Origin of the sequence: Acinetobacter sp. AOR43_HL (assembly GCF_027854635.1) — a bacterium.
In the GTDB taxonomy this organism is placed as follows: Bacteria; Pseudomonadota; Gammaproteobacteria; order Pseudomonadales; family Moraxellaceae; genus Acinetobacter; species Acinetobacter pittii.
Genome location: NZ_JAKTHX010000035.1, coordinates 1 through 56,746, shown reverse-complemented (window position 1 = coordinate 56,746; position 56,746 = coordinate 1). Strand labels below are relative to the sequence as shown.

Annotated in this window: 47 protein-coding genes, 2 tRNA genes, 3 rRNA genes and 1 pseudogene; 24 read left to right on the top strand and 29 right to left on the bottom strand. The window is 39.3% G+C overall.

What is annotated here, in order from left to right; all coding sequences use genetic code 11:
- Positions 1-486 precede the first annotated feature (486 nt).
- Positions 487-1,719, bottom strand: coding sequence for a tyrosine--tRNA ligase (gene tyrS / locus MKL33_RS17825; RefSeq protein WP_002115433.1), 1,233 nt, complete (start codon positions 1,717-1,719; stop codon positions 487-489).
- Between the two features lie 61 nt (positions 1,720-1,780).
- On the opposite strand from tyrS, the gene MKL33_RS17820 reads away from it, so the two are divergent.
- Together MKL33_RS17820 and MKL33_RS17815 are read left to right on the top strand one after the other, a co-directional pair.
- Positions 1,781-2,908: an anhydro-N-acetylmuramic acid kinase gene (locus MKL33_RS17820; RefSeq protein ID WP_086260980.1), complete on the top strand. Its 1,128-nt coding sequence runs from the start codon at positions 1,781-1,783 to the stop codon at positions 2,906-2,908.
- Between the two features lie 127 nt (positions 2,909-3,035).
- Positions 3,036-3,878 (top strand): alpha/beta fold hydrolase, encoded by an 843-nt coding sequence (locus MKL33_RS17815; RefSeq protein WP_130119974.1) that lies wholly within the window; start codon positions 3,036-3,038, stop codon positions 3,876-3,878.
- Positions 3,879-3,938: 60 nt separating this feature from the next.
- On the opposite strand, the gene erpA is transcribed toward MKL33_RS17815, so the two are convergent.
- The 4 genes from erpA to MKL33_RS17795 form a co-directional block, all read right to left on the bottom strand.
- A complete protein-coding gene (gene erpA, locus MKL33_RS17810; protein WP_002115421.1) occupies positions 3,939-4,274 on the bottom strand; it encodes an iron-sulfur cluster insertion protein ErpA in 336 nt (111 codons plus the stop codon).
- Positions 4,275-4,398: 124 nt separating this feature from the next.
- On the bottom strand, positions 4,399-5,403 hold the full coding sequence (locus MKL33_RS17805; protein WP_005804873.1) for a putative solute-binding protein: 1,005 nt from the start codon (positions 5,401-5,403) through the stop codon (positions 4,399-4,401).
- A gap of 352 nt (positions 5,404-5,755) precedes the next feature.
- Positions 5,756-6,763 (bottom strand): putative solute-binding protein, encoded by a 1,008-nt coding sequence (locus MKL33_RS17800; RefSeq protein WP_002115480.1) that lies wholly within the window; start codon positions 6,761-6,763, stop codon positions 5,756-5,758.
- Between the two features lie 255 nt (positions 6,764-7,018).
- Positions 7,019-8,023: a putative solute-binding protein gene (locus MKL33_RS17795; RefSeq protein WP_270907458.1), complete on the bottom strand. Its 1,005-nt coding sequence runs from the start codon at positions 8,021-8,023 to the stop codon at positions 7,019-7,021.
- Positions 8,024-8,276: 253 nt separating this feature from the next.
- Here MKL33_RS17795 and MKL33_RS17790 point away from each other — a divergent pair, with 253 nt between their 5' ends.
- Positions 8,277-10,205 carry an ATP-binding cassette domain-containing protein gene (locus MKL33_RS17790; protein WP_270907457.1) on the top strand — a complete coding sequence of 643 codons (1,929 nt, stop codon included), beginning with the start codon at positions 8,277-8,279 and terminating at the stop codon, positions 10,203-10,205.
- A gap of 50 nt (positions 10,206-10,255) precedes the next feature.
- Here MKL33_RS17790 and MKL33_RS17785 read toward each other — a convergent pair whose 3' ends face one another.
- The 6 genes from MKL33_RS17785 to dnaA form a co-directional block, all read right to left on the bottom strand.
- Positions 10,256-11,182 carry a hypothetical protein gene (locus tag MKL33_RS17785; protein ID WP_151302192.1) on the bottom strand — a complete coding sequence of 309 codons (927 nt, stop codon included), beginning with the start codon at positions 11,180-11,182 and terminating at the stop codon, positions 10,256-10,258.
- 136 nt (positions 11,183-11,318) lie between these two features.
- Positions 11,319-11,711, bottom strand: a complete 393-nt coding sequence (gene cybC, locus MKL33_RS17780) for a cytochrome b562 (RefSeq protein WP_023187717.1) — start codon at positions 11,709-11,711, stop codon at positions 11,319-11,321.
- Between the two features lie 35 nt (positions 11,712-11,746).
- Positions 11,747-14,215 carry a DNA topoisomerase (ATP-hydrolyzing) subunit B gene (gyrB, locus tag MKL33_RS17775; protein ID WP_002115497.1) on the bottom strand — a complete coding sequence of 823 codons (2,469 nt, stop codon included), beginning with the start codon at positions 14,213-14,215 and terminating at the stop codon, positions 11,747-11,749.
- 52 nt (positions 14,216-14,267) lie between these two features.
- Positions 14,268-15,350, bottom strand: a complete 1,083-nt coding sequence (gene recF, locus MKL33_RS17770; protein ID WP_270907456.1) for a DNA replication/repair protein RecF — start codon at positions 15,348-15,350, stop codon at positions 14,268-14,270.
- A gap of 14 nt (positions 15,351-15,364) precedes the next feature.
- Entirely contained in the window at positions 15,365-16,513 is a 1,149-nt protein-coding gene (gene dnaN, locus MKL33_RS17765) for a DNA polymerase III subunit beta (RefSeq protein ID WP_002115478.1), read from the bottom strand.
- 97 nt (positions 16,514-16,610) lie between these two features.
- Complete coding sequence (gene dnaA, locus MKL33_RS17760; protein ID WP_002115442.1) at positions 16,611-18,020, bottom strand: chromosomal replication initiator protein DnaA; 1,410 nt, start codon at positions 18,018-18,020, stop codon at positions 16,611-16,613.
- Positions 18,021-18,701: 681 nt separating this feature from the next.
- Between dnaA and rpmH the strand changes: the two genes are divergently transcribed.
- The 5 genes from rpmH (at position 18,702) to mnmE (ending at position 22,801) form a co-directional block, all read left to right on the top strand.
- Positions 18,702-18,836, top strand: a complete 135-nt coding sequence (gene rpmH / locus MKL33_RS17755) for a 50S ribosomal protein L34 (RefSeq protein WP_000831329.1) — start codon at positions 18,702-18,704, stop codon at positions 18,834-18,836.
- A 29-nt stretch (positions 18,837-18,865) separates the two neighbouring features.
- On the top strand, positions 18,866-19,258 hold the full coding sequence (rnpA, locus tag MKL33_RS17750) for a ribonuclease P protein component (protein WP_005063921.1): 393 nt from the start codon (positions 18,866-18,868) through the stop codon (positions 19,256-19,258).
- A 10-nt stretch (positions 19,259-19,268) separates the two neighbouring features.
- Complete coding sequence (yidD, locus tag MKL33_RS17745) at positions 19,269-19,589, top strand: membrane protein insertion efficiency factor YidD (protein ID WP_003656027.1); 321 nt, start codon at positions 19,269-19,271, stop codon at positions 19,587-19,589.
- Positions 19,590-19,594: 5 nt separating this feature from the next.
- Positions 19,595-21,355 carry a membrane protein insertase YidC gene (yidC, locus tag MKL33_RS17740; RefSeq protein ID WP_270907455.1) on the top strand — a complete coding sequence of 587 codons (1,761 nt, stop codon included), beginning with the start codon at positions 19,595-19,597 and terminating at the stop codon, positions 21,353-21,355.
- Positions 21,356-21,445: 90 nt separating this feature from the next.
- The gene (mnmE, locus tag MKL33_RS17735; RefSeq protein ID WP_009392881.1) at positions 21,446-22,801 is read left to right on the top strand and encodes a tRNA uridine-5-carboxymethylaminomethyl(34) synthesis GTPase MnmE; all 1,356 of its coding nucleotides are present in this window, start codon (positions 21,446-21,448) and stop codon (positions 22,799-22,801) included.
- A gap of 48 nt (positions 22,802-22,849) precedes the next feature.
- Here the strand turns inward: mnmE and MKL33_RS17730 are convergent, their stop codons facing one another.
- Positions 22,850-23,113 carry a metal/formaldehyde-sensitive transcriptional repressor gene (locus MKL33_RS17730; RefSeq protein WP_002115414.1) on the bottom strand — a complete coding sequence of 88 codons (264 nt, stop codon included), beginning with the start codon at positions 23,111-23,113 and terminating at the stop codon, positions 22,850-22,852.
- Between the two features lie 57 nt (positions 23,114-23,170).
- On the opposite strand from MKL33_RS17730, the gene dmeF reads away from it, so the two are divergent.
- Positions 23,171-24,193 carry a CDF family Co(II)/Ni(II) efflux transporter DmeF gene (gene dmeF / locus MKL33_RS17725; RefSeq protein ID WP_270907454.1) on the top strand — a complete coding sequence of 341 codons (1,023 nt, stop codon included), beginning with the start codon at positions 23,171-23,173 and terminating at the stop codon, positions 24,191-24,193.
- A gap of 95 nt (positions 24,194-24,288) precedes the next feature.
- On the top strand, positions 24,289-24,987 hold the full coding sequence (locus tag MKL33_RS17720; RefSeq protein WP_270907453.1) for a DsbC family protein: 699 nt from the start codon (positions 24,289-24,291) through the stop codon (positions 24,985-24,987).
- 52 nt (positions 24,988-25,039) lie between these two features.
- Here the strand turns inward: MKL33_RS17720 and MKL33_RS17715 are convergent, their stop codons facing one another.
- From MKL33_RS17715 to MKL33_RS17680, 8 genes are all read right to left on the bottom strand, one after another.
- On the bottom strand, positions 25,040-25,291 hold the full coding sequence (locus tag MKL33_RS17715; RefSeq protein ID WP_002115476.1) for a GlsB/YeaQ/YmgE family stress response membrane protein: 252 nt from the start codon (positions 25,289-25,291) through the stop codon (positions 25,040-25,042).
- Positions 25,292-25,463: 172 nt separating this feature from the next.
- A complete protein-coding gene (hpt, locus tag MKL33_RS17710) occupies positions 25,464-25,991 on the bottom strand; it encodes a hypoxanthine phosphoribosyltransferase (protein ID WP_002115408.1) in 528 nt (175 codons plus the stop codon).
- Between the two features lie 214 nt (positions 25,992-26,205).
- Positions 26,206-27,531 carry a guanine deaminase gene (gene guaD, locus MKL33_RS17705; protein WP_238517632.1) on the bottom strand — a complete coding sequence of 442 codons (1,326 nt, stop codon included), beginning with the start codon at positions 27,529-27,531 and terminating at the stop codon, positions 26,206-26,208.
- Between the two features lie 56 nt (positions 27,532-27,587).
- A complete protein-coding gene (locus tag MKL33_RS17700) occupies positions 27,588-28,643 on the bottom strand; it encodes an aromatic ring-hydroxylating oxygenase subunit alpha (RefSeq protein ID WP_270907452.1) in 1,056 nt (351 codons plus the stop codon).
- Positions 28,644-28,935: 292 nt separating this feature from the next.
- Positions 28,936-30,096 carry a glutathionylspermidine synthase family protein gene (locus tag MKL33_RS17695; RefSeq protein ID WP_270907451.1) on the bottom strand — a complete coding sequence of 387 codons (1,161 nt, stop codon included), beginning with the start codon at positions 30,094-30,096 and terminating at the stop codon, positions 28,936-28,938.
- Between the two features lie 21 nt (positions 30,097-30,117).
- Complete coding sequence (locus MKL33_RS17690) at positions 30,118-30,483, bottom strand: hypothetical protein (RefSeq protein ID WP_270907450.1); 366 nt, start codon at positions 30,481-30,483, stop codon at positions 30,118-30,120.
- Positions 30,484-30,671: 188 nt separating this feature from the next.
- Positions 30,672-31,628, bottom strand: a complete 957-nt coding sequence (locus MKL33_RS17685) for a TerC family protein (RefSeq protein WP_000447689.1) — start codon at positions 31,626-31,628, stop codon at positions 30,672-30,674.
- 318 nt (positions 31,629-31,946) lie between these two features.
- Positions 31,947-32,543 carry an undecaprenyl-diphosphatase gene (locus MKL33_RS17680; RefSeq protein WP_270907449.1) on the bottom strand — a complete coding sequence of 199 codons (597 nt, stop codon included), beginning with the start codon at positions 32,541-32,543 and terminating at the stop codon, positions 31,947-31,949.
- A 135-nt stretch (positions 32,544-32,678) separates the two neighbouring features.
- Between MKL33_RS17680 and MKL33_RS17675 the strand changes: the two genes are divergently transcribed.
- A complete protein-coding gene (locus MKL33_RS17675; RefSeq protein WP_046812934.1) occupies positions 32,679-33,929 on the top strand; it encodes a low temperature requirement protein A in 1,251 nt (416 codons plus the stop codon).
- Positions 33,930-33,998: 69 nt separating this feature from the next.
- Here MKL33_RS17675 and mpl read toward each other — a convergent pair whose 3' ends face one another.
- The gene (gene mpl / locus MKL33_RS17670) at positions 33,999-35,372 is read right to left on the bottom strand and encodes a UDP-N-acetylmuramate:L-alanyl-gamma-D-glutamyl-meso-diaminopimelate ligase (protein ID WP_270907448.1); all 1,374 of its coding nucleotides are present in this window, start codon (positions 35,370-35,372) and stop codon (positions 33,999-34,001) included.
- 240 nt (positions 35,373-35,612) lie between these two features.
- On the opposite strand from mpl, the gene MKL33_RS17665 reads away from it, so the two are divergent.
- Entirely contained in the window at positions 35,613-35,975 is a 363-nt protein-coding gene (locus MKL33_RS17665; protein ID WP_075384089.1) for a DMT family protein, read from the top strand.
- A 70-nt stretch (positions 35,976-36,045) separates the two neighbouring features.
- Here the strand turns inward: MKL33_RS17665 and MKL33_RS17660 are convergent, their stop codons facing one another.
- Positions 36,046-36,504 carry a hypothetical protein gene (locus MKL33_RS17660; RefSeq protein WP_057106702.1) on the bottom strand — a complete coding sequence of 153 codons (459 nt, stop codon included), beginning with the start codon at positions 36,502-36,504 and terminating at the stop codon, positions 36,046-36,048.
- Between the two features lie 228 nt (positions 36,505-36,732).
- Between MKL33_RS17660 and purE the strand changes: the two genes are divergently transcribed.
- From purE to MKL33_RS17645, 3 genes are all read left to right on the top strand, one after another.
- The gene (gene purE, locus MKL33_RS17655) at positions 36,733-37,248 is read left to right on the top strand and encodes a 5-(carboxyamino)imidazole ribonucleotide mutase (protein ID WP_002115451.1); all 516 of its coding nucleotides are present in this window, start codon (positions 36,733-36,735) and stop codon (positions 37,246-37,248) included.
- Between the two features lie 9 nt (positions 37,249-37,257).
- A complete protein-coding gene (locus MKL33_RS17650) occupies positions 37,258-38,379 on the top strand; it encodes a 5-(carboxyamino)imidazole ribonucleotide synthase (RefSeq protein WP_032038269.1) in 1,122 nt (373 codons plus the stop codon).
- A 676-nt stretch (positions 38,380-39,055) separates the two neighbouring features.
- Complete coding sequence (locus tag MKL33_RS17645) at positions 39,056-40,348, top strand: lytic murein transglycosylase (protein WP_213072897.1); 1,293 nt, start codon at positions 39,056-39,058, stop codon at positions 40,346-40,348.
- Between the two features lie 63 nt (positions 40,349-40,411).
- On the opposite strand, the gene MKL33_RS17640 is transcribed toward MKL33_RS17645, so the two are convergent.
- The 6 genes and pseudogenes from MKL33_RS17640 to MKL33_RS17615 all read right to left on the bottom strand — a co-directional run bounded on the left by MKL33_RS17640 (position 40,412) and on the right by MKL33_RS17615 (position 46,899).
- Positions 40,412-40,786: a hypothetical protein gene (locus tag MKL33_RS17640; RefSeq protein ID WP_014207668.1), complete on the bottom strand. Its 375-nt coding sequence runs from the start codon at positions 40,784-40,786 to the stop codon at positions 40,412-40,414.
- Between the two features lie 101 nt (positions 40,787-40,887).
- Positions 40,888-41,857, bottom strand: a pseudogene (locus MKL33_RS17635) (M57 family metalloprotease).
- A 137-nt stretch (positions 41,858-41,994) separates the two neighbouring features.
- Complete coding sequence (locus tag MKL33_RS17630; protein ID WP_270907447.1) at positions 41,995-42,900, bottom strand: matrixin family metalloprotease; 906 nt, start codon at positions 42,898-42,900, stop codon at positions 41,995-41,997.
- Positions 42,901-43,229: 329 nt separating this feature from the next.
- A complete protein-coding gene (gene dnaK, locus MKL33_RS17625) occupies positions 43,230-45,170 on the bottom strand; it encodes a molecular chaperone DnaK (RefSeq protein WP_002115449.1) in 1,941 nt (646 codons plus the stop codon).
- A 118-nt stretch (positions 45,171-45,288) separates the two neighbouring features.
- Entirely contained in the window at positions 45,289-45,843 is a 555-nt protein-coding gene (gene grpE, locus MKL33_RS17620) for a nucleotide exchange factor GrpE (protein WP_002115470.1), read from the bottom strand.
- Between the two features lie 162 nt (positions 45,844-46,005).
- Positions 46,006-46,899 carry a LysR family transcriptional regulator gene (locus MKL33_RS17615; protein ID WP_227602458.1) on the bottom strand — a complete coding sequence of 298 codons (894 nt, stop codon included), beginning with the start codon at positions 46,897-46,899 and terminating at the stop codon, positions 46,006-46,008.
- 106 nt (positions 46,900-47,005) lie between these two features.
- Between MKL33_RS17615 and MKL33_RS17610 the strand changes: the two genes are divergently transcribed.
- Both MKL33_RS17610 and MKL33_RS17605 read left to right on the top strand, forming a co-directional pair.
- Complete coding sequence (locus tag MKL33_RS17610; protein ID WP_161283145.1) at positions 47,006-47,872, top strand: MBL fold metallo-hydrolase; 867 nt, start codon at positions 47,006-47,008, stop codon at positions 47,870-47,872.
- Between the two features lie 391 nt (positions 47,873-48,263).
- Entirely contained in the window at positions 48,264-48,494 is a 231-nt protein-coding gene (locus MKL33_RS17605; RefSeq protein ID WP_000733015.1) for a hypothetical protein, read from the top strand.
- 169 nt (positions 48,495-48,663) lie between these two features.
- Here MKL33_RS17605 and MKL33_RS17600 read toward each other — a convergent pair whose 3' ends face one another.
- The gene (locus MKL33_RS17600) at positions 48,664-48,990 is read right to left on the bottom strand and encodes a hypothetical protein (RefSeq protein WP_017399657.1); all 327 of its coding nucleotides are present in this window, start codon (positions 48,988-48,990) and stop codon (positions 48,664-48,666) included.
- 210 nt (positions 48,991-49,200) lie between these two features.
- Here MKL33_RS17600 and MKL33_RS17595 point away from each other — a divergent pair, with 210 nt between their 5' ends.
- The 7 genes from MKL33_RS17595 (at position 49,201) to rrf (ending at position 56,723) form a co-directional block, all read left to right on the top strand.
- Positions 49,201-50,271 carry an alpha/beta hydrolase gene (locus tag MKL33_RS17595; RefSeq protein WP_032063548.1) on the top strand — a complete coding sequence of 357 codons (1,071 nt, stop codon included), beginning with the start codon at positions 49,201-49,203 and terminating at the stop codon, positions 50,269-50,271.
- A 158-nt stretch (positions 50,272-50,429) separates the two neighbouring features.
- Positions 50,430-50,987: a peptidylprolyl isomerase gene (locus MKL33_RS17590; protein ID WP_032063545.1), complete on the top strand. Its 558-nt coding sequence runs from the start codon at positions 50,430-50,432 to the stop codon at positions 50,985-50,987.
- Positions 50,988-51,378: 391 nt separating this feature from the next.
- Positions 51,379-52,916, top strand: a 16S ribosomal RNA gene (locus MKL33_RS17585).
- Positions 52,917-52,975: 59 nt separating this feature from the next.
- Positions 52,976-53,052: transfer RNA gene (locus tag MKL33_RS17580), tRNA-Ile, on the top strand.
- Positions 53,053-53,107: 55 nt separating this feature from the next.
- Positions 53,108-53,183: transfer RNA gene (locus MKL33_RS17575), tRNA-Ala, on the top strand.
- Positions 53,184-53,535: 352 nt separating this feature from the next.
- Positions 53,536-56,426: ribosomal RNA gene (locus tag MKL33_RS17570) — 23S ribosomal RNA — on the top strand.
- A gap of 182 nt (positions 56,427-56,608) precedes the next feature.
- Positions 56,609-56,723: ribosomal RNA gene (gene rrf, locus MKL33_RS17565) — 5S ribosomal RNA — on the top strand.
- The 16S, 23S and 5S rRNA genes sit together here with 2 tRNA genes alongside, the layout of an rRNA operon.
- Positions 56,724-56,746: the final 23 nt, after the last annotated feature.

Genomic DNA, 56,746 nt, shown 5'->3' with positions numbered 1-56,746 from the left:
TCAAATTCATCACTTAAAGCAATCAAATTAATCACAAGTAACTGTTTTTCAACAAGTTTCTATCTGCATCACCGCCGATGGATGTGCATTATAGATGATTAAGATCCCTTTGCAAGGGGTATTTCGGCCTTTTTCAATTGAGTGCCGTTTTTTTCTACTATTTTGCGAAAAAAGTGATATATATGGCTTTTTTTTAGGCATTTTCCCTACCTTTTATTAGTTTTTATATTTAAGAATTTGGGACATTTTTAATTTTCTAAGTCTTTAATAGAGTTTATAGACATATAAAGTTCCTTAATTCAAAAGATTCCAAAGAAATAATAGAGTAAAAACTCTATTCCCAGCTATATTTCTTCTTGCTTTTAACTTACTTCATTTATTATTAATTATGTTTAGATGGTTCCACGTGGAACGCTTAATTGGTTTTGTGATCCAGAAATAAAAAAAGCAGGATTACTCCTGCTTTTTTAATCTATAACTTTTTTATTAGTCAGTGAAAATTACACGTGCAATTGCTTTTTTACCTGATTGAATAATAAAGCTTCCGTTTTCTTTTACAGAGAAGCTTGCATCAACAGCATTCCAGTCAACTTTTACCGCACCACGAGCTACCGCATCTTTTGCCGCAGCTGCATTCGGATTTAGGCCTGCTACACGTAAAATCGTAGCAATAAAGATTTCTCCTCCAAACTCACCAAGTGAAATAGTCACTTCTGGTGTGTCTTCAGGTACTTCACCTTCTGTAATACGGTTACCAGCACTCTTATGGGCATTAGCAGCAGCTTCTGCATCATGGAAGCGTTCAACTAGCTCAAGCGCAAGAATACGTTTTACTTCTTGCGGATTACGACCAGCAGCAATTTCATCTAATAGAGCTTTGATCTCATCAAGAGATTTGAAGCTTAATAAATCGAAATAGCGTTCAATTAAAGAGTCTGGCATTGATAAAACTTTTTGGTACATTGCTCCTGGTGTATCAAATACACCAATATAGTTACCTAAAGATTTAGACATTTTATTTACGCCATCTAGACCTTCTAGAATCGGCACGGTGATACACACTTGAGATTCTTGGCCATAACGGCTTTGTAAAGTACGACCCATAAGTAAGTTAAAGGTCTGGTCTGTACCGCCTAACTCAACGTCAGCTTCAAGCGCAATTGAGTCATAACCTTGAACTAAAGGATATAAAAACTCATGAATTGCAATCGGCTGATGATTGCTATAACGCTTAGTAAAGTCATCACGCTCTAACATACGTGATACGGTTTGCTGACTTGCTAATTGGATAAGGTCAGCAGCAGACTTTTGATTAAACCATTCTGAGTTAAAACGTACTTTTGTTTTATTCGGGTCTAATATCTTGAATACTTGTTCTTGATAAGTTTTAGCGTTGGCTTCTACTTGTTCACGTGACAATGGCGGACGAGTTGCGCTTTTACCAGTTGGGTCACCAATCATTGCTGTATAGTCGCCAATTAAGAAGGTAACTTCATGGCCCAAGTCTTGGAAAGTTTTTAGTTTATTAATAAGAACCGTATGTCCTAAATGTAAATCTGGTGCTGTAGGGTCAAAACCAGCTTTAATTTTAAGAGGGCGATTCTCTTTAAGCTTTTTCAGTAAATCTTCTTCTGAAATAATTTCGTGCGTGCCTCGTTGGATGAGGGCAAGCTGTTCTTCGGCGGGCAAGAAATTTGACATCACAAAACCTAAACACATCAGTTATTCAATTTGTGCGATATACTAACATTTTTTCAGCGTCTTGCAGGGGAAGTTGCATATGAGCGCAATCTATATCGGCGTAATGACTGGCACTAGTATGGATGGTGTAGATATTGTAGCGGCTTCATTTGAGCCACTACAGCTTCATGCCACTCTTACAGTTCCATTCGAACCCGAGTTACGTGATGAGCTTATGGCATTAACTTTACCTGATGACAATGAAATTGACCGCATGGGTAAAGCTGATGTTGCTCTAGCCCAAATGATTGGTCATGGGATTAATACTCTCATTGAAAAGCACCAATTAGACCGTAGCCAAATAAAAGCAATTGGTTCGCATGGACAAACTATTCGTCATCGTCCAGAACATGGCTTTACGTTACAAATTGGTGATCCAAACATTATTACTGAAATCACTCAGATTCCGGTTGTTTCAGATTTCCGTCGTAGAGATATGGCAGCAGGTGGTCAAGGCGCGCCATTAGTTCCAGCTTTCCATCAAGCATTATTTCAACATCCAAGTATTCATCGTGTGATTTTGAATTTGGGTGGTATTGCCAATGTGAGTATGCTGCCGGCCAATAATGCTGACGGCGTATTTGGTTTTGATACAGGTCCTGCAAATATTTTGATGGATGCTTGGTGCCATCGCCATACAGGTCATCCATATGATGAAAATGGTGACTGGGCAGCTTATGGTCATCCTATTCGCTCTTTACTCGATCGTCTCCATGCCCACGAGTATTTTTCTAAAGAACCGCCTAAGAGCACAGGACGTGAAGACTTTAATATTGACTGGTTGGATGATCAGTTAATCGATTGGCGAAATGATTTAACTTATGATGAGTTAGAAGATACCCCTGAAAACATTCAAGCAACCCTATTAAAACTTACTGTGCGTGCCATTCAAAAAGCAATTTATCGTTCTGAGATGGAAACAGGTGAAGTATATGTCTGTGGTGGTGGTGCTTATAACTCTTATTTGTTAGAACAATTACGTTGGCGTTTACGTAAACATAATTGGTCTGTTCAACCTACCGATGTGTTAGGGCTTTCCCCTACTTGGGTCGAGGCTACAGCATTTGCATGGTTAGCAATGCGCTTTGTAGATGGTTTAAGTGGAAATTTGCCAGCAGTCACAGGCGCTTCGGATTTCAGAATCCTAGGTACGATCACGGCAGTATAAAACTATTTATTAATTTGTTTGGTTAGATTCGACCTCATAGCACATTTACTGACCCGAAATGCTGTTATTTAAATGAGCATAAAAACTCATGATAAATGCCGATAAAAATAATTTAAGGCATGTTTGTATGGATCTGACCAAACGTATTCATCAATACACACGCGGGACCTGGACATTCGATGTAATTGATTCAGGCCCTATAGATGGCCCTCTCGTGGTTTTATTACATGGTTTTCCAGAAACTGCCCATAGTTGGGAGCAGACTTCGGAATTATTGCATGAGTATCAATTTAGAACACTTGCGATTCATCAACGTGGTTATAGTTTAAATGCTAGGCCTCAAAGCCGATTTCAATATTCATTGAGTGAACTTGTAGAAGATGTGGCAAGTTTAATTGAACAGCTTGGCCAGCCAGTTTATTTAATTGGGCATGACTGGGGCTCGGCAATCGCTTCAGGCGTTGCTATGAAGTATCCAGAATATATTCAACATCTCACTTTAGTTTCTGTACCTCATCAAGCTGCATTTTTAAAAGCTTGTTTAAGCAGTAGACAACTTTTTAAATCTTATTATTTTGCAATTTTTCAGTTACCGATTCTGCCCGAACTTTTATTTAAAAAGATACCTAAATTGGGTCGTAAGTTTCTAAAGTCATCAGGCATGACTGAACAGCAAATTGCGATATTTGAGGCTGAGTTTATAAAGGAAAATAGATTAACCACGGCGTTGAATTGGTATCGTGGCTTTTTTTGGGACAAACCTCAAAATCCGTTTAAAGCCATAGATGTCCCCACTCTTTTTATTTGGGGTAAACATGATATTGCCGTTACAGAAAAAAGTGCCGACCTAAACTCACATTATTTTAAAAATAGTTATGAAGCAGTTTTTATGGATGCGTCGCATTGGATTCCCTATCAGAATGCGCCTGAACTGGTGCAATACTTTTTAGAATCTGTCCGTAAAAAATAATGATTTGATCAATAAAAAAACCTCTCAAAATAGAGAGGTTTTTTAAATTTTAAAATTCTATTAAATCGAGAATGAAGAACCACAACCACATGTTGTTGTTGCATTCGGGTTTTGTACGATAAAACGCGAACCTTCAAGACCTTCTACATAGTCAACTACTGAACCAATGAGGTATTGGTAGCTAAGTGAGTCAACCAGCATTTTTACATCGCCATTTACGAATTCTGCATCATCTTCATTTACGCTTTCAGCAAAATTAAAGCCATACGAAAACCCTGAACACCCGCCTCCTGTTACATACACACGTAACATGAGATCGTCATTCCCTTCACTATCACGGAGTTGGCGTACCTTATTGGCAGCATTATCTGTCAAAACTAGAGCTTGGGCATTCATGATGATTGTTCCTCGGATTTTGCTGTGCCTTTCAAAATAAAAAAGACCCTATATTGAGTATAGCATAATCAATATAGGGTCTGTCTTCGAAGTTTAAAGCGAATCTTGAGTATTTTTATCAAGATTATTTGTAATTCTCATCCTGTAAGCCACATTCGAAGTTTTTAGCATCTTGCTTGCAACGGAATTGCCATAGTAGTTTCATCATGCGTTTATCGTACACACCGCGTTGTGTAAGGTTAATTCGAGATTCACGCATAAGCTTTTGGTAACCCGGTTTATCGGCTGCTGGGACATCCATCCAGTATTTTTGTGGAATATCAGCTTTCATTTTACCCAAGATGGTAAAAGCACGTGGTAGCTGACCCGAAACCCATTCCCTAGATTTTTGGCCAAAACCAGCTGGGAACTTATCAGGGCGGATAATAATATTTCCTGTGACCTGTAAGATTGGATAATTCACGATCGCACCTTTTGTACCTAAACCTTTTTGTAGTTCCAAAGGTTTAAATGCTGCTGCTGGCGCACCAATAATATCAACTTGATGGTTATTAAATTTCGCACCGAAATTTGTTACGTCAGCACTAACCGCCTGTGCCCCGACCTGCTGAACCATAATTTTTTGTGCTTCATCATAGTCAAGAACAGCAATTTTCTTACCTGCGGCTTTCGCTACCGTATTGATGCTACGGTCATTTACCAAAAGGTAAGCATCACCAACCGGAATAACACCGACAACCTCATAGCGACCATTAACCATATATTTACTAAAAGTCGGACTCGCTAAACCTTGCATCACTTTTACAGCAAGCTTGAGATCAGGAATCGCTCCAATTGCATCTAATGATCCAGTAAATGAGTTAAATTGGCGACCACGCATCCCTGACACGCTAATACCATCACATTTACCCGCTTTAAAATCTTCAGCAATCACGGCTTCATTCTGGTTTACTTTAAGCTCGATATCAGCTCCCCAGTTTTTAGCGGCAAGTTGATAATCCTTCATCAGCGCATAAACGTCGCCATTTTTTCCAACGAAGTCAAAAACACATACTGTTTGTTTAGCCTCGGCTGCAAAAGAAACTGTGGTAAGTCCCATCGCAAGTAATAGCGTTTTGGAAAATTGCATATTCTTTTTCCTTTCCTTGTGGAGTTTTTGTTTTTCGATACCAAGAAATTTCACACCGATCAGGTATGAATCGGATAGGCTTCATATAAAAATCATGTTGGAATATTTGTATAGACCGTATTTGCTTTTATGATTTTATTTCCCTGAAAAATAGATAGCGATTGATCTATCTATTAGCAATTATTTTAATCACTCAAGTCCTTGATCCATTTTTATACCTTCATGTTTCCTTATGAAGTTTTTATCTAAATTTAGCTTAACGTCTTTCTAGTTATCCACAATGGCAGAACTGACAGCGCATATAAAACAAAAAGCCTAGAACTCAGTCTAGGCTTTTTTAGAAAAATTAAGATTATTCACCAGGCATTGAACATTCAAAGTTAGCCTTGTCTACAGAACAACGTGCTTTTTTGAGTACAGACATCATTCCAGCATCGTAAACACCGCGTTTAGTTAAGTCCATACGGCCATCACGCAACATTTTTTGATACTTAAGTTTGTCTTCTGCACTTAAGTTCATTTTGTATTTGCCAGGAATTTGCGCTTCTAAACGGTTGATCATTGCAAAGCTCTTCGGTAACTGTTTAACAAACCAGTCACGAGATTTTTGACCAAAACCAGCTGGGAATTTATCAGAACGTAATACTAGATCTGCTGTAACGTGTAATACAGGGAAGTTCCACATTACACCGTTTGCGCCTAAACCTTTATTTAACTCTAATGGTTTGTAAGCATAAGCAGGTGCACCTACCATATCTACCTGACCATTGTTAAATTTAGCAGCAAAGTTTGAGATATCAGAAAGAACTGCTTGAGCACCTACACGTTGCACCATAATTTTTTGTGCATCGTCATAGCCAAGTACAGCGAATTTTTTACCCGCAGCTTTTTCAACAGAGTTGATGTTTTTGTCGCGTACGAAAATGAATGCTGAACCTAGCGGAGAAATACCAGCAACTTCGTATTTTTTACCACCCATATTCGTGGTCATTTTTGCTGCATTACGCGCATCTAATACATAAGTAATTGCACGTTGAGCGATTTGGTTGTTTGGAACACCACCGAGTGAGTCGATAGATCCTGCGAATTTGTTATATTGGCGTGCACGCATTGCTGTCATTGCTACAGCATCACATTTACCCGCTTTAAAATCATTATCGGCAACAGCCTCGTCCTGACGAGGAACTAAGTTAATTTCAGTACCCCAGCCTTTTGCAGCAAGAGCCCATTCTTCCATCATTTTATATGAGTCGCCTGCTTTTCCTAAGAGGTCGAATACACATACGGTACTCGCTGCTTGCGCTGAAGCAGAAAAACCAACAACAGAAGCGGCAGCCATAGCAAGTACGATTTTTTTCATTTTCTTCATCCTTCCACGGAACAGATTTTTTGTTTGAAGTTTCCTTTCAAACACAGATATTAATCATGTTTTTTAGAAAAAAATAGAGCTTTTACTCAAATATTTTTATCTCATTGAACCATTGTTTGTTGGTTTTAAATTATTTATTAAAAGGAAAAATCGCTAATTTTCCGTAAGTTACTTTTTATATTCACAATTTTCATACCCATATTCAGCTTTGAAATATATGTAGCGTTTTTGTGTTCAAAAAATAAACTACTCTCCATTAAGCGTACATTCAAAATTTGTTCGTTCAACTGTACAGCGGGCGCGCTTTAGCACACTCATCATTGTTGCATCGTATACACCTTGTTTTGTTAAGCTGAGGCGACCTTCACGTAAAATTTTTTGATATTTAGTTTTGTCTTCTGCTGAAAAATTAATTTTAATTTTTGAGGGTACGCCCATTTCTAGCCGTTTTATCATGGCAAAATTCTGAGGTAATTTTTGTATAAACCAAGCACGTGACTTTATACCGAAATCTGTGGGGAACTTATCACTTCGGGCAATTAAATCACCCGTAACGTTAACTACGGGGAAAGTAAACATTGCCCCTTTCACGCCAACCCCTTTACCAATCTCTAAAGGTTTATAAGCATAGGCTGGTGCCGCAATTGCATCGACTTGGCCACTATTAAACTTTTTCACAAAATCGGTAATTTCTGAAGGAATGGGCTGAGCGCCAACGCTTTCCACCATAATTTTTTGTGCTGCGTCATATTGCAAAATAGCAAACTTAGTCCCACGTACTTTTTCAATTGAGTTGAGATTTTTATCCTTCACAAATAAATAAGCTAATCCAATCTGGACAATACCAACGACCTCGTAATTGGTTCCATTTTGTGCAGTCACCATGCGATGTTTATTACGCTTATCTAAAACATAACTAATAGCTTTTTGAGCAATTGCATTACTGGTTACCCCTCCAATCGCATCAATTGAACCTGCAAATTTATTATAATTTCGCGCCCGCATGGAGGTCATATAAGCGGCGTCACACTTACCTTCACGCAGTCTACGGTCAACTAAGCCTTCATCTTGAAATGGAATTAAAGTGATATCTGCTTGCCATTCTTTCGCTGCAAGCGCCCACTCTTCCATCATTTTATAGGACTCACCTGACTTTCCTAATAAATCAAACACACAGACATTTTGTCCTGCATGTACTGTCCCCACAGCACAGCAAAATGCTGCACCAATTATCCCCAATCTTTTTTTCATTTGACTTTCCTTAGTCTAGTTTTATTAGTAGCTCATTAATCAACCAAATTTTAAACAGTTTTTATTTTAGCTATATTTTTTTAAAAGTATTCTATCTTATTCAATATTTTGAAAATTTCGGATGAATAGCGAAAGTTAGGATGTATTGATATATGTAATTATTAATACCTGCTCACTAAAATCCGGAAAGTTTTGTTTTCATCGGCAGTTCTCTTTAAAATACAGCATCCCTAACTCACCTCGATACAATAAGATGATTCAATTTGACCAAGTTTCTTTACGCCGCGGTGGACGTGTTCTATTTCAAAAAGCGTCTATGCAATTACACCCAGGTTGGAAGATTGGTCTAACTGGTGTAAATGGTGCAGGTAAATCGACCTTATTTGCTACATTACTTGGAAGTTTAGGTGCAGATGAAGGTTCACTTACTCGTCCTTCAGGCTGGACCGTGGCACATATGGCGCAAGAAGTAAAAGCCCTAGATATGCCTGCAATTGATTTTGTTCTTTCAGGTGATGAAGAGTTTTGGGATATTCAAAATAAGCTTGCTCAACCAGATCAACTGACTGATTTTGAACTGGCTAAATTGCATGGCCGCTTTGATGAAATTCATGGTTATTCAGCGCCCTCTAAAGCTGCGCAGCTCATGGCAGGTCTTGGCTTTCTAGAAAATCAATTACGTTTGAACGTTGAGAGCTTCTCAGGTGGATGGCGTATGCGTTTAAATTTGGCGCGTACATTGATGAGTCGTTCTGATCTACTCTTACTGGATGAACCAACAAACCACTTAGATTTGGATGCAATTTTGTGGTTAGAAGATTGGCTTAAAGCCTATGAAGGTACACTCATTCTAATTTCGCATGACCGCGACTTTTTAGATGCGATTACAGATCATATTCTTCACATTGAAAATCAAGAACTCACACTTTACACCGGAAACTACTCTACATTTGAAACCACACGTAGTGAACGTCTTGCTCAGCAACAACAAGCTTTTGAGAAGCAACAAGAAACACGCGCTCACTTACAAAAGTTTATTGACCGTTTTAAAGCAAAAGCGACTAAAGCTCGTCAGGCACAAAGTCGTATTAAACAACTTGAGCGCATGCAGCAACTTGCACCAGCCCATGTAGATACGCCGTTTACATTTAGTTTTCGTGAACCGACTAAAATGAGTTCACCTTTGCTGACTTTAGATAATGCCAGCATTGGTTATGGTGATAAGCAAATAGCCGAAAAAATTAGATTACAAATTACACCGAACTCACGTATTGGTTTGCTTGGGATGAACGGCGCAGGTAAGTCAACATTGATTAAGAGCTTGGTTGGTGATTTACCACTCTTGGCAGGTGAACGTAAAGCTTCCGAGCTGCTTAATATCGGTTACTTTGCGCAGCACCAGATGGATGCTTTAGATGGTCACGCTAGCCCAATGCTACAGCTTGCCCGTATAGCAGATAAACAAATTAGTGAAGCCACTCTACGTTCATTCTTAGGTAGTTTTGGCTTTAGTGGTGAACGCATGGATACACCATGTGAAAGCTTTTCTGGTGGAGAACGCGCTCGTTTAGCCCTAGCACTCATTGTATGGCAGCGTCCAAATGTTTTAATTCTCGATGAACCAACAAACCATTTAGATCTTGATATGCGTCATGCACTGAGCATGGCATTACAAGATTTTGAAGGTGCCGTTGTTCTGGTTTCCCACGAACGTCAACTTATTGCAAGTGTATGTGATGAGCTTCTTTTAGTACACGGCGGTAAATGTACTGAGTTCGAGGGTGATTTACAGGACTATGCTAAATGGCTACGTGAAGCACGTCAGCAGCAAATCAATGCTCAGACTGCCGTCGCACAGAATAATTCGTCCTCTGCCGCTCCAGCGCCTGCTAAAGTTGATAAAGAAGCACAGCGTAAAGAAGCAGCTCGCCGTCGTGAACAGACTCGCCCTATTCGTAAAAATATTGAAAAGGTTGAATCACAAATTGAAAAGCTACAACCGCAGCTCGCCAAAATTGAAGAATCCTTAGCAGACACATCTTTATATGATGCTGCACGTAAGGATGATCTACTCAAACTTATGAATGAGCAGACAGAGCTGAAAGCTAAACTTGAGCAACACGAAGAGCAGCTTTTGGAACTCATGATGGAATTAGAAGAAATGGAAGCTTCTTTTGATTAATCCATTTTCTAAAATAAAAAAGCCGATTTCTTAATCGGCTTTTTTATTGATTAATAAGGCGTATAAAAAGCCCCTAATTCATTTAAATTGCTATTTACAGGTAAAGGCCAAACATTGCTTGATAAGCTGTCTGCAATATATAAATCGTATCCGCCTCGACTCCCTGTTTGTCCTGCAAGAGACACCACCATGTAACGCTGATCTAAAGGAGCTGGATCGGAAGTATCATAATTAATATTGTTAAATGGCAAACGTGTAGTTTGTTTATTGGCCATATCATAAATATAGATCTGGTCATGAGGATTTGTTGGGCTATACCAGCGCACATATAAGAACCGACTTCCTTGCCACCATACTGGATAATATGAAGCGATATTGGTCAGCTGTGTATCATAAGCACCCGATTGATCAATACTAAAAATTCTAGAATTATTTCCAGCACCTTTTGCATATAAAATTTGGGTGGTATTCACCATCGGATAAGGCATCGATTCTTCTATATCCCAACCATTTTGAGTCACAGAAGTCATCGTCCGATCCGTCATTTTAATGATTTTTAGATCGCCATTTTGTTTAAAAATAATACGCTGGTTATCTATAAATTTAGGGTCTTCATCGCGCTTATTATTGCCTTGAGTTAAGTTAATAGGTAACTCAGTGCTTCCGACCTTCCATACATATACATCCCATGCATCACCATAATGCTCCCCAGAGTTAACTCCCATAAAAGTTAACCATTTTCCATCTGGAGAAAAATGGCCATTCATCATATGGTTAATTTTCCAATTTGCGCCGAGTAATGTGGTTTGCTGTGTTGTGAAGTTATAAAGATAAAGCCTACTGTCCCATGCCTCATAATCACTATAACGATGAAATACTAATTTTCCATAAAAGGTGGGGGCTATCGCAGCATGCAATTGAAACACACTAGTGACAAAAACAATGCTACCCAATATAAGTTTATAAATCTTTTTCATAATTATATTTCCTATTGTTATTAGAAAGTACCGCATAGAGAATATAACTTCGAATAGTTTAAATGTTAAACAAAATGCTTTTTTCGGATACAAAAAAAGGGCTAATGATGATTAGCCCTTTACCATAAAAAATCAATTATCTAAATTTTTTATGATTTTCATTTCGTATTTTGACTAAATTAATTGCTTCAGTTTTGGCTTGATCTAATTGTCCTTGCTCAACTAAAACAGTTACTTTATCAATTTCGGCAACAAGCTGATCTAAACCAGCTTGGTACTCTTTTACCTTTACATTTTCTGATGGCAAACCTTCGAGTTTATGCGGCAAATATTGCTTAGAAGAAACTGCTGCTTCACGCATTACAACAAGCTGTTTTTTCGCGTTATCAGCATCTTTCGCTTCAGCAAATGCTTTCGTACTCTTAGCTAAAGTTTTCATATTCGTTTCTAGGTCTGCCGCCCAAACAGCAGAACTTCCTAAAAACACACATGAAATTAATAGGCTAGCTAATAATTTTTGACTCATCATTCTCTCCCTAGACTGATTTAGAATCATGTTATGAATTAAGCATCAATATCCGCATTTAAAGCATTCTCTTCAATGAATGCACGACGTGGTTCAACATCATCACCCATTAAGCAAGAGAACATACGATCTGCTTCAATCGCATCATCAATTGTCACCTGCAACATATTACGGTTTTCAGGGTCCATTGTTGTTTCCCACAACTGTTCAGCATTCATCTCTCCAAGACCTTTATAGCGTTGGATCATCATACCGCGGCGTGAATCTTGTAAAATATGTTGCCAAACTTGATGGAAGTTAGCCACTTGAATACGGCGATCACCTTTTTGTAAAAAAGCACCGTCTTCAAGTAAAGTGAACCAACTCTTCGAATTTTTGAGTAAACGTGCATATTCAGCTGAATTCAATAAAGCTGCATCAAGCAAATACGCATGCGGCAGATTATGAACATAGACAGTAATACGCGGCCAATAATGCGCAGATTTTTCACCTTGAGCATTTTCACGCTCAAATGCCTCTAAAGAGATTTCTGGACGTAAACTTGGCTGTAATCTGGTAATGATATCGCGTACCTGATCTGCCCATTGTTGTACATAAGCTTCATCATGGTTTTGATCACTCTTGAATGCTTCTACTTCAAGTAAAGCATCCAGTAAGCTAGCTGGATAACGTAAAGTTAAGCGCTGTAAGCTCTTTTGTGAAACTTGATAGTCTTGAATCACTTTCGCCAGTGCTTCACCAGTAATTGCAGGTGCTTCAGCATTGGTATGTAGAGATAGCTCATCAATTGCATTTGAGATGAGATAAGTTTCCAACGCATCATTATCTTTGATGTATTGTTCTTGCTTACCTTTCTTCAATTTATACAAAGGTGGCTGAGCAATATAAATATGACCACGCTCAACCAACTCCGGCATTTGACGGAAGAAGAACGTTAACAACAAGGTACGGATGTGCGAACCATCGACGTCGGCATCGGTCATGATAATGATTTTATGATAGCGAAGCTTATCAGGGTTATATTCTTCACGACCAATACCACAGCCAAGTGCAGTGATTAAAGTACCCACTTCCTGACTAGAAATCATTTTGTCAAAGCGTGCACGTTCAACGTTCAGGATTTTACCTTTCAATGGTAAAATAGCCTGCATTTTACGATTACGACCTTGTTTAGCACTACCACCAGCAGAGTCACCCTCGACTAGATATAATTCAGAAAGTGCTGGGTCTTTTTCCTGACAATCTGCCAATTTACCTGGTAAACCTGCAATATCAAGTGCACTTTTACGACGTGTCATTTCACGCGCCTTACGTGCAGCATCACGTGCACGCGCAGCATCAATAATTTTACCGGCAATTGATTTTGCAGCTTGCGGGTTTTCAAGTAAGTAAGCAGAGAACTCTTTGTTCATTGCTTGCTCAACCGCTGGTTTTACTTCACTCGATACTAGTTTTTCTTTAGTTTGAGAAGAGAACTTCGGATCAGGTACCTTTACCGAAATAATCGCGGTTAAACCTTCACGGGCATCATCGCCTGTCACATTGACTTTTTCTTTCTTGAGAATATTTTCATTTTCAAGATATTGGTTAAGACCACGCGTTAAAGCCGCACGGAAACCTGCTAAATGAGTACCGCCATCCTTTTGAGGAATATTGTTGGTAAAACAACGCACGTTTTCTTGATAACTTTCATTCCACTGCAATGCAACTTCTACACCGATACCGTTTTCTGTATCCGCGGTGAAATGGAAAATCTCGTTTAGATGAGTTTTACCTTCGTTAATGTATTTTACAAACTCAGATAAACCACCTTCGTAGTCATACACATGCTCAAGGTTAATACGTTCATCACGTAAAACAATACGCACGCCCGCGTTTAAAAATGAAAGCTCTCGTAAACGACGCGCTAAAATTTCAACGTTAAAAATAGTTTGACTAAAAGTTAGTTCACTTGGCCAAAAACGTACAGTTGTACCACTGCTATCCGTTTCACCAATCACACGTAATGGATATTGCGGATCACCGTGGTGATACTCTTGTTCGTGCACTTGGCCAGCGCGATTAATAATTAAATGCAATTTACTTGAAAGCGCATTTACAACTGAAACGCCTACGCCGTGCAAACCACCTGAAACTTTATAGCTGTTATCGTCGAACTTACCGCCTGCGTGCAAGATCGTAAGAATTACTTCCGCTGCAGACACCCCTTCTTCAGGGTGGATATCGGTTGGAATACCACGGCCATTATCAGAAACACTTACCGATTCATCTTCGTGAATCGTGACAATAATTTCGTCACAATGCCCAGCTAAAGCTTCATCGATTGCGTTATCGACAACCTCGAATACCATATGGTGTAAACCGGTACCGTCGTCTGTATCCCCAATATACATACCCGGACGTTTACGAACTGCATCTAATCCACGTAATACTTTAATACTAGAGGAATCATAAGCCTTTTCATTGGTTTGTTCTGTTTGAGAGGCTGATTGAGACTCTGAACTCATGGTTTCTCCCTAGCAAATATAGGTTTATTCAAAGATGGGTAACATCAAAAAATTATGGTGAAGCAAGACTAACTTGACCGGATTCAACATTGAATAATTGATATGAAATAGACAGATCATGTAAGTGTTTTTTTACCGATGCATGATCTAAAGTTGTCATAAAAACCTGGCTACCAAGTTGGCTTAATCGTTCAATTAAACGTTGTTGTGCGGTTAAGTCTAATTCTGCTGTCAGATCATCTAATAATACCACAGTTTCCTTATTACTCGCATGTAACATTGCAATTTGTGACAGTTTTAAGGCAATAATCAAGAGTTTTTTCTGACCTCTTGATAAAATTACATCAGCATGTCCAAACGGGGTTTTTAAGCGCAAATCTGCACGATGTGGGCCATATTCGGTATAGCGTCGTTCGATGTCTTTTTGGTGTTGATCCAGCAAGTCTTGCATGAGTCCCTGCTCTGTATGAAAACCGGGACTATATTCCAGTTCAATCTCTAGATCAGGTAGCAATTGACTTAAATCATTTTGAAAAAAGACATTCCATTGTTCCACAATACTTAAACGCTGAGAGTGTAAAATTTCACCATAATCACTCAACATTTTATTCCACGGCTCTAAATCCGCTAGAGAAATATTCCGTCTGGTTTTAAGTAAAGTATTACGCTGCTTTAATGCACGAGAATAATATTGCCAAGCAAAATAAAACTCAGGTTCCACGTGGAACATCAGCCAATCTAAAAGCTGGCGCCGAGGTTTCGCCCCATGGTCAATAATATCTGTACTTTGTGGATCAATATGCTGCAAAGGAAGCAGTTTAGCGAGTTGTCCTTGTGTAGCCACTGTATCGCCATTGACCTTCATCAACTGCTCACCAGAGGCCAACTTTTGCATGCCAATTTTTTCAGTTGCAGATTGCGCGAAAACAATCGCATCTTCAGCAGAGTATTGAATATAATTTTTAGGTATGTGGGTGCGGAACGACCGCCCTGTTGCAAGCAAATGGATTGCTTCCAGTATTGAAGTTTTTCCTGAACCGTTAGCGCCATAAAATACATTAAACGGTTGCAACCCTTGGAGTGCAACCGTTTTTAAATTACGCACACGTTCAATATTTAAACGCGTAAGATGCATATTAGATAGCCAGATTATACACGCATCGGCATAACGACATAGGTTTGATCAGGATGTGCCGGATCTTGAACCAATACAGATTGGTTTGCCTCAGTCATGCTCATATTTACATCATCACCATCAAGCACACCTAAAACATCCAGCAAATATTGCGCATTAAATGACATTTCAAGCGGTATGTTTTGATACTGAATCGCTAAATCTTCAATCGCTTCGTCTTGTTCAGGGTTATTTGCACGTAACTGTAAAGAATCTTGATTAAAATTCAAGAAAACACCACGTAACTTCTCATTACTCAAAATTGCGACGCGTTGTAATGATTGTTTAAACACATCATGGCTAATTAATACATGTTTATCGCCACCACGTGGAATTACACGACGATAATCAGGGAATTTTCCATCAATCAACTTTGTAGTAAAGCGAACAGTGATATCGCCCTGCTCTTTGTCACGGCTTGGCGTATTAATTGTGACATTTAACAATTCACGACCAATCAGCAACGTTAATTGTTCATCTTCAATGCTAAGTAAACGCTGTAATTCACCAACAGCTTTACGAGGTACAATGGCTTGAACCAATTGAGATGATGTAGAAGAAGCAGTAATTTCACATAGTGCTAAACGGTGACCATCTGTTGTTACTGCACGCAATTGATTTTCATCAATTTCTAATAAAGTACCCGTTAAATAGAAACGTACATCTTGTACAGCCATAGCAAAAGCCGTTTTTTCAAATAAACGCTTTAACTCACGTTGAGTGACCTGTACTTGTGTACCTTGACTATTTTCAGTGGTCAATAATGGATAATCTTCTGCCGGTAAAGTACCTAATACAAAACGACTATTACCAGATTTTAAAATACATCTTTGATCTTCAGTAATTTGTAAGTCAATCAATGCAGCTGTAGGCAATGATTTACAAATTTCCATCAACTTACGAGCAGGAACAGTTGTTTCACCTGCTTCAATGCATGCCCCTTCTGTTAAAACAGTACTGGCAACCAGCTCAACTTCTAAATCAGAACCGGTAATGGTGAGTGCCTGAGCATTAGTCTGAATTTTGACGTTTGAAAGAATATTCAATGTATGACGACGTTCTACCGCACCGACAACATGCGATAAAACATTGAGTAAGCTTTCTTTAGCGATTTTCAAACGCACGATTCATTCCTCTAGCAACTTGGAGCAAATATTTCATTTTTTAGCTGTGTACTATGCTGCACTTACGTAGACTTTGCAACAACGTCTTATCATTTCATTAACTCTGGAGTAGACGTAATAGATTTTTATAATCTTCGTCAAAAATCGGATCTTCTTCACGTAGACTTACTACTTTTTCGCAAGCATGCATGACTGTACTGTGGTCACGTCCACCAAAAGCCATTCCAATTTCGGGAAAACTATCACCAGTTAACTCACGAGCAAGTCCCATTGCTAACTGACGTGGTCGCGCATAGATTCGAGTCCGCTTTGGTCCTACCAATTCTTTTAAAGGAATACGGAAATATTCACTAACTACACGTTGGATATTTTCTACACTAATTGTACGTGCACGGATTGCCAACACATCTTTTAAAGACTCGCGGACAACATCAAGATCAATTGGTGCACCTTTAAAACGAGAAATTGCGACGACTTTATTGAGTGCGCCTTCAAGTTCACGTACGTTGGCAACTACTTGTTGTGCAATAAATAATGCACAATTTCGAGGTAAATCAACGCCGCTATTTTCGGCTTTTTTCAATAGAATTTCGATACGAGTTTCAATATCTGGCGGTTCAACGCCTACTGAAAGACCCCAAGAAAAGCGAGAAACCAAACGCGGGTCTAACTCGGTCAATTCTTTTGGATAACGATCTGAAGTTAAAATAATCTGTTTAGATTCATCAAGTAATGCATTGAATGTATAGAAGAATTCAACCAAACTTGCTTCTTTACCTGCTAAAAGATGAATATCATCGACCAACAATAAATCTAAAGAACGGCAATTTTTCTTAAATTCTTCAACTTTGCCTTTTTGCAAAGAACTTACAAAATCCTGAACGAAGCTCTCAGAGGTCATATACATCACCCGTGCATTAGGCTTGGCTTGCAATAAAGCATTACCAACTGCCTGCATCAAGTGAGTCTTACCCAATCCTGTCGGACCATATAAGAATAAAGGGTTATGCTGTGAAGCACCTAATTGTGTTAATACCTTTCTACATGTTTCAGCAGCCATCTGGTTCGAACGGCCTTCAACAAATAAAGAAAAAGTAAATTGGGGGTTTAATAGTTTCTTTTTCGGTGTTTTTGGGTTCACTACACTATTAGTAGTAGGTGAACTGGAAATAGAATCTGGTTCTTTTTTTACTTTAATACTTTGTTGGGGCGCAGTTTGCAAAGCAGCAGTTGTAGTTGCTGGCTGCTCACCTGATGACAAAATACTACCAGGACGAGAATCAACTAAAATCTCAACCTGACGTACTCGCCCTTCTGATAACTGTTCGGCCAATATAGAAATTAATTCTAAATGGTTCTCTTGAATGTAACGCGTCCAATAAGGATTAGGTGCATAAAGACGCAGTGTCCCTTCTACTTCTTCAGCAACTAATGGGCGAATCCACATCGCAAAGACGTTATCAGAGAGCTCTTGTCGCAAGCGAGTTAAGCAGTCTGTCCAAAGCATGTGTATCCCCTATTTCTGCGTTTTTAAATTCAAATAATCTAAAGATTAACCCTTCCTGATGAGAAGGGGTCGCCATTCTAACCAAGTTATCCACATCTGTCATGACGATTTCAGTTGATTTTGTCTAAAAAGAAATCTCTTGTGAATAAATTTAAATTCAAAATGGCTTGTGTATAACTTTTTGCACAACCTGTGGATAAATTAACACATAAACTTATCCACAATCCATAAATATAGTAAAAACAGAGTTATCAACAACTCAAATATATGTTTTTTAAATTTAAAAGTGCGAAATCCACAGAAAAAGTTATCCCTAATAAGAATAAATTTAAATTTCTAAATTTGAATTTATTTAATAGGGTGGAGAGCTTTTGTGGATAACTGCAAAATATGAATTTAAATTCAAATACAGCAAATCCAAACCAAGATGGTATCTTGTTTTGTTGATAAATATGTATATAAGGTGTGTATATATTAAAAGTTCTAATAAAAATAGACAATTACTTTGTGTATAACTTTTAAAGCTATATATTGCACTGAATTATGACCGTGATAAAAAGAAGAGAAGAGATTAAAAATTTGGGTTAAATACAAAACTTTCTTGGTTTTTCATTGACAGCGTAAACATTGCACAATAAAATCGCGGACCTTTATAGAAAGATCATTTTTGGGAGTTTCAATATGAAACGTACTTTCCAACCATCTGAATTAAAGCGTAAACGCGTTCATGGTTTCCGTGCTCGTATGGCAACTAAAGCTGGTCGTCAAGTATTAGCTCGTCGTCGTGCAAAAGGTCGTCATAGCTTAACTGTTTAATACTGTTACGCTGACCAGACTTGGGTGTGATGACACTTTACAGTTTTAGCACAGACGTGCGAATACGCTGTGCTGCAGATTATAAAAGTGTATTTGATGGTGCGCTTTTTAAAGTGCATCAACCCCATTTTTTATTTCTTGCAAAATTAACCGAACAGCCTAAAAGCCGTTTGGGTATTGTTGTTGCTAAGAAAAAAGTGCGCCGAGCGCATGAAAGAAATCGAATAAAACGTCTTGCTCGTGAGAGCTTTCGTCTACATCAGCCGAATTTTGGATCAGACATAGATGTTGTGGTGATGCCGAAAGTTGGTATAGAAACGATTACGAATGCTGAGCTATATCAACAATTAGACTTTGCTTGGCAAAAATTACAGCGCTTAGCAAAAAAACATTCTAAAGTTGGCACAACCTCGCAGAATTAAGAGATAGCCAATGGTCCGTTTTCTACGTTGGTTGATTCGACTGTATCAAATTGCGATTAGTCCGCTTCTTGGACCCCGTTGTCGTTATATCCCGACTTGTTCCCAATATGCGATAGAAGCATTGCAAACTCATGGTGCGATAAAAGGCGTTTGGTTATCTTCTAAACGGATATGTCGTTGTCATCCGTGGGGAGGATCTGGATATGATCCGGTACCGCCAAAAGCAATTCGTTTTATTTCGTTTCATCAAATAGATTCTCAAACGCATCATGTTGCTGTACCCTTTCGTGATCGTTTACTGAAGCAAAATCTCTCTAACCATTTGGGGTAATAGATATGCAACAATGGGCCAGGTTTGCAATTCTCGGGGCCATGTTTGTCACCGCATATTTGCTCATTTTGGCTTGGCAAAAAGATTATGGAAATGCTGCAACTGCTCCGCAACAACAAGCGGCAGCTGTAAGTTCGCATGAAATATCTGCTGATTTGCCAAATGCTAAAAATGCAACAGTGGCTTCCGATGTGCCACAAGCAAATATTGCGCAGTCACAAACCACAGATGCAACTGCACCTGTGAATCAACAGCTTATTTCAGTACAAACTGACCTTTACCATATTTGGATCAATCCAAAAGGTGGTGATATTGTTCGTATTGAATTACTCTCACACGACAAAAGCAAAGACAGCGATCAACCTTTTGTTATGCTTGAAAATGATGCCAAGCGTACATATGTTGCTCAATCTGGCTTAATTGGTTTGAATGGACCAGATAGTAGTCGTGGTGGTCGTCCATTATATGCTGTTGAAAAGACATCATATACTTTGGCTGATGCTAAAGGTGTACAGGACCAAAAGGGTCAATCTGAAAAAGTTTTAAACGTTCCGATGGTATTTAAAACACCTGAAGGCGTTGAAATTATTAAAACTTTTACCTTTACTCAAGGTCAATATCCAATTGTTGTAAAACATCAAGTCATTAACCGTAGCCAACAAAGCTGGCAAGGTCAGATGTTTGGACAATTAAAGCGCGATAATTCTGAAGATCCAGGTAAATCTTCTCAAGGTATTTTCACTCTAGGAACTTTCTTAGGTGGAGCTTGGGGAACGCCTGATGCACATTACAACAAGCTTAAATTTGCTAATTTCTCAGAAGAAAAAGTAAATACTGAAGCGAAAGGTGGATGGGTTGCGATTGTTCAGCATTATTTTGTAAGTGCTTGGATTCCTGGAAACCTTAAGCTGACTCAAGCTAATGGTCAGCCTTATGTAGCTAAGCTTGAATCTCGTCAATCTGCTGATCACATGAATATCATTGGTTTTACCTCACCAGTGATTAATGTTCCGGCAGGCACTTCAATGGAAGTGGATGCAAAACTTTATTCAGGTCCGAAAGTACAATCTGAATTAAAAGATTTAGCTGTTGGTTTAAATCAGACTGTTGATTATGGTTGGTTATGGCCGATTGCTAAACTCTTGTTCTTAGGTCTTCAATTCTTCCATAGCATTGTGGGCAACTGGGGATGGTCAATCATCTTGCTTACCATTATGGTGAAGATGATCTTGTGGCCTTTATCTTCAAAAAGTTATCGTTCTATGGCGAAAATGCGTGTGATTGCACCAGAAATGCAACGCATGAAAGAAGAGTTCGGTGAAGACCGTATGCGCTTCTCGCAAGAAATGATGGCTTTATACAAGCGTGAACAAGTAAATCCACTTTCAGGTTGTTTACCATTGTTGCTACAAATGCCAATTTTCCTTGCTTTGTACTGGGTACTCATGGAAAGTGTGGAATTACGTCACGCACCATGGTTAGGTTGGATTCAGGACTTGTCAGCAATGGATCCTTGGTTCATCTTGCCGTTAATCATGGGTGCTACCATGTTTGCACAGCAAATGTTGAACCCGCAACCCGCTGATCCAATGCAGGCAAAAGTGTTCCGCATTATGCCGATCATGTTCACGGTATTTATGTTGTTCTTCCCTGCCGGTCTTGTACTGTACTGGATTGTGAACAACAGTATTACTATTTTACAGCAGTCGTTTATTAATAAGAGCGTTGAGAAAAGTCGTATCAATAAGACTGAATCAGCTTCTTAATCGTTGAACTTTTGCTGAATAAATCCGCTTAAGATGGTAATCTTAGGCGGATTTTTCTTTGGCTGGATTTTAGGTTTTTAGGTGAATAATATGCAAAGTCAAACCACGATTGCCGCAATTGCAACGCCACCTGGGCGTGGTGGTGTGGGCGTAATTCGCCTATCTGGACCTAAGGCTTATGAAATTGCTCAAAACCTGACACAAAAAAACTTGCCAGAAGCGCGTATGGCGGGTTTCCGTAAATTTTATGATGCTGATGGCAGTATTATGGATGAAGGGATTGTTCTATGCTTTCCCAATCCTCACTCGTTTACAGGTGAAGATGTTGTAGAGCTACAAGGTCACGGCGGTCCAGTCATCCAAAATGCCTTGCTTGGACGTCTATTTGAGCTTGGTGCAATTGCTGCAAAAGCCGGCGAATTTTCCATGCGTGCTTTTGAAAATGGCAAGATGGACTTGGTACAAGCGGAAGCGATTGCCGACTTGATTGATGCGACTTCGCAAGCTGCGGCACGCTCTGCGGTTCGCTCTTTACAAGGCGCTTTTTCAACAAAAATTAATACCGTTTTAGAAAAACTGATTCATTTACGCTTGCATGTTGAAGCAGCAATTGATTTTCCTGAAGAAGAAATCGATTTCTTAGCAGACGGTAAGATTTTAGCTTTACTTGAAGATGTTCAGCAGTCAGTACATGCCGTTCAAACCTCTGCACGACAAGGTCAATTACTCCGTGAAGGCTTGCAAGTCGTTATTGCGGGTAAACCAAATGCAGGTAAGTCGAGCTTGTTAAACGCACTAGCTGGCGTTGAACGCGCAATTGTGACCGATATTGCTGGTACAACTCGCGATGTTTTACATGAAAAAATTAGCTTAAATGGTCTACCAATCACCTTAACAGATACTGCGGGTCTTCGTGAAACAGGTGACATCGTTGAAAAAGAAGGGATTCGTCGTGCAATCAAAGAAATTGAACAAGCTGATTTGTTATTGCTGGTTTATGATTTAAACCAAGGTGATGACCCATTAAAACTCGCTCAAGAGTATTTTGCGGAACATATTGAACCGCGTCGTTTAATGTTAATTGGTAATAAATGCGATTTAACTGGTCAATTAGCTGAAATAAGCGATTTTCAAGGTTTCCGTCATATAACCGTTTCTGCAAAACAAGAGATGGGCGTACAAGGCCTCGTAGATGCGATTACAGCGCATGCAGGCTTCCACCCTGAGGAAGATACCTTTATTGCAAGAACACGTCATTTAGACGCAATGAAGCGCACACAGCTCTATCTTTCAGAAGCACGTGAGCAACTTGTTGTGTTTAACGCAGGTGAACTGGTTGCTGAGTCATTACGTCTTGCCCAAAATGCTTTAGGTGAAATTACCGGTGACTTTAGTGCCGATGACCTATTAGGCAAGATTTTTGGTTCATTCTGTATTGGAAAATAATTACAAAATTCTGAATGATGCACATGGCTGTGTCATTCAGTCACCTTGTTAACCGTATCTTTTTAGAACCTTTAAAAACTCATCTAGCTCATTTTGATCAACTTGTGCATCTTTGAGCACGTGATGATGTAAATGCTGTTCCATTAATTCACTCATCAAACCGTTTATTGCCCCTTTAATTGCAGCAACTTGTTGTAGTATTTCTATGCATGAAATATCTGGCTGTTCAACAGCATGCTCAATGCTGTTGATTTGTCCTTTTAGTCGTTTTACACGATTAAGTATTTTTTTATCCTGACCAATGTGACTCATCTGTGTTCTCTTGTATAATTCAATATACTGGTAGGGAGTATATTGGGTTTAAATATTATGCAGGATCATAGTGTATCACGTCATCATCAACATCAGTTTGATGAAGGAAATCCACTTGCACAAAAACGTATTTTGATTGCAACGATTTTAACGGCATCAATGATGGTGTTAGAAATATTCGGTGGATGGTTTTTCAATTCAATGGCACTTTTGGCTGATGGTTGGCATATGAGTTCCCATATGTTGGCTCTCGGTTTAGCCTATTTTGCCTATCGCGCGGCTCGTTATTATTCCAAAGATCGTCGGTTTAGTTTCGGAACTTGGAAAATCGAGATTTTAGCGGGTTATAGCAGTGCAATTTTGTTGATGGTTGTCGCCATTTTTATGGCGTTTCAGTCGATACAACGTTTATTTAATCCAGTTGAAATTTTTTATAATGAAGCGATTCCGATTGCAATTTTAGGTTTGGTCATTAACTTGATTTGCGCATGGTTACTTCACGATGATGGGCACCATCACCATCACCATCACCATCACCATCACCATCACCATCACCATCACCATCACGAGCATGACCATCACGAGCATGACCATCACGAGCATGACCATGGGCATCATCACCACGATTTAAACCAAAAAGCTGCATTTTTACATGTAGTTGCAGATGCAGTAACTTCTGTTTTTGCAATTATTGCGCTTTTCGCAGGTAAGTATTTCGGATGGGATTTTTTAGACGCACTTTTAGGAATTTTAGGTGCTATTTTGGTTGCAAAATGGTCTCTGGGATTAATGAAAGAGACAGGAAAAACCCTTTTAGACGCAGAAATGGATCATCCGGTAGTTGAAGAGATCCGTGAAGTCATTGCTGAGTTTCCTAAATATATTGAAATTACGGATATTCATGTCTGGAAAGTCGCGAAAGGTAAGTTTTCTTGTATTTTGGCACTCGAAACTGATGATATTTCTTTAACCGCAGATCAGATTCGTCATGCTTTGTCCATTCATGATGAAATCGTGCATATATCTGTAGAAATTAATACTCTAAAACCTATTTATGTTCCACGTGAAACATTGGCATAAATGAGTGGAAGTTTGGTTATAACTCGGTAATCAGTTCTGTTTTAAAAAGCTGAACTGATTAAAATGATCTCCTCTCCTACCTATGAGTCAGTTTTATGCTTAAAAAATTAGGAATATTGGCGTTATTTAGCCTAACTACAAGTGTGAGTTTCGCGAATGTAGATACTGTTAGGGAAAATATTAAAAAACAATATCCTAATTTGAAAATTAGCAATATTCAGAAAACTGAAATGCCTGGGCTATATAGTGCTAATCTTGATCAGCAAATCATTTATGTTGGTGAAGATGGGCAACATATGTTTGTAGGCTCTATGATTCGGTTAAAAGACCAAAAGAACTTAACCAAAGATCTGGTTTTAGGACAGAACTCAATTGATTGGAAACAACTGCCTTTAAAAGATGCGATTAAAAGAGTCAAAGGTAATGGCCAGCATGTTTTAGCAGTATTTTCTGATCCAAACTGCCCTTATTGTAAGCAGCTTGAACCTGAACTCGATAAGCTTAAAGATGTGACTATTTATACGTTCATCTATCCTTTAAAACCTCAGTCTATTGTGGTTTCTAGACAAGTTTGGTGTGCACCAAATCAATCTTACTCATGGAAAAAACTGATTCAGCAAGGTGTTAAACCAACAGTTACGAGCTGTGCAAACCCAATTGACCGTAATTTGGAATTAGGAAAAAAACTCGGCTTTAACGGCACCCCTACCCTAATTTTTGCGAATGGTTTCAAACTGGTTGGCGCACGTTCTGCTGAAGAAATTCAGGCCGTATGGAAAGAGTTAGGTCTTTAAAATAAATTAAAAAAAGCACCATAAGGTGCTTTTTTTACAAATGAATTAAGGTTTAGCTTTTTCGTGCAATCAAGTTGTAGATAAAAAGAATAACGATGGCACCAATCACGGATGCGATAAAGCCTGCAGCTGAGTTTTCGCCGTAAAGTCCAAGTAAACGACCACCATAAGTAGCTAGAAGTGAACCTGCAATACCAATCAAGGTAGTTACGATGAAACCTGCTTTATCATCCCCAGGATGCAAAGCACGAGCGATTAAGCCAGCAAAGAAACCAACTACAATAGCGACAATAAGTGACCACATATTTGTTCTCCAGTTGTTTTTTTGATGAAGTTAATGATTTTGCTTCATATTCTATCGTGCGGTAGAGCTGTCTATTTTGTCTGTAGCAGATTGCGACTTTTTGTGTCTTTTTTGTTCAAAGCTAAGGCTTTATATAAAAAAATAGCACCTTGCGGTGCTATTTCTCTGAAATTTATAAACCAATTTCACCAATAAATGGCAAGTGGCGATATTTTTGATCGTAGTCTAAGCCGTAACCCACAATGAATCTGTCTTCAACTTCAAAACCTAAAAATTTCACTTCAAGATCAATTTCACGGCGAGATGGTTTACTCACTAATGTGCAGAGTTGAATTGAATTTGGCTCGCGAGTTTGCAACATTTCAACGACTTTGCTTAAGGTATTGCCTGAGTCGATAATGTCTTCAACAACCAATACATCTTTACCGCGAATTTCACCGTCAAGATCTTTTAAGATTTTGACATCTCGACTTGAAGTCGTACCGCCGCCGTAGCTAGACACTGTCATGAAGTCGAGTTCATGCGGTTTAGTAATTGTACGGCACAAGTCTGCCATGAAAATAACAGAACCACGAAGTAGTCCAATAAGAACTAATTCTTTATCACTATTTGCATAGTGAGCGTTAATTTGCTCGCCGAGCTCTTTGACTTTTGCTTGAATTTCTTCGGTTGAAATCATGATGCTCATTGCAACAGTCATGGCAGATTCCTACAAGATATAAAAGAAAAAATAAAAAAGGTGTTGACCTGCAACACCTCGAAAATCTGAGTTAATGGTAAAATTTTAAAGCAAAATGATGTTTCATGCACCCTTTGATGGCTGTGAAATTTTATCATTTTGCGGATTATGTCGATCACGCTTTAATGCAAGAGCACATATTCCAAATAATAACAAAAACTTAACAATGCCTTTTTTATTTGGCTGTTTCTTTTTGATAAGCACGTTTTCCATAAATATAAGTCGCCTCAATATTACGGTCATCACCTAAAGTGAATAAAGCAAACAGCGAATCTTCAACAGTTTTGGATTTAGACTGGCGAAGTTGCTGTAATGCAGTTGGCTTAAGATTTAGTACCACAAAGTCTGCTTCTTTACCGACATTGAAGTTGCCTAACTGATCTTGCAAATCAAGCGCTTTTGCGCCGCCTAAAGTTGCATGATAGAGCGCTTCATAAGCTGAAAGTTTATCACCTTGTAACTGCTGAACCTTATAAGCCTCGTTAACGGTTTGCAGTAAACTAAATGATGTACCAGCACCGATATCTGTACCCAAGCCCACTTTCACTTGTTTTTCCCATGTTTTTTTCAATGGGAATAAACCACTGCCTAAGAACAGGTTTGATGTTGGACAAAATGCGATAGCCGATTGTGTATCATGCATACATTGCCATTCTTGATCTTCTAAGTGAACGCAATGAGCAAATACAGAACGTTTACCAGTCAGGCCATAATGTTGATAAACATCTAAATAGCCTGCTTGTTCTGGAAATAAAGATTTCACCCAAGCGATTTCATCTTTGTTTTCACTTAAATGGGTATGGACATACACATCTGGAAATTCTTGTTTTAACTGCCCTGCTCTTTCTAGCTGTTCAGGTGTAGACGTTGGTGCAAAACGTGGAGTAATCGCATAGAGAGCACGGCCCTTACCATGCCATTTCTCAATCAGTGCTTTGGTGTCGCTGTAAGCTGTTTCTGGCGTATCACAAAGCGCTTCAGGTGCATGGCGGTCCATGAGTACCTTACCAGCAATTAAACGCATCTGAACGTGTTCTGCGGCTTCAAATAAGGCATCAACAGACTCAGGATGAACCGTACAGAAAACCAGTGCTGTGGTTGTACCGTGTTTAAGTAGCTCTTGAACAAAGAACTGGGCAATTTCACTTGCATATGCTTTGTCCTGAAATTGAATTTCAGTTGGGAAAGTATAAGTATTGAGCCAGCTTAAAAGTTGTTCGCCGTATGCTCCAACCATTTCGGTTTGCGGGAAGTGAATATGGGTATCAATAAAGCCGGGTACAATCAATTGTTCTGGATAATGTTGAATCTCAACCCCAGCAGGTAGATGCGTCTGAGCGTCTTCCCATGCACCAAACCATTTGATTTTTCCATGTTCACTAACCAATACACCATCTTCCAAATAGCGCACTTGATTTGGAATATCTGTTGGCTCAGAGACGGTTTGCTGGATATCTAAAAAACGACCACGCACAACGGTGGTATTTGCGATCAATGACATGGAAAGCCTTTATATTTTCACTTTTTTCGATTGATTGTACCCCAGTTAGCCAATATTTAAACGGTATAACGTTTACTTAGTCCCCATTCAGCCAAAATCCGTCGATAAGTTGTTGATGAACGGTCTGCTTCAAAATGTGCTTCCATCATTAAATCAAGCGGCAGTTCTTCTGGCTTTTGTGATTCGACCATATCTTGGTCTTCGGCAAAAATTTGGGCATTAAATGCATATACCTTTTCTAAATCGCCTGTTTGGTCAAAGTTACGGGTGAGTGGAACAAATAAACGGGTTTTATTACTTGAGATAGGACAACAGGCATTCAAAATTTTTAAGACCCCACCTTCTGGAAAATCGACCGTGAGTACGGCTGAAAAAGGTGGATACACATCAAAGGTGCGCTTCCACAAAAAGCCTTCTGGCTCGAGATGTTTTAGTTCATGTGGATAATTACTGACATTACTGATATAGACCGTTTTTAAGCCATAGTCGGTACGTTCAGTGTGATATTTAGGGACGATAGGATTATCGCGATTCGCAAAGGCATTGTGATGTACCCACGCAAAATGAGCGACATCAATAAACCCTTCAAGTTGACGTCCACTAGAACCACCAATATCGACGAAAGGTGGTAAAATTGATTGATGCTCTGCGTGGTCCCAAGTATCTAATATAGGAATATTGGCTTTAGCAATATCACGACCATGAATACTGGTCCAAATGAGACCATATCTTTGTATAACTGGAAATTTGGTCAGAGAAAAACGATCAGAAATTTTAGTTAGTTCGGGCTGAGCTGGTATTTGGGTACATTTCCCTTCGGTGTTATAGCGTAGACCATGATAAGGACACACAATCTCCTCACCATCTACCCAACCTTTGGTTAAAGGCACCCCACGGTGTGGACAGATGTCTCGAACCAGATGAATTTCTCCACTTTCTGTTTTATATAACGCCATATTGACGTCTAGTAGAGTGACTCGTTGAGGTGCAGTAGAGACATCTTGAGTACATGCGACGGGATACCAGTGAGTAGATAAAATTTCCCAATCTTTTGCTTCAAAACTGCTGTTACACGGCATGGCAAGGGGCGTTAAAGTTGGAATCGCATTCATGGCATCACTCCTTAAAAAAATCAGGGCTCTCATGAGCCCTTAAAATCTAGGCTTTTTTCTTTTTAAGAGATGCAAAGAGCTTGCCAATATTGATTTTTAATTAAAGAAATAAGAATAAAATTATTAAATTACATAAGATTAAGTTATTATATTTTTGAATTTTTGTTCTAATTTAGCTTTAAAAACCAAAAATTATTATTCGCTATATATTTAAAATGCACTGATTGACTACATGGAAGGCACAATAAAAAAGCACCTAAAAAGTGCTTTTTAAAATACCTCTAGGCATTTATTACTCGACAAAATAATGTGCTGCAAAGTGAGCATCATTACCAATAATATCATAGCAATCTTCACGAATAGACATGCCGGCGCATTGATGTCCAACCATCCATAAACCGAGTGTAGGTAGTTGTCCTGAAAATAATGGGGTATCTACCCATTTCTGTGCGACATAACCGTATTTGTCATAGTCATCAAAATAAAAGCTACCAGAAGCCGTACCTTGGTCATGACCGTCTTGTAAAACTCGAATATTGGCCCCTTCCCTTGCCAAAATCGGCTTTTTCACCCATTTGCCAGACAAAGCTTGTTGCGGGTCATACGTATGGGTTTCAATCAACAATGGATGGTTTGGGTAACGCTTCCAAAGCTCAACCAAAATCGCTTTATTTGAAAGTAACATTTTCCAGCAGGGTTCAATCCACTGTGTTTGTGGGTGGATATATTGAGAAAATGCTTCTTCCCAGATCCATTCCCATGGGTAGAGCTTAAATATGTTTTGAATGGGTTGATTATGAAGATCAACAAAATCTTGCCCGTTCCAGCCTATGTTCTCCATAGAAAGCTCGGAAACTTGTAGATGAGCTTGATAAGCGGTATCCATTAAGTACTCTAAATTACCCCAGTCTTCCCTTCCAGCTTCCTGACAAGCAGCAAAATGCACATGGCTACCACGCGGTAAAATTGTTTTCCAGCGTTTAATCAGGTCTTCATGAATACTATTGAATTGATCTCGGTTTGCAATACCTGAGACTTGTTCTATCCACAGCCACTGCGCGACAGAGGCTTCGAGTAAGCCAGTCGGCGTGTCGGCGTTATATTCCAGCATTTTGATATTTCGCCCATCGTAAGCGAAATCAAAACGGCCATACAGCATAGGGGCATTTTGTTTCCATGAATGTTCAATATGGTTTATAGCGACTTGAGGAATTTGAAAACAAGCAGGATAGTCCCCGCGTTGAATGAGGTCTCCTACTACTGCTAAACACATCTGATGCAGTTCATTTGCTGCATCTTCAAGTTGTTCAATCTGCTTAAGGGTAAACTCATAAGCAACTCCTTCAGACCAGTAAATTGAGCCATCAAGAGAAGGTAAATTAAAATAATCAAAACCAATATTTTGATGCTCCACTTGCCAGTCTGGTCGTGGAGTAAATATTTTTCTTTTCATATTAAGTGAATGCCTAAAGACTTAGCCGCCGAAAGAAAAACCGCTACGGCCAAAACCACCACGAATTGGGGATGAAGAAGATGCGCTTTTCGCCGTACTTGAAATAATGGGGTGACCTACACTCAAATTGCTGTAAGGATGTAAGGTATTGCCGCGAAAAGAAACTTCCCGATTATTTCGATAATACGCAGGACCTAAATAGCGACCACCAACATAGCTAGAACCATGTCCACTGGAGCTATTTTCTTGTTTACATGTTTCATTATTCCAGTCGCGAGCACAGTCATATTGGTTGTTATATACGTCTTGTACTAAAGGACCATCATTATGGCTACATGCCGTGATTAATAGAGGGACAACGACAAGATTAATTTTTTTAGAACGCATGAGACTCCACACATTTTAATAAGTATGTTCGGCATAAAATACCGAATAGCTGTTATCTATTATGTTTCTGATTAGGAAAGATAAATTTTAAGTTGGCATATGATATTAATCTGTTTTTTTAAAGTACAGTCTATTTTGAAAATTTAGATAACAAGGCATCTCACGTGTAGATGCCTTGTTGTGATGAATTAAGACTGCAATTGCTTTTTGTTGTGTCGTAAAGAGAGGTAAGCAGTGATTGCTAACACTATGACGATAAAGCTTAATGAGATCCAGATAGGCATGTGGAATACATCAAGCAACAACATTTTCGCACCAATGAACAATAAAATGATGCCTAAGCCGTATGGTAAGTAATGCAATTTAGTCGCAGCGCCAGCAAGCAAAAAGAACATTGCGCGTAAACCTAAAATTGCCATTAAGTTCGCTGTTAAAACAATAAACGGGTCGCTAGTTACCGCAAAAATAGCAGGAATAGAATCTACTGCGAAAATCACGTCTGAAGCTTCAACCAGAATCAAAACTAGAAATAACGGCGTTGCCCACAATAAACCGTTTTGACGTACAAAGAATTTGTCACCTTCAAGCTGTGGTGTAATACGCATATGGTTACGTAACCATTTTAAGAGCTTGATATCTTCAATATTGGTTTCTTCATCTTGGCCTTTTAAGAACTTAAAGCCTGTATATACCAAGAACGCACCGAAGATATAAAGTACCCAAGAAAACTCTTGAACGAACCATGCACCAATAAAAATAAAGAGGGTACGCAGTACGATGGCACCTAATACGCCGTAGAGCAAAATTTTACGTTGTAGTGCAGCTGGAATAGCAAACGCTGCGAAAATCATTAACCAGACGAAAACATTGTCAATTGCGAGGGATTTTTCGAGTAAGTAACCCGCAAAGTATTCCATTGTTTTTTGGTTGGCTAAGGTCACCCCAACTGTTTGTTGTAGGTAAAGCCATAAACCACCACCAAATAAAGCTGCGACGCTTACCCACGCTACACTCCAGTAAGCAGCTTGCTTAATTGAGACATCCTGACCTTGCTTTTGCTTAAAGCCTAAAAAGTCAATCAGGAGCATCACAATGACTATGCCAAAGAATGCTATGTACAGCCATAAATTACCGATTGTTTCCATAAATCCTCCATACATCCGGCAATTGGGCATAAAAAAACCTCGACCAGTTGCCAGATGAATAAACATCTGTATCAACATGATCAAGGTCTTGCCTACATCATGAATTTCACGATGCTCAGATACCGACTTTTTAATAAAAGCGTATTGACGATATCTGACACATAACATTGCTGTTATGTTTGGAGGAGGCTACTCCCCTTGTCAAACTAAATTCTGTTTTGGATAAAACATATCCAAGTCCACATAGAATGGCAGATTTTTTTGTATTACGCAACTGAACTTAATGTCGTGGTTTGAATGCAAAAAAAGATCTATAGGTTATTTAATTAAACCGCGGTCTAAAAGTGGTTTGCAGATAATCTGATAAATATGAATACAGAATGCCGTCAAACTTGTACCGTAAGCATTCCAGAAGTAATAACCTGCTGTATTGACTAGTAGTGCGACTATAAAAGCCCCTAACATGTCTAAAGGGAAATGCACACCTAAATAAATACGTGACCACGCCACTACAAATGACAAAAATAAAAGGATGTTTCCAATTATTTTGCGCTGAGCAAACAAATAAGATAAAGCAATGGTGCTGAAAATCAGCATATGATTACTTGGAAAAGATGCCGTTGGTGCATGTTCAATAAAAGTCGTACCCACACCCATGACAAACGGTCTTGCGTGATGGTAAAACAGAGAAATAACGTAACCGACTAAAAGTGATACGCAGGTTAAAAAGACAGATTTAATGACCCTATTTTTTAAATCTTGATCGCCATAAAACCATAAAAATGTAAGGATGAATAAGAGAATATAGAGGAGATCATTAGCAAAAAAGATAGCAAGACGAATGATAAATTGACTCGCATCCTGAGCCCCATTAATCACATGGAATAAGCTAAGGTTGAGTGTTTCTAAAGACATTCATATTCCAAACAAGAACAAAAACGTGAGCTATGATAAAGAATTAAGCTTAAGGTCTTGATAAAGAATTGTCACAAAAATGAAATATAGTTTGTTTGTGAGTAAAGATTAAACAGCAGGTCTAGATAATTTTTAATGCGTGTTCTGGGTGTTAATATTAAAGTGTTAACGTGTTGGCACTTTATTCGAGAACGTTATTTTATGACTACTCAAGAAAAACAGAAAAAATTAAGCTTGAGGCCCCTATCCCCAAGAGATCCTGATCAGCAGCATAGAGCAGCGACTCCACTCGAATTATTGTTCGATTTAATTTTTGTGGTCGCGATTGCAACAGCGGGTCAGCAGTTACATCATGCAATTATTGAAAATCACCTCTGGCATGCATTACCAAGCTACCTGATGGTATTTTTTGCGCTGTGGTGGGCATGGATGAATTTTTCATGGTTTGCTTCGGCTTACGATAACGATGATGCATTGTATCGGTGCCTTACCTTTGTACAGATTGTAGGGTCATTGGTGATGGCAGCGGGTATCCCTGATGTATTTCGTAGTCAGGATTTTGATGTAATCATTATCGGTTATGTGATCATGCGCATGGCCTTAGTGACTCAGTGGCTCAGAGCAGCAAAACATGATCCTGAACGGCGAGTTACGGCTTATCGCTATGCAATAGGTATAGTCTTAGTACAAATTGGCTGGCTTGTCGCTAACTTTGCTCATGTACTTTCAATACCTCTATTTTTATTTCTGGTTGTAGTGGAATTATTTGTTCCAATCTATGCAGAAAAATATTCGCCAACGCCGTGGCATCCTCATCATATTGTAGAACGTTATGCCCTACTCACAATTATTGTGTTGGGTGAGTCGATTGTCGGCAGTTTTAATGCCATACGTGATGCTTTAGCCGCTCAGTCAATGAATATCCCTGCTATTTTCTTAATGGTCGGTGGATTGATGTTAATGTTTGCGATGTGGTGGGCTTATTTTGACCGTAGTGAACAACACCATCATGTTAAAGGTGTGCGCCCATTTGTTTGGGGATACGGTCATTATTTTGTTTTTGTCAGTATTGCTGCGGTAGGTGCTGCGCTTGCTGCTGCCGTGGATGTTACAACTCATCATGCGCATATTTCTGATTTATATATGGGAATAGTTGTTGCGGTGAGTGTAGTGCTTTATACCACCTGTATTTGGATACTTTATGAGTTCCAATGCTTATCGGGAATCACGAAATGGTTTTATCCAATCACAGCGCTCATTATTTTATGTATTCCGTTTATTTGTAATAACGTGGGATATAGCGTTTTTGCGATGGGCATTGTCTATAGTTTACGTTTAATGGTTTCTAATAAATTTATGGCCAATATAGAGCCAGAAAAGCTTTAAAAGTCATTGATAAAAAAAATGGGTTTCAATTTGAAACCCATTTTTTTATTGAATCATCTAAAGCGAAATTTAAGCAGCTTTTGCTTTTAATGCGCTCATGAGTTTTTGATGTAAGCCACCAAAGCCACCATTAGACATAATCACAACGGCATCGCCCTCACCTGCTTCATTGACAATACGCTCAATAATTTCATCAAGTGAACGGCTCACTTGAGCATGGTTAGAAGCAGCTTCAATCACTGGTTGTAAATCCCAATCTAAGCCTTCTGGCTGATACCAGATCACTTCGTCTGCTAAGCGTGCTGAATGTGCCAAGCCATCTTTGTGACTGCCCATACGCATCGTGTTTGAACGTGGTTCAATAATGGCCCATAAACGGCGTTCACCTAAGCGTTTGCGTGCGCCATCTAAAGTTGTGTCAATTGCTGTTGGATGGTGAGCGAAGTCGTCATAAACCTCAATACCATTGACTGTACCGAGTAACTCCATACGACGTTTCACACCGCCAAAATTAGACAAAGCTTCACAAGCTTGTTCAAGCGTAACACCTACATGTTGAGCGGCTGCAATGGTTGCCAAAGCATTTGCTACACTATGTTGCCCTGTCATGCTCCATTTCACTTCGCCAACGACATTGCCATTCTCGAGGACTTTAAAATGGCTGCCATCAATTGAAATGAGTTCGGCAGAGAGAGCAGCTTTTTCATTTGCTTCTAGACTTGTACGAATTACTGGTGTCCAGCAACCCATTTCAAGCACTTCATCAATATGCGTTTCAGTAATTGGCCCAATAATACGGCCTTCACTTGGAATGGTACGCACAAGATGATGGAACTGCTTTTGAATCGCTGCTAGGTCATCAAAAATATCGGCATGGTCAAATTCAAGGTTATTTAAAATCGCCGTCTTTGGGTGATAGTGAACAAACTTAGAACGTTTATCAAAGAAAGCAGAGTCATATTCATCGGCTTCAACACAGAAGTATTTACCACCGCCTAAACGAGCACTTTCACTAAAACCAAGTGGAACACCACCAATTAAAAAGCCCGGATTTAAACCAGCTTGGTCAAGTACCCAAGCTAACATGGTCGTAGTTGTTGTTTTCCCGTGAGTACCTGCGACACCAAGTACATGTTTACCTTGTAAAACATGATCGGCGAGGAACTGTGGACCAGAAATATATGGCAGGCCTTCGTTTAGCATATATTCAACAGCATCAATACCACGTTTCATGGCATTGCCGACAATAACCAAGTCCGGATGAGGCTGTAAATCACTACGGTCATAGCCTTGCATGAGTGTAATGCCTGCATTTTCTAACTGGGTAGACATCGGTGGGTAAACGTTTAAATCGGAACCAGTTACCTTATGTCCTAAATCACGAGCCAAAAGTGCTAAAGAGCCCATAAAAGTGCCACAAATACCCAAGATATGCAGATGCATTGCTCGCCTTCTCCACTGCTTTTGTACACAACATTAAAATGAATTGCTGTGTGTGCATTATTGATAAATTTGCCAGCAACGATAGCAAGGCTAAACTCGAAAAGATAGTCAAAAATCGTTGTTGTTCTATGTGTTTGAGACCCTAATAAAACTACAGCTTTATTTTTTAGATTTAAGCTGAATTACAGTTTTATCTTTTATAATGTTTTGTATCGTTAAAATACTTAAATCATCGTGATGATGAAGGATGTGCCTTTGAGCCCAACGGTTTTAGCTTTTACGCTATTAATTATTTCTAACTGCTTTATGACACTTGCATGGTATGGGCATCTTAAATTTTTGCACCACGCTCCACTTTGGCAAGCGATTCTATTCGGTTGGATTATTGCCTTACTTGAATATAGTTTTATGATTCCAGCCACTCGTATGCTAAGTGCACAAGGCTGGTTACTCGGTGAAATGAAGATCACTCAGGAAGTGGTTACATTGGTCGTGTTTGTACCTTTTATGATTTTCTTGTTTAAGCAACCCTTTAAACTCGATTACTTATGGGCGATGTTATGCCTATTTGGTTGTGTTTATTTCGTATTTAGAAGCCAGTAAGCTCCTATGGCTTGTGAATTAAATGATTTATTCTATTTAATAACAAGCCATAGTTAGTAGACATAACTATTTATTTAGCTGAATACTTACATGCTTTTTTTAGAATTTTAGAAAATTGCTGATCTCTTGGCGTTGGGTCTTCATAGTCAAAAGCATAATTACTGTCTGTTGTAGTTAAACTTAAGGCGCCATCAGGCTCAAAATTAGACATGGCAAAACCATAGGTCTGATCGTCACAGTAAATGCGATATTCAGTAATTGAATATAAATTTCCTACTTCAGTTGCTCCAAGATAATAACCAGTCATCAGAACTGGTTCTCTCTCATCAGTAGCAGATGTTCCAGTAACAATAAATTTCTCTTGGACTTTACCAGTTAATGCTCCACTTTTGATTTCTCCATTATAACCTTTTTCTTTATTTAAAGTTTTAATGGTTTTTTGAAACTCATCGATGTTTAAATTTACTAAAGCCGCGTAACTCGTTGTTGTGCAAAGTGTGAGTGTTAGGACTCCAAGAAATTTTTTCATTATTAAGCTCTTATTGATTTGATTAAGCGCGTTATATTAATAAAAATTGAGAATGTGTCACTGTTAAAGCATGACATTTTTTGATGATATTAAAAATATTCGCAGAGCTAGTCAGTTAAATTTTCGTGAGATGAAAAATCAGTCTATAATAATGGGCTTCCGAACCATTTAAAACTTGGCTCTCGTCGAGATTTATCTTCTTTTACTTTTGTCTCTGGAACATTAGCAATGAATGCGGCCGCAGCACAAGACGCTCAACCTCTCGTTGGAATTATTATGGGTTCTCAATCTGATTGGGCAACTCTCGAAAACACAGCCAATATGCTTAAACAGCTTGGTGTCCCATTTGAAGCGGAAGTGGTATCTGCTCATCGTACTCCAGATCGTTTATTTGAATATGCAGAAACTGCACGTGATCGCGGTATTCAAGTGATTATTGCCGGTGCAGGCGGTGCAGCGCATTTACCTGGAATGTGTGCCGCAAAAACTGATTTACCTGTTTTAGGTGTGCCAGTTAAATCATCAATTTTAAATGGTGTAGATTCTTTGCTTTCAATCGTACAAATGCCAGCAGGTATTGCAGTGGGTACTTTGGCGATTGGTCCAGCTGGTGCGACGAATGCAGCAATTATGGCTGCACAAATCTTAGGTTTAACTCGTCCTGAAATCGCAAAAAATGTTGCTGATTTCCGTGCTGCGCAAACTGATAAAGTGGCAAGCAAAAATATTCCGGGTCAGGTGTAAGAGGCTGAGATGGATAAAACTATCGGTATTTTTGGTGGTGGGCAACTGGGCCGTATGATGGCTCAAGCAGCGTTACCATTAAATATTCAATGTACTTTTTTTGAAGCAAATACAGATTGTCCAGCAGGTGTTTTAGGCCAAGTCTTTTCTAGCCAAGATGAGCAAGGCTTAAAGCAGTTTATTGAAAGTGCTGATGTTTTCAGTCTTGAGTTTGAAAATACACCCGTTGAAGATGTGGATGTTTTAACACAAACCAAAACATTGCACCCTCCCCGTGTTGCTTTAGCGACTGCGCAAAATCGTTTGTCAGAAAAAGCATTGTTTGATGAGCTTACTATTCCTGTTGCGCCGTATCGTGCTGTAGATAGCTTAGAAAGCTTGAAAAAGGCTGTTGCTGAGCTTGGTTTACCGATTGTACTTAAGACTGCAACTGGTGGATATGACGGTAAAGGTCAGTTTGTACTTCGTTCAGAAGACCAGATTGATACTGCTTGGGCTGAACTTGGTCCTGCAAAAAGTCTAGTTGCTGAAAGCTTTGTTAAATTCTCTCGTGAAGTTTCAATTATTGCGGTGCGCGGCCAAAATGGTGAGGTAAAAACTTGGCCACTGGCTGAAAATCACCACCATAATGGTATTTTATCGCATTCAATTGTTCCAGCACCGAATAGCGAAGCTTTGCAACCTGTGGCTCAAGACTACATTACTCGTTTGTTGAATCACCTTAACTATGTAGGTGTGTTAACTCTAGAGCTATTTGTGACAGAACAAGGCTTATGTGCAAATGAGATGGCACCGCGAGTGCATAACTCAGGTCATTGGTCCATTGAAGGCGCTGTTTGTTCTCAGTTTGAAAACCACATTCGAGCTGTTGCAGGACTACCATTGGGTTCAACAGATGTTGTTCGCCCAACGGTTATGATCAATATTATTGGTCAGCATCCTAAAACTGAGGATGTACTTGCCTTAAATGGTGCTCATCTTCATCTTTATAATAAGTCTGAACGTGCTGGCCGTAAGTTAGGCCATATCACTTTAATGCCTGTGGATAGTAATGAATTGACGAATTTATGCCGTCAATTAGCAGAAATTTTGCCAGAACCACTCGCTTTAACAGCAGATATGACCCTCTAAAGCATTTCTAATTCTAAAAAAAGCGATCTTCGGATCGCTTTTTTTATCTTTTAAATTTAAAAAATAATAAATCCTGAGTAATTTCTTGTTTGTGGATAACTTTTTATAGGAATTTTTGAATTTAAATATTGATGGTATTTTTTAAATTTAAAAAGTGAAGCTTGATTATTTTGAATTTAAAGTTAGTTATCCACAAGAGAGTTTGATTTGTAGCTGATGATAGAGCTCATGTTTTTTGAATTCAAAACTAGTGGTGTTTGCTGAAGTGTTTTAAATTTAAAATAACGCGGTAAGTTTGAATTTAAAAATATAGATTGTTTGGTTGATTGGATTTTTCGTGTCATCAAGAATAATGAAATATAGAATGGAATCAATAAATAGTGCTGTTTTTGCTCGATTGTGGATAAGTTTATCCACAGAAACGCCTGCGTGATAGTTTAAATTTAAAGAAGTACTTTTGAATTTAAACTTGAGTATCGTTTTTGAATTCAAAAACAATAATTTTGATCTAGAGAATTTTAAATTCAAAAATAAAGTAGAAAATTTGAATTTAAAACATGGGAAATGAATTTAAAGTAGAGATTATGAATTCAAATTTACGTTTTCTCTCTGAAATTTTGGACTCATAATGGTATGGTACTTACAAATTTAAATTTAAAAATCGAACTAGGATAATATGCGACGTTTTTCTTGTATTGTTGGCTCTGTATTTTTAGCGATGACTCAGGCTCAAGCAGAGCTCGTAATTAATGGTTCTACAATATCTAGCAGTGCTACTGTTCCAGTAGTGACGAGTGAAGATTATACGCCTAATAATAATTTCCAAAGCTGTTTGGCAAATTTACGTTCTCAAGCAATTGCTGCTGGAGTATCTGGTACAACTTATGATCGTTATACCCAAAACTTGACCCCAGATTATTCAGTTATTGATAAATTAAACTATCAACCAGAATTTTCGACACCAATTTGGGATTATCTTTCTGGTCTAGTTGATGAAGAGCGCGTTGAGCTTGGTAAACAAAAACTGGCGCAACATCGAGATGTTTTAAACCGTGCTTCTCAAACCTACGGTGTGCCGCCGGAAACAATTGTAGCAGTGTGGGGTGTCGAAAGTAATTTTGGTGATATTTCTGGAAAATATCCTTTATTACAAGCACTCGGCACTTTAAGTTGTGAAGGGCGTCGACAAAGTTATTTCCGCACTGAGTTTTTTGCCACTATGCGTATTTTACAACGTGGTGACTTAACCGAAGACCAACTGAAAGGTTCATGGGCTGGAGCATTTGGTCATACTCAATTTATGCCATCTACTTATGAACGTTTAGCTGTTGATTTTGATGGAGATGGTCGTCGAGATTTAGTGTCGAGTACAGCTGATGCACTGGCTTCAACAGCTAATTTCTTAAATAAAGCAGGTTGGCAAACCGGAATGCCATGGGGTTTTGAAGTAAAAGTGCCCCAAGGTATGTCAATTGATGGAGAAGGGCGACGTTCAAAGAAATCTTTAAATAGTTGGAGTGCACGAGGCGTTACTCGAATTGATGGTTCTCCACTTGTCCAAGGGGCTTTATCTAGCAGTACTTCAGCAGGTTTAATGGCACCTGCAGGTGTAAATGGTCCAGTATTTTTAGTATTTAAGAATTTTGATGCTATCTACAGCTATAACGCTGCGGAAAGCTATGGACTTGCGATTGCACATTTATCTGATCGTTTAAAAGGTGCTGGTCCATTTGTTGCGTCTTGGCCAACTGATGATCCGGGAACTTCACGTGCAGAACGTCGTGAAATCCAACAGTTTTTGATTAATCGTGGCTATGATATTGGTGCAGTTGACGGCCTTATTGGAGATAAAACCCGTGTAGCTATTCGTCAAGAACAAACTCGTTTAGGTTTAAATCCAACAGGACGGGCAGGGCAGCAAATTTTACGTGCATTCCGTCAAGAACAAGCTCAAAAAATGATGCAATAAACTAGAAATAATAAAAAAGGTCTGCTCATGCAGACCTTTTTTATAGGTACTTATATAAGGTTATTACTCTAATTTAACCGCTTCCAAAATATCAAAAATAACTGACGTAACATCTTGGCTTAAATCACGATCATTAAAGATCTCATACGCAGTGATCGTGACATCAGTATCACTTGGTAATTGCTTTTGCTCTTCTTCAATTAAATGTTCGATCGGTAACAGAGTTTGTTTTACTTCAAGATGGAGAATATCTTTGTATTCGATATTTTCATCCTCAAGCTCGATTTCATGCTCATTGAAAAAGGGAATTAGAATAGAATGAAGATACGGTTTAATTTCAATAATATCAAACAGTTCAATATCGCGAGTTTGTTCAATCGTGCTGATATGATCATTTACTTCAATCAGGATATGATAATAACTCATCTTGATCTCCATTCTATTTTCGTTAGCTCTTATGACCACAATAACATGACTTTGATATCAATTTCGATGTATCTACATAGAAATAGATACATCATTTTATATCAAGCTCTTAATTATTGAGGTAAAGCACTTAATAGATCACGGTCAGCATCCGTAAGTCCAGTGATTTTTTTGTCACCATCTTTACGTACTGAGTACATCAATGCATTTGGTTGATCACTATGTTTTAAACCAAGTGCATGTCCTAACTCATGAGCAATGGTTAAGCGTAAATCATCAATAGACTTAAACTCATAAATCACAATTTGTTTGCCGTTATAGATACCTTTTTTAAAGACATCCGCTTGAGCATTTTGCTTAAATTGGTTCAATGAGTTATTAAACTCATTATTAATTTGATTAAAATGAGTAACTTTGACATTTAAGTCTTTAGCTTGTTGATTATATGCAGCAATTTCTTTCTTTAAAGCAACAGTTTGTTTTTGCAAATCTTTCTGAGTTTTAGCCAAAGATTTAGCGCTGTATTCAGGTGCTAATTTGCCTTGGTTAAGCTGCATCATTAGTTGGTCAAGATTTTTCAATTTGCCATTCAAAATCTGCTTCTTATTTTCAAGCTCAGATTGAGTTTGACCAAGGGTTTGCTTCAATTGCTTAATTTGTTGCTGTTCATCAATTACACGTTGCTGTTCTTGTTGGAACTGAGCTGCGATTTTTTGACGCTGTTCAGAACGGCTTTGACTATTATCGTAAACTAAACGAATTTCTAACTTTGCATTTGGATCATAAGTAAAATAATCCTGTCCAGTACCTTGTTTCCAAATGTCCGCAGCTTGTTGACTAATTTGAATTAATTGGTCTTGGCTTAATCCAAAACGTGGATCAATATCAGCAATTTTATAAGTCAAATGTTGACCTGTTTTTTGCTGAATTTGAGTATGAGCTGGAGTTGCAAGATTAGCATTAGCCTGAAAATTAGAAAAAGCAAAGGCTACGCCTAATAACAAAGATGTTAAACGCATAATCGAAGGGGGGGAGATTTTAAAAAAAACGTATTATAAGAATATAAAATGAAAAATCAATCAAAAAACGTACAAATCAGGAAAATAAATGAGACTTTAGTCTCATTATTTTTTACCAAATGCCAAATTATTTTTTAGAAAAAATTTAATATATTTCTTTTTATTTAGCTTTTTTAATCATTTAACTTTAATGATTTTTCCTTAATTTGGTCTATAAATTGAACTTAATAAATCTAAATCTGAATCGGTTAATTTAAAGTTATGAATATCTTGCTCTTTTAAATAGGGATACATTAAAGATTTTGGATTGCTAGTATGTTTTAGTCCTAAAGCATGCCCAAGTTCATGAGCAAGGGTCAAACGTAAGTCATTTAAAGAAGCATAGCCGTAAATCTGGATTTGGTTTTGACTGAATAATCCTTTATGGAAGGGTTGAATACTAGTTTTCTGCTCTAGTTTGAATTGTGTTTTTAAAGCGCTTAAATCACTTTGCTCTCGATTTAGCTCTTTAATTTTTAAGTTAAGTGATTGAATTTTAAAATTTAGACTATTGGATTCATTTCGTAAATCTTCCGATTTTTGTTCTAGTTGTTTTTGCCATTCTTTTAAATTATTGGCACTAGAGTACTGCTGTTCTCCTTGATTAAAGCGCGTTACCTCTTGTTGATATTGTTCAAACTCCGCTTTTAGATTAGCCTTTTTCTTGTTCAAATCAGTTGATAGTTGAGCAACTTGCTGTTTGTTTAGAACAACTTCTTCATTTTTAATGCGCCAAGCTTCCTGCTTTTGCAAAAGTGCATCCAAATTGTTTTGTTGTTCATCTTTAAGCATTTGATGATCATCATAGATTAAGTTAATTGACAATTGAGCCTGTGAATCATAAATAAAATAGGTCTTCCCAGTTTCTTTTTGCCAGATTTCAGCAGCTTGCTGACTTACCTCGACTAATTGTTCTTTAGTAAGTTGAAATCGTGGATCAATAAAAGCAATTCGGTATTTTAAAGGCTGATGAGATGAATTAATTGGCAGATTGCTTTGAGCAAAAAGTGTTGTTTGTAAGCCCATGCATAAGCATAAGCTCAATCCCCACCATAGAAATTTTTTCATGGCAAAATAAAAAATATAAATAAATCTTATTGTTAGCTACTTAATTTAATTCGTCAAAACGATAAAAATCTCAATAGATTAGGTGAGGTTTGTGATATTGGTCGAAAAATTAAAAAAGATGTTCTCAGAATTGGCAATAATCAAATAATTAATGTAGTAAATAACAGTGGTTTTTTAAAAAAAAAATATTATTTAAAATTAAATGTTTAGTTTTTATCATTGATCTTTCTGACAGAAATTTTTGAATAATATCATTAAAAAACTTATTGTTACTTTTTGTAAACAATAAAAAACCGCGTCTAAGCGCGGTTTTTTATTAGAGAAACAAATTATTTTTTGTCATCTTTAACTTCAGTGAACTCAGCGTCTACAACACCATCATCTGCTTTTTGTTGACCCGCATCACCACCTTGGAATGCATTTGGATCAAAGCCTTCAGCACCACCAGCTTGTTGCGCTTGTTCATAAGCACGTTGAGTGATAGGCATCAAGATGTTTTGTAAAGCTTCAGTTTTCGCTTTGATATCTTCTACATCATTTTCTTTTGTTGCTGCTTCAAGTTCAGAAACGGCAGTGCTTACAGCTGTTTTTTCATCTTCAGTAACTTTATCACCAAGATCTTTAACAGCTTTGTTCGAGCTTGAAATTAATGCATCAGCTTCGTTACGAGCTTTTGCAAGTTCTTCAAACTTACGATCTTCTTCAGCATTCGCTTCAGCATCTTTAATCATTGCTTCAATTTCAGCATCAGACAAACCTGAGTTCGCTTTAATCTGGATCGATTGCTCTTTACCAGTGCTCTTATCTTTAGCAGATACTTTCAAGATACCATCAGCATTGATGTCGAAAGATACTTCAATTTGTGGCACACCACGTGGAGCAGGTGGAATATCGCCTAATTGGAAGTTACCCAACAATTTGTTTTGTTGAGCCATCTTACGTTCACCTTGGTAAACTGAAATGTCTACAGCAGGCTGGTTGTCAGCAGCAGTAGAGAACACTTGTGATTTCTTCGCAGGAATCGTCGTGTTTTTCTCAATGATTGGTGTTAATACACCACCCATTGTTTCAATACCTAAAGTTAATGGTGTTACGTCTAATAAAAGAACGTCAGTTTTGTCACCAGACAGTACAGCACCTTGAATCGCAGCACCGATTGCAACAGCTTCGTCAGGGTTCACGTCTTTACGTGGCTCTTTGCCAAAGAATTCTTGTACTTTTTGTTGTACAAGTGGCATACGAGACTGACCACCAACCAAGATCACGTCAGAGATGTCTGAAGTCGAAAGACCAGCATCTTTAAGTGCGATTTTACAAGGCTCAATAGTGCGAGCAACTAAATCAGCAACTAAACCTTCAAGTTTCGCACGTGTTACATTGATTACTAAGTGTTTAGGACCAGTTGCATCAGCAGTGATGTATGGAAGGTTGATTTCAGTTGCATTTGATGAAGAAAGCTCGATTTTTGCTTTTTCAGCAGCTTCTTTCAAACGTTGTAACGCAAGTGGATCATTTTTCAAGTTCACACTTTGTTCTTTCTTAAATTCTTCAACTAAGAATTCAATTAATGCGTTATCAAAGTCTTCACCACCAAGGAAAGTATCACCGTTTGTTGATAACACTTCGATTTGTTGGTCGCCATCAAGGTCTGCGATTTCAATGATTGATACGTCAAAAGTACCACCACCTAAGTCGTAAACTGCAACTTTACGGTCGCCTTCTTTTTTGTCCATACCGAACGCAAGTGCAGCAGCAGTTGGTTCGTTAATGATACGTTTAACGTCTAAACCAGCGATTTTACCCGCATCTTTAGTTGCTTGACGTTGAGCATCGTTAAAGTAAGCAGGAACAGTAATAACTGCTTCAGTAACTGTTTCGCCTAAATAGTCTTCTGCAGTTTTCTTCATCTTTTTCAAGATTTCAGCAGAAACCTGTTGAGGCGCTAATTTTTTATCGTTTACTTCAACCCAAGCATCGCCATTGTCTGCTTTGATGATTTTATAAGGTACAAGACCGATATCTTTTTGTACCGCTTGATCTTCATAACGACGACCGATTAAACGCTTGATAGCGAATAATGTATTTTTCGGGTTAGTTACTGCCTGACGCTTAGCACTTTGACCCACTAAGATCTCGCCATCTTTATAAGCAATGATCGATGGAGTTGTACGTGCGCCTTCAGCGTTTTCGATTACTTTTACTTTATCGCCTTCAAGTACAGCAACGCATGAGTTGGTAGTACCTAAGTCAATACCAATAATTTTTGCCATGTGACGTTTTCCTCAAAAATTCTTTTGCAATGTTTTTGCTTGTTATCCGATATGAGAGTGAATCTATTTTTTTCAAGCGTTTTAGCGAAAAAAAATCTAAAAACTCTCAAAAAATTATTTATTGACCAACCATAACCATAGCAGGGCGCAATAAGCGACCATTTAATGTATAGCCCTTTTGTAAAACACTACCGATTTCATTCGCTTTAGCATTTGGGTCAATACCTACAGCTTGATGTAAATCCGCATTGAAGCCATTTTTCGTATCAGCTTCTACAACACCAAATTTTTCAAGTGTGGTTAACAGCGACTTCAAGGTCAGTTTAATACCTTCAAGTACTGGCGTTTCTTCATCACCAGCCGCTTGAATTGCACGCTCTAAATTATCAACAGAATCTAGTAATTCTTTTGCAAATTTTTCAAGCACAGTCTCTTTATGCTTGTCAGACTCACGTTGAATACGCTCTACACTTTTTTGTGCTTCGTAAACTGCATTTGCAGTACGTGCTTTTTCAAGTTTTAGGCTTTCTTCTAATTTGGTGATTTGCGCTTGTAAAGATTCAACGGTAACGTCGTTTGCTTGCTCTACACCTTCAGCCTGAGTTTGCTCATTAGATTGCTCTGCTTGCTCGTGTTGAATGTCTTGAGCTTGCTCATTTTGCTCATTAGCCATTGATGATCTCCGTTTAAATGGGTTTTTAAACATGTACAGTCCTTTTGGCATCAGCATTTACTGGGTAAAACCTGAACTGCCATGCATATGCTGTAATTCATTAATAGGGATGAAGTATGGGCATTGCCTAAAAATTCAAGCGTACACGGCAATTTAAAGCTTTTAATTTTGCGGTTTTAAGTAAAAATCTAAATTTTCGATCATAAAAGCAATAAATTCCTGAGTTATTTTGGGTAAATGTTGTCTTGAAGCATATACCACCGACAAACTTAATTCAGGAGCCGAATAGTTTTTAAATAAAGGAACCAATCGTTTTTCTTTTAAATCTTTTTTAACTAATAAAGTCGGTAACATTGCCACACCTTGAGCATGTAAACACATGTCATAAACAGCATTTACATCATTACTTTTAAAGGTGACGTTCAAAGGATAGTTTTGAGGTTGCTGTTCAGTATCAAAAAGTGTCCAAAATTGATGTTGGCTATGGTGAGCTAAACATTCATGTTGAATAAGTTGCCTTGGATGGGAGAGGGGACTGTGTTGCTTTAAATAATCAGGATGAGCGCAGAAAACGGACTCAATTTGACAAACAGGTCGTGCAATTAACCCATCTGCAACTTTTTGCGTTATACGTAAGGCTAAATCGACCTGAGCATCAATTAAGTCCATTGTATTTTCAGTAAGATATACATCAAATTGAATATGTGGATGTTGCTGTTTAAATTGGCGGATACATTCCCCAACCCCTAATTGAAATAAAAATAAACCACAAGTGAAGCGAATCGTACCGTTATGTTGTTCTGGTGCGGCTAACTCTTGTAAAAGTTGCTGTTGTTGTAAAATATTCTCGCAGTAGAGTAGGGCTTTTTCACCCGCTGGAGTGAGAGATATTTTTCGGGTATTTCTTTGAAATAGTCGAGTTGAGAAGGTGTGCTCTAGGTGCTCAAGATAGCGAGAAACCATGGCACGGGAATAATTTAGATGTTCGGCGGCTTTGGTTAAATTGCCATGTTGAGCAATAGAAACAAAGACGTGTATGGCTTTTAATGTGTCCATATGCTTTATCATTATTACAATATATGCAACAGTTTATCTTAATTTAGTGCATTTATCTTACAAGAATTGCAATTTAAAGTATTTCTCATGAAATTGGAGATACATAATGAAATTTTTTAAATTAACTGCTTCAGCCCTAGCAACTGCTACTGCTTTAACGGTAGCTTCCTCAGCTTTTGCGCAAGATTTGAAAATCCAAAGTTTTCTGGCTAAACCCGAACATTTTGGTGTGACTTCTACTTTAATTGAAGGCGATAAAGAAGTTCTGTTGGTGAATGCACAATTCTCGAAATCTGAAGCATTACGTATTGCTGCAGATATTCTCGATAGCGGTAAAACACTAAAGACAATTTTCGTAAGTTATGGCGATCCGGACTATTACTTTGGCTTAGATGTATTTAAACAATACTTCCCAAATGTACAAATCATCGCAACGCCAGAAACTGTTAAACATATCCAAGATACTCAAGCGCTTAAAGTGAAATATTGGGGTCCACAAATGGGTGCAAATGCGCCTAGTCAAATTATTGTGCCTCAAGCTTATACTGCTAAAACTTTAAAGTTAGAAAATGAGTCGATCGAAATTAAAGGTAAGAAAGAACTCACTTATTTATGGATTCCTTCTTCTAAAGCAGTAGTAGGTGGTATTCCTGTCTCTTCAGGTATTCATTTATGGATGGCAGATACGCCAAAAGTTAAAGATCGTAATGAAGTGATTCAAGCTTTAGAAAGTATTAAATCACTCCAACCTCAAACAGTTGTTCCAGCTCATATGGTTGAGGGAGCTCCACAAGGTTTGGATGCGGTTAACTTCTCTATCGACTATCTCAAGAGCTATGAGAAAGCGGTCAAAATAAGTAAAAATGCGAGTGAGCTAAGTCAGCTCATGCAGAAACAATATCCAACATTGAAGAGTGTGGATAGCCTAGAACTAGGTGCAAAAGTTGTAAAAGGTGAGATGCAATGGCCATAATTAAAATCGAAACACCATAAATTTTCTAAAAAGCCGTGGTCTATCCCCGGCTTTTTTTATGAAATAAGGCATTTTCAAGTAAAAAGTCTCTGTAACATTCTACGCACCTTATATAGCGTTTCTATGAAGAGAAAATTTTTAACGAGAGTAAAAGGCTAAGATAAAAATTAGAAATTGATAAAAATAAACAAAAGCTTAAGTTGTAGCTTCTATATAAAAGGTAGAGGTGAGGCTAAGGAAGAGGTTTTAATAAAAAATTGCACAATTTGTACTTCTATTACTACAAAAGACAACCAATGATACGCACGCCAGAAAAAAAAATTGTGAATTATAGGCAGCGCGAAGATGAACTTTGCATTTAAATGTTTGTCGTAATGAAAGGAAAGTGATTATGAAAAAATTAGGTCTTATCTCTGTAGTGCTTGCTGGTGTTGCTTTTACAGCTGTTGGTTGTGCATCTGAAGCTGGCTTAAATGCATCAGGTTCAGCTCAAACTAGCGCTAGCCCATCTGGCGTACAAGCTGGTGTTGGTGTAGATGCAGGTGTTTCTGGTCAAGCACAACCAGGTCAAGTTGATGCTGGTGCTTCTGGTTCTGTTTCAGGTTCTGCAACTGCTCAGTAATTCTTAGCGATAAGAACAGTTAAAAGATTATAGAGTACATATATTCAAGATGCCGATTTATATATGAAATGAGCTGCTACTCATTATTCTATAGTCAAGAGAATGTGGATTTCTCAACAAAAAAGCCCCAAGAGATTTTTTCTTTGGGGCTTCCATATTCCAATAGATTTTAGTCATCATCATGATAATCTCTATGATTGTGATCACGATCTTCTAATCTTTTCTTCTCCCATTCACGGTGTCTTTTTTCCCACTCACGACGATTTCTATCCTGTTCGCGAGCATCTTTACGTTGTTGTTCGTATATTCTCTTACGCTCTTCCCAACGTTTTCTTTCCCAGTCACTATAGCGACGTCCATCATTGCGGTCATAGCGATCATCATCATGATCATGGTAACCATAACCACCGCGGTAATAAGGATCATCTGTATAAGCAACACAACCTACAGTTAAAAGACTGGTTGCTAATAAAGTAACAACTAGTTTTGCTGACATAGCACAATCTCCTTTTGTCTGTTAACAATAATTGGCAAAAAAGTCCTGTTTTAAACGACAGATTTGTTAATGACATTTGCTATAAATCAGATTAGCGTAGATTGGTTTTTACCTTTGTATCTTGATTACATGAGTTGTATGCGAATATAGTCAAACAACAAAGAATTCTGTAGAAAATATGAAGGATAAGAGGAATTCATGGAGATAGGCATGACAGCATTTAATCAAAAAATTCAAACATTGCTAGATAAGGGCCAAGGGCCTGCTGCTCGAGCTCTTGATAAGTTACCTCGATTAGCTCAAGAATCACTTGCCAAAATCCTTGGATATGCCTACCAATACCCAGAGCTCGACTCGTTTACTAAATGTATGATGGCCGTACAAATTAAACAGGGACGTATTGGTTTCATTGGTTCAGATCCTATTGAGTCTAGACGGCAGTTTGATACACAAATGTTGGCTATACGCCAGAAATCAACTGAAATTGATTCAGTAGAAGACATTCGTTTGCCGCTTCAAACTGGAACTGTTTTCGCAAGACACTATCATCCGTCACCGAATAAAAAATTACCTCTGATTGTTTTCTATCACGGGGGAGGGTTCGTTGTAGGTGGTTTAGATACTCATGATGAGGTTTGTCGTATATTGGCAAAATATGCAAAAGTACAAGTACTCAGTATTGATTATCCACTTGCACCTGAGGTCTCACCTCAACATTTAATCCAATCATGTGAAGATGCATTAGCTTGGGTATATCAAAATCGCAGACAACTAAAAATATTAAAAAATCGTATTGCTGTAGCAGGGGATAGTGCAGGCGGCAATATCAGTACGGTTGTGGCTCAACGATCAGTAAACAAACCTTATGCTCCACAAGCACAGCTTCTCATTTACCCTACAGTTGATTTTAAAAGCCGACATCCTTCTTTTTATGCTTATAACGAAGGATTAGTTTTGACGGATAGCGATATTAATTATGTCACTCAATATTATGCAACTCAGCATAATGTAGAATTAGACGATCCGATTATTTCTCCAACCTATGGTAATTTGAAAAAGAACCCGCCAGCTTTCGTGATTACGGCTGGTCATGACGTATTGCATGATGAAGCGAAAATTTATAGCTATAAGCTAAGACAAAATGGCGTCAAAATGCATTATGAAGAATATCCAGATCAAACCCACGGTTTTATAAACTTGACACCTATTTCGAAAAAGGCAAAAAGATATACTATCGAGATCAGTAAAAACTTCAGAAAGTTCTGGGATAAAAATAGTTAAATAAAAGCTTAGTCCATGTTTCACGTGGAACGTGGACTAATACTCAAATCTAAAATATAAAGCACTAAATAAAAGATAATAAATACTCACTAGAATTCTTTTATATAGATGATTAAATTTATCCTTCATTAAGTTTGGCATTTTGTTGTAGGGAAAATATGAAAAAATTATTAATGTTATGTTGTTTGGGTATAAGCAGTCATTCAGTCTGGGCTGACACTCTAGTTGAAATGCAAACAAATTTAGGCAACATTGAAATACAACTTTATGATGATAAAGCACCAAACAGTGTGAAGAATTTTAAAGACTATATAAAGTCAGGCTTTTATAAAGATACGATATTTCACCGCGTAATTCCTGGTTTTATGGTGCAGGGCGGTGGACTTACTGCAAATATGCAGGAAAAGACTACGCGAGCACCTATCAAAAATGAAGCTGGAAATGGAATTGCTAACACACGCGGAACGTTGGCTATGGCTCGTACTGCAAATCCTGACTCAGCTACTAGTCAGTTTTTCATAAACGTTGCAGATAATAATTTTTTAAATCGTTCTGCGGGTAATGCTGGTTACGCAGTTTTTGGAAAAGTAATTAAAGGAATGGATGTGGTTGACCGTATTGTTCAGGTCCCTACATCAAACTATGGCATGCATCAAAACGTACCAAAACAGGCTATAAAGATAGTAGATATAAAGTTTAAAACTCTTCAAAAATAAATTAACCATATAAATCATATATTTGTTTATTTTTGAGATTTTTTTTGGCTGAAAAAGAACCGGTCGAACGTGCATATTTATAAAAGTGCTTGCGTACCAGTTTTTTTTCCCTATAATGCACTCATCCCGACGCGATACACGAGAATATCTTAGCTTACAGGGTTAAGATGAAAGCTTAGTATTGCGTTGAATTCTGTCTCTGACGAAGAGCAGAAAAATCATTAAGAGAATTGAAGAACAACTTGTGTGGATTTTTACTGATTGATTAATCGAAATAATTTTCATTGATTGATTGGTTTAAATTACTCGAAGTTTATTTGAGCGAAATTTAAGTCAGTAATTGATGAGCCAGAATTGGCACCTTGTCTTTAAATAAGGTGCAAAATGATTTTAACTGAAGAGTTTGATCATGGCTCAGATTGAACGCTGGCGGCAGGCTTAACACATGCAAGTCGAGCGGAGAGAGGTAGCTTGCTACTGATCTTAGCGGCGGACGGGTGAGTAATGCTTAGGAATCTGCCTATTAGTGGGGGACAACATTTCGAAAGGAATGCTAATACCGCATACGTCCTACGGGAGAAAGCAGGGGATCTTCGGACCTTGCGCTAATAGATGAGCCTAAGTCGGATTAGCTAGTTGGTGGGGTAAAGGCCTACCAAGGCGACGATCTGTAGCGGGTCTGAGAGGATGATCCGCCACACTGGGACTGAGACACGGCCCAGACTCCTACGGGAGGCAGCAGTGGGGAATATTGGACAATGGGCGCAAGCCTGATCCAGCCATGCCGCGTGTGTGAAGAAGGCCTTATGGTTGTAAAGCACTTTAAGCGAGGAGGAGGCTACTTTAGTTAATACCTAGAGATAGTGGACGTTACTCGCAGAATAAGCACCGGCTAACTCTGTGCCAGCAGCCGCGGTAATACAGAGGGTGCAAGCGTTAATCGGATTTACTGGGCGTAAAGCGCGCGTAGGCGGCTAATTAAGTCAAATGTGAAATCCCCGAGCTTAACTTGGGAATTGCATTCGATACTGGTTAGCTAGAGTGTGGGAGAGGATGGTAGAATTCCAGGTGTAGCGGTGAAATGCGTAGAGATCTGGAGGAATACCGATGGCGAAGGCAGCCATCTGGCCTAACACTGACGCTGAGGTGCGAAAGCATGGGGAGCAAACAGGATTAGATACCCTGGTAGTCCATGCCGTAAACGATGTCTACTAGCCGTTGGGGCCTTTGAGGCTTTAGTGGCGCAGCTAACGCGATAAGTAGACCGCCTGGGGAGTACGGTCGCAAGACTAAAACTCAAATGAATTGACGGGGGCCCGCACAAGCGGTGGAGCATGTGGTTTAATTCGATGCAACGCGAAGAACCTTACCTGGCCTTGACATAGTAAGAACTTTCCAGAGATGGATTGGTGCCTTCGGGAACTTACATACAGGTGCTGCATGGCTGTCGTCAGCTCGTGTCGTGAGATGTTGGGTTAAGTCCCGCAACGAGCGCAACCCTTTTCCTTATTTGCCAGCGAGTAATGTCGGGAACTTTAAGGATACTGCCAGTGACAAACTGGAGGAAGGCGGGGACGACGTCAAGTCATCATGGCCCTTACGGCCAGGGCTACACACGTGCTACAATGGTCGGTACAAAGGGTTGCTACCTAGCGATAGGATGCTAATCTCAAAAAGCCGATCGTAGTCCGGATTGGAGTCTGCAACTCGACTCCATGAAGTCGGAATCGCTAGTAATCGCGGATCAGAATGCCGCGGTGAATACGTTCCCGGGCCTTGTACACACCGCCCGTCACACCATGGGAGTTTGTTGCACCAGAAGTAGCTAGCCTAACTGCAAAGAGGGCGGTTACCACGGTGTGGCCGATGACTGGGGTGAAGTCGTAACAAGGTAGCCGTAGGGGAACCTGCGGCTGGATCACCTCCTTAACGAAAGATTGACGATTGGTAAGAATCCACAACAAGTTGTTCTTCATAGATGTATCTGAGGGTCTGTAGCTCAGTTGGTTAGAGCACACGCTTGATAAGCGTGGGGTCACAAGTTCAAGTCTTGTCAGACCCACCATGACTTTGACTGGTTGAAGTTATAGATAAAAGATACATGACTGATGATGTAAGCTGGGGACTTAGCTTAGTTGGTAGAGCGCCTGCTTTGCACGCAGGAGGTCAGGAGTTCGACTCTCCTAGTCTCCACCAGAACTTAAGAGAAGTTCGGATTACAGAAATTAGTAAATAGAGATTTAGATCTTGGTTTATTAACTTCTGTGATTTAAGTATCACGGTATTAAGCATGACCTGACGAAGGTATGTTTATTCATTAACAGATTGGCAAAATTGAGTCTGAAATAAATTGTTCACTCAAGAGTTTAGATTAAGCAATTAATCTAGATGAATTGAGAACTAGCAAATTAACTGAATCAAGCGTTTTGGTATATGAATTTAGATTGAAGCTGTACAGTGTTTAAGTGCACAGACAACAGATAGTAGCGATGAAGAATCGCACGGACAACACTCACTTGTAGGTGTTGACGACTGTTTGGGGTTGTATAGTCAAGTAATTAAGTGCATGTGGTGGATGCCTTGGCAGTCAGAGGCGATGAAAGACGTGATAGCCTGCGAAAAGCTCCGGGGAGGCGGCAAATATCCTTTGATCCGGAGATTTCTGAATGGGGGAACCCACCTACTTTAAGGTAGGTATTGCAACATGAATACATAGTGTTGCAAGGCGAACGAGGGGAAGTGAAACATCTCAGTACCCTTAGGAAAAGAAATCAATTGAGATTCCCTCAGTAGCGGCGAGCGAACGGGGATCAGCCCATTAAGTTATGTGTGTTTTAGTGGAACGCTCTGGGAAGTGCGAACGTAGAGGGTGATATTCCCGTACACGAAAGGGCACACATAATGATGACGAGTAGGGCGAGGCACGTGAAACCTTGTCTGAATATGGGGGGACCATCCTCCAAGGCTAAATACTCCTGACTGACCGATAGTGAACCAGTACCGTGAGGGAAAGGCGAAAAGAACCCCTGTGAGGGGAGTGAAATAGATCCTGAAACCGCATGCATACAAGCAGTGGGAGCACCTTCGTGGTGTGACTGCGTACCTTTTGTATAATGGGTCAGCGACTTATATTCAGTAGCGAGGTTAACCGTATAGGGGAGCCGTAGAGAAATCGAGTCTTAATAGGGCGTTTAGTTGCTGGGTATAGACCCGAAACCAGGCGATCTATCCATGAGCAGGTTGAAGGTTGGGTAACACTAACTGGAGGACCGAACCCACTGTCGTTGAAAAGCCAGGGGATGACTTGTGGATAGGGGTGAAAGGCTAATCAAGCCTGGTGATAGCTGGTTCTCCCCGAAAGCTATTTAGGTAGCGCCTCGGACGAATACCATAGGGGGTAGAGCACTGTTTCGGCTAGGGGGTCATCCCGACTTACCAAACCGATGCAAACTCCGAATACCTATGAGTACTATCCGGGAGACAGACTGCGGGTGCTAACGTCCGTAGTCAAGAGGAAAACAATCCAGACCGCCAGCTAAGGCCCCAAAATCATAGTTAAGTGGGAAACGATGTGGGAAGGCATAGACAGCTAGGAGGTTGGCTTAGAAGCAGCCACCCTTTAAAGAAAGCGTAATAGCTCACTAGTCGAGTCGGCCTGCGCGGAAGATGTAACGGGGCTAAAACTATGTGCCGAAGCTGCGGATTTGACATTAGTCAAGTGGTAGGGGAGCGTTCTGTAAGCCGATGAAGGTGTATTGAGAAGTATGCTGGAGGTATCAGAAGTGCGAATGCTGACGTGAGTAACGACAAAACGGGTGAAAAACCCGTTCGCCGAAAGACCAAGGGTTCCAGTCCAACGTTAATCGGGGCTGGGTGAGTCGACCCCTAAGGCGAGGCCGAAAGGCGTAGTCGATGGGAAATTGGTTAATATTCCAATACTTCTGTGTAATGCGATGAGAGGACGGAGAAGGTTAAGTCAGCCTGGCGTTGGTTGTCCAGGTGGAAGGATGTAGGTATGTATCTTAGGCAAATCCGGGGTACTCTATACTGAGATCCGATAGCAAGCTGTACTTGTACAGTGAAGTGGCTGATACCATGCTTCCAGGAAAAGTCTCTAAGCTTCAGTTACACAGGAATCGTACCCGAAACCGACACAGGTGGTCAGGTCGAGTAGACCAAGGCGCTTGAGAGAACTCTGCTGAAGGAACTAGGCAAAATGGTACCGTAACTTCGGGAGAAGGTACGCTGTTGTTGGTGATGGAACTTGCTTCCTGAGCTGACGACAGCCGCAGAAACCAGGCCGCTGCAACTGTTTATTAAAAACATAGCACTCTGCAAACACGAAAGTGGACGTATAGGGTGTGATGCCTGCCCGGTGCTGGAAGGTTAATTGATGGGGTTAGCGTAAGCGAAGCTCTTGATCGAAGCCCCAGTAAACGGCGGCCGTAACTATAACGGTCCTAAGGTAGCGAAATTCCTTGTCGGGTAAGTTCCGACCTGCACGAATGGCATAATGATGGCGGCGCTGTCTCCAGCAGAGGCTCAGTGAAATCGAAATCGCTGTGAAGATGCAGTGTACCCGCGGCTAGACGGAAAGACCCCGTGAACCTTTACTGCAGCTTGACACTGAACTTTGACCTTACTTGTGTAGGATAGGTGGGAGGCTTTGAAGTTGGAACGCTAGTTCCAATGGAGCCGTCCTTGAAATACCACCCTGGTAATGTTGAGGTTCTAACTCTGTCCCGTTATCCGGGACGAGGACCGTGTCTGGTGGGTAGTTTGACTGGGGCGGTCTCCTCCTAAAGAGTAACGGAGGAGTACGAAGGTGCGCTCAGCGTGGTCGGAAATCACGCGTAGAGTATAAAGGCAAAAGCGCGCTTAACTGCGAGACCCACAAGTCGAGCAGGTACGAAAGTAGGTCTTAGTGATCCGGTGGTTCTGTATGGAAGGGCCATCGCTCAACGGATAAAAGGTACTCTGGGGATAACAGGCTGATACCGCCCAAGAGTTCATATCGACGGCGGTGTTTGGCACCTCGATGTCGGCTCATCTCATCCTGGGGCTGAAGCAGGTCCCAAGGGTATGGCTGTTCGCCATTTAAAGAGGTACGCGAGCTGGGTTTAGAACGTCGTGAGACAGTTCGGTCCCTATCTACCGTGGGCGCTGGAAATTTGAGAGGATCTGCTCCTAGTACGAGAGGACCAGAGTGGACGAACCTCTGGTGTACCGGTTGTGACGCCAGTCGCATCGCCGGGTAGCTATGTTCGGAAGGGATAACCGCTGAAAGCATCTAAGCGGGAAGCCTACCTCAAGATAAGATTTCCCTAGGAATTTATTCCTCTAAAGAGCCGTTCGAGACTAGGACGTTGATAGGTTGGATGTGGAAGCATAGTGATATGTGAAGCTGACCAATACTAATTGCTCGTGAGGCTTGACTATACAACACCCAAGCAGTTGTATATGAAGCATCAATCGATTCATAAACATGCAAAGCAACTTGATTTAGTTAAACACTTAGCTAAAATGAACAAAATCAGATCCAATCAGCCCATCTGTAAAGATTTGGAAAACGCAACGTATCACACAGTGAATAAAACGAAGCAAGTATCCATACCAGTTGTGCTGGCGACCATAGCAAGAGTGAACCACCTGATCCCTTCCCGAACTCAGAAGTGAAACCTCTTAGCGCTGATGGTAGTGTGGGGTTACCCATGTGAGAGTAAGTCATCGCCAGCTCATTATTCTAAACACCCCCGTTC

Excerpts from the sequence above, each read along its gene's own strand:
- tyrS (WP_002115433.1), bottom strand. The coding sequence starts at position 1,719 with ATGTGTTTAGGTTTTGTGATGTCAAATTTCTTGCCCGCCGAAGAACAG.
- MKL33_RS17820 (WP_086260980.1), top strand. The coding sequence starts at position 1,781 with ATGAGCGCAATCTATATCGGCGTAATGACTGGCACTAGTATGGATGGT.
- MKL33_RS17815 (WP_130119974.1), top strand. The coding sequence starts at position 3,036 with ATGGATCTGACCAAACGTATTCATCAATACACACGCGGGACCTGGACA.
- erpA (WP_002115421.1), bottom strand. The coding sequence starts at position 4,274 with ATGAATGCCCAAGCTCTAGTTTTGACAGATAATGCTGCCAATAAGGTA.
- MKL33_RS17805 (WP_005804873.1), bottom strand. The coding sequence starts at position 5,403 with ATGCAATTTTCCAAAACGCTATTACTTGCGATGGGACTTACCACAGTT.
- MKL33_RS17800 (WP_002115480.1), bottom strand. The coding sequence starts at position 6,763 with ATGAAAAAAATCGTACTTGCTATGGCTGCCGCTTCTGTTGTTGGTTTT.
- MKL33_RS17795 (WP_270907458.1), bottom strand. The coding sequence starts at position 8,023 with ATGAAAAAAAGATTGGGGATAATTGGTGCAGCATTTTGCTGTGCTGTG.
- MKL33_RS17790 (WP_270907457.1), top strand. The coding sequence starts at position 8,277 with ATGATTCAATTTGACCAAGTTTCTTTACGCCGCGGTGGACGTGTTCTA.
- MKL33_RS17785 (WP_151302192.1), bottom strand. The coding sequence starts at position 11,182 with ATGAAAAAGATTTATAAACTTATATTGGGTAGCATTGTTTTTGTCACT.
- cybC (WP_023187717.1), bottom strand. The coding sequence starts at position 11,711 with ATGATGAGTCAAAAATTATTAGCTAGCCTATTAATTTCATGTGTGTTT.
- gyrB (WP_002115497.1), bottom strand. The coding sequence starts at position 14,215 with ATGAGTTCAGAGTCTCAATCAGCCTCTCAAACAGAACAAACCAATGAA.
- recF (WP_270907456.1), bottom strand. The coding sequence starts at position 15,350 with ATGCATCTTACGCGTTTAAATATTGAACGTGTGCGTAATTTAAAAACG.
- dnaA (WP_002115442.1), bottom strand. The coding sequence starts at position 18,020 with ATGCTTTGGACAGACTGCTTAACTCGCTTGCGACAAGAGCTCTCTGAT.
- rpmH (WP_000831329.1), top strand. The coding sequence starts at position 18,702 with ATGAAACGTACTTTCCAACCATCTGAATTAAAGCGTAAACGCGTTCAT.
- rnpA (WP_005063921.1), top strand. The coding sequence starts at position 18,866 with ATGACACTTTACAGTTTTAGCACAGACGTGCGAATACGCTGTGCTGCA.
- yidD (WP_003656027.1), top strand. The coding sequence starts at position 19,269 with ATGGTCCGTTTTCTACGTTGGTTGATTCGACTGTATCAAATTGCGATT.
- yidC (WP_270907455.1), top strand. The coding sequence starts at position 19,595 with ATGCAACAATGGGCCAGGTTTGCAATTCTCGGGGCCATGTTTGTCACC.
- mnmE (WP_009392881.1), top strand. The coding sequence starts at position 21,446 with ATGCAAAGTCAAACCACGATTGCCGCAATTGCAACGCCACCTGGGCGT.
- MKL33_RS17730 (WP_002115414.1), bottom strand. The coding sequence starts at position 23,113 with ATGAGTCACATTGGTCAGGATAAAAAAATACTTAATCGTGTAAAACGA.
- dmeF (WP_270907454.1), top strand. The coding sequence starts at position 23,171 with ATGCAGGATCATAGTGTATCACGTCATCATCAACATCAGTTTGATGAA.
- MKL33_RS17720 (WP_270907453.1), top strand. The coding sequence starts at position 24,289 with ATGCTTAAAAAATTAGGAATATTGGCGTTATTTAGCCTAACTACAAGT.
- MKL33_RS17715 (WP_002115476.1), bottom strand. The coding sequence starts at position 25,291 with ATGTGGTCACTTATTGTCGCTATTGTAGTTGGTTTCTTTGCTGGCTTA.
- hpt (WP_002115408.1), bottom strand. The coding sequence starts at position 25,991 with ATGACTGTTGCAATGAGCATCATGATTTCAACCGAAGAAATTCAAGCA.
- guaD (WP_238517632.1), bottom strand. The coding sequence starts at position 27,531 with ATGTCATTGATCGCAAATACCACCGTTGTGCGTGGTCGTTTTTTAGAT.
- MKL33_RS17700 (WP_270907452.1), bottom strand. The coding sequence starts at position 28,643 with ATGAATGCGATTCCAACTTTAACGCCCCTTGCCATGCCGTGTAACAGC.
- MKL33_RS17695 (WP_270907451.1), bottom strand. The coding sequence starts at position 30,096 with ATGAAAAGAAAAATATTTACTCCACGACCAGACTGGCAAGTGGAGCAT.
- MKL33_RS17690 (WP_270907450.1), bottom strand. The coding sequence starts at position 30,483 with ATGCGTTCTAAAAAAATTAATCTTGTCGTTGTCCCTCTATTAATCACG.
- MKL33_RS17685 (WP_000447689.1), bottom strand. The coding sequence starts at position 31,628 with ATGGAAACAATCGGTAATTTATGGCTGTACATAGCATTCTTTGGCATA.
- MKL33_RS17680 (WP_270907449.1), bottom strand. The coding sequence starts at position 32,543 with ATGTCTTTAGAAACACTCAACCTTAGCTTATTCCATGTGATTAATGGG.
- MKL33_RS17675 (WP_046812934.1), top strand. The coding sequence starts at position 32,679 with ATGCGTGTTCTGGGTGTTAATATTAAAGTGTTAACGTGTTGGCACTTT.
- mpl (WP_270907448.1), bottom strand. The coding sequence starts at position 35,372 with ATGCATCTGCATATCTTGGGTATTTGTGGCACTTTTATGGGCTCTTTA.
- MKL33_RS17665 (WP_075384089.1), top strand. The coding sequence starts at position 35,613 with ATGAAGGATGTGCCTTTGAGCCCAACGGTTTTAGCTTTTACGCTATTA.
- MKL33_RS17660 (WP_057106702.1), bottom strand. The coding sequence starts at position 36,504 with ATGAAAAAATTTCTTGGAGTCCTAACACTCACACTTTGCACAACAACG.
- purE (WP_002115451.1), top strand. The coding sequence starts at position 36,733 with ATGAATGCGGCCGCAGCACAAGACGCTCAACCTCTCGTTGGAATTATT.
- MKL33_RS17650 (WP_032038269.1), top strand. The coding sequence starts at position 37,258 with ATGGATAAAACTATCGGTATTTTTGGTGGTGGGCAACTGGGCCGTATG.
- MKL33_RS17645 (WP_213072897.1), top strand. The coding sequence starts at position 39,056 with ATGCGACGTTTTTCTTGTATTGTTGGCTCTGTATTTTTAGCGATGACT.
- MKL33_RS17640 (WP_014207668.1), bottom strand. The coding sequence starts at position 40,786 with ATGGAGATCAAGATGAGTTATTATCATATCCTGATTGAAGTAAATGAT.
- MKL33_RS17630 (WP_270907447.1), bottom strand. The coding sequence starts at position 42,900 with ATGAAAAAATTTCTATGGTGGGGATTGAGCTTATGCTTATGCATGGGC.
- dnaK (WP_002115449.1), bottom strand. The coding sequence starts at position 45,170 with ATGGCAAAAATTATTGGTATTGACTTAGGTACTACCAACTCATGCGTT.
- grpE (WP_002115470.1), bottom strand. The coding sequence starts at position 45,843 with ATGGCTAATGAGCAAAATGAGCAAGCTCAAGACATTCAACACGAGCAA.
- MKL33_RS17615 (WP_227602458.1), bottom strand. The coding sequence starts at position 46,899 with ATGGACACATTAAAAGCCATACACGTCTTTGTTTCTATTGCTCAACAT.
- MKL33_RS17610 (WP_161283145.1), top strand. The coding sequence starts at position 47,006 with ATGAAATTTTTTAAATTAACTGCTTCAGCCCTAGCAACTGCTACTGCT.
- MKL33_RS17605 (WP_000733015.1), top strand. The coding sequence starts at position 48,264 with ATGAAAAAATTAGGTCTTATCTCTGTAGTGCTTGCTGGTGTTGCTTTT.
- MKL33_RS17600 (WP_017399657.1), bottom strand. The coding sequence starts at position 48,990 with ATGTCAGCAAAACTAGTTGTTACTTTATTAGCAACCAGTCTTTTAACT.
- MKL33_RS17595 (WP_032063548.1), top strand. The coding sequence starts at position 49,201 with ATGACAGCATTTAATCAAAAAATTCAAACATTGCTAGATAAGGGCCAA.
- MKL33_RS17590 (WP_032063545.1), top strand. The coding sequence starts at position 50,430 with ATGAAAAAATTATTAATGTTATGTTGTTTGGGTATAAGCAGTCATTCA.